The following is a 48,589-nucleotide window of genomic DNA, read 5'->3' as shown; positions in this document are numbered from 1 at the left end:
TATGCCGCTTGATAACGATAGAAGGGTAATATTAATCATCTCTAAGGATTGCTAATAAAAAGTAACTGATGACAAACAGGTAAGACCGACATATCGAAAACCTGATAGGGCGGATGAGTTTATAACTCGTGTCAACGATAAGGACGATATGTGCGAAGTTCATCAAGGCTCGAAACCCAAGCGTTTCAATTATGAAGCCGGATATACGAACGCAAACCTATCACTGTCAAAACGCTATTTTTTATATTGCAATATTGGAGGAGACCATATACACGCCCTAGTAAGTTAAATGAAATTATAATGCTAAGCGTAGTTTTTTTTGGGCAAGAGTAAGTTGAGTCCCCTAACCTGTTTCTGGACAAAAACGAGTTAGAGCCGAAGGACGGCTCTGTACCATGTATAGTGATAACAACACCCTGCTAAGCCGCAGAAACGGAGTTGATTGTTTGATAGCTGCCAGTACAATTAAGTATTTAGGAGCCTCATCACATAATTGCATTCCCCAGCCTTTATTTCTATGTAGGGCTAAATAAACTAATCAGTGTTTAAGGCTAAAGAGAATGTGATTTTTCTGTCACTAACTTCTGCACTTAATTGCGCATCAATTGCTTTACTAAGCGTTTTAGCGATTGATAACCCCAATCCAAAGTTATCATTCGATGTTCTTGAAGTGTCTTTTTGCCATAAAGGGTCAAATAATTGGTCTATATCATTATCACTCAAAGGTTCAATAAGGGAGTTAGTAACTGACAAAAATAAAAGTTTTTCTTTTGAAATCATTGTCGAAACTAAAATTTTTGAATTTAGTGGGCTGTATTGTTTCGCGTTGTTAACTAAATTACTAATAATTGATTCGAGGGCAAACAAGTTGCTCATAATTGCTGGTGCATTCTCATTCAACTCCAAATTTACACGCGATAAATTATGGTTTTCCAGTACTCTAATAATAACTTGATTTAAATCACAAGCATCTTGTTTGATTAGCTTACCATCACTGTATTTATGTAATAGCAATAAGTTCGAAACGATATTTTTAAGCCGTAAGCTTATTTTCAATGCTTCAGGCTTAAAATCCTCATTGAGTTCTATCTCATTTGGAAACCTGATAGCAACTTCTGCCATATTTATAAGTTCGGCAATGGGCGTTTTTATTTCATGGGCAATATCGGATGTAAGTCGCTTTTCCCTTAGGTAAAGTTGTCTATTCTCTTTAATAAAAGCATTTAAGCTTTCAACAATAGGCAAGAGCTCTTTAACTGGCTCTTGTATAAATATCTGTGAGCCTTCACTGGTAATACTTAACTGACTGATATCTTGGTTGAGTTTAATTAATGGCGCAAGTGATGTATCTATCGCCTTCCTGACAAATAATCGAATAAATACAATAACTGTAATTATGGTGACTATAAAAATAACGTCAATCAACCAAAGTACAAAATCAACTTCCTCAGAAGACGCTGCATAAGCTAAAGTCAGTGGCTCATCATTTGTTTTTTTATATGTGTCTACTGATGTATTGTCTTTTTCTTGTGGTATAAAACGACTATAAAACACTCGACCATCTCGGCCATCAGGTAATTGTAAAAGGCGTATTTTTGATTCGCCAATCTCCAAGTCTTCAAATGGTAAGTTTTTAACCTTAAATAAATCTAAACTTTTGGAGCGAGTGAAAGTGCCTTCTTTGCTCCATATTTGAAAGTACTCAGGCTCTATCTCCCCTGCAAACTCGGGCATAAACTCACTAGAAAAGTTAAACGAAAAACCTTCATTAGTTTTATGTACTAAGGTCATTAACATACCTGCTTTGGATTGCAGGCTGCGATCAAACTCATTATCTATCCAACTATCAACAGCAATGTCGGTTGCCAACAAAATGCATAAAACAAAGCTAGTTATAGTTACCGAGAGTGTAACAACTAATTTACTGCGAATAGATTTCATTATTGTCCTTGTACAATATAACCAAAACCACGTTTGGTCTGAATTGGCAGCTCCCCTCCTGCAACTCTTACTTTTTTGCGAGCAGATGATAAATGGGCTTCAATAGAGTTCTTTGATATCAAATCATATTGCCCTGCAAGGTAGGTACTTAGCTTTTCTGCACTAAACACTTTATTTTGATTGCTAAATAAACATTCGACAATTTTGTACTCATTGGGTGTTAAGTCAATAACATTGTCAGCAACTTTTAGCAGTTTTAACTGTAAATTCAGTGCTAAATTATCAATGGTTATGATATCACTCATCATCTTCAATCCTCCACGGCGCATTAAATTTAGTAGTCGAGCGTGGAGCTCATCAAATGAAAAGGGTTTAGTAAGGTAATCATCCGCTCCTGTTAAAAGCCCTAAAACACGGTCTTCAGGTTCTTGCTTAGCTGACAAAATTAAGACTTTAGAATCAAGCTGTTTGGTTCTTATGGTTTGCAATAAAGTAATACCATCAATACTTGGTAACATAATATCAAGTATTATAAGCTCATACTCACCTGTCATCGCCATACTGAGCCCTTGTGCACCATCACCGGTGTCATCAACCGCAAAGCCTAAGTTTGCTAGGCCAATTCGTAAACTACGTCTTAGTGACGCTGAATCTTCAATTATTAATAACTTCATGTGTTACTTATTCACCTGAAATGCATCTTCATCATTAGGTTACGCCATATAGCTTGAGTTTTCTTAGTCTAGCCAATATTAAGTTTAGACTCAGGGTTTCTTAAGTTTCGATTTTTAGTATTGCTGCAATTATTAAGGTCGAGCACAACTATGACAGCAAATACTTCCGTTTTAAAACCCTTAGTCCGTTTTACTATTATATTAATATCAATCTTTATGACTTCTCGCATTGCTTTATTGATTTGGCAACATTCAAGATTAAATGAAGATGATATATGGCCGGTCATATCAGGGGCAATCAGAATAGACTTAAGTAGCATTGGATACTTAGCAACTATTGGAGTTTTTATATTAATACTGCATGTAGTTGCACGCCCTAAAACAGAGCTGTTCCAGCGTGTTTTTACACTTTACGGTAGCGTCGTTGCAACTGTAGTTATTATTGTTGAGGCATCAACACCTGCATTCATCAATCAATATGATGTAAGGCCTAACCGATTATATATTGAATACCTTGATTACCCACAAGAAGTCTTCTCAATGTTAGTGCATGGCCATCTTTTAGCAATGCTAAGTACATTGCTTTTGGCTACGTTAACAAGCGTTTATAGCTATCGCCTTTTATGTAGAGCATTCACACAACCACAGTCACTGAAAAAAGCATCCAATTTATCCATTCTAATGGCTGCTTTAATAATCTGCTTATTTGCTGCCAGAGGTACATTGAGTCACCGGCCGCTTAACCCTGCATTAGTCTATTTTTCTCAAGATTCACTAGTAAACTCACTTGTTCTTAACTCCACTTACAGTGTTGCGTTTGCGCTGAAAAACATGGGTAACGAAAAAAGTGCCAGTAATTTGTATGGCACAATGCCTCGTCAACAAATTATAGATACGGTCAAAAAGGCTTCTTATCGAAAACAGTTTGTCGCTGGAAATATTCCAACCTTGGCGCACAACAAGCCTTTTGTGTCTGGTGTTAAAAAAAACTTAGTTATAGTACTTGAGGAAAGTTTAGGTGCCCGATTTGTTGGAGAACTTGGTGGGTTAGATATTACACCTGAACTTGATAAGCTATATCAACAAGGGTGGGGGTTTGACAACCTTTATGCTACGGGCACGCGCTCCGTAAGAGGTATTGAAGCAATTACCACAGGTTTTACACCATCACCATCTCGCTCAGTAGTTAAACTATCTAAATCACAGCATAACTTTTTTTCACTAGCGGATGTATTGAGTCTAGAAGGTTACAAAACACAGTTTATCTACGGCGGTGAAAGCCATTTTGACAATATGAAAAGCTTTTTTCTAGGAAACGGGTTTAACGATATTGTTGACATCAACCATATTGAAAATCCCCAGTTTATCTCCTCTTGGGGGGTCAGTGATGAGGATTTATTCAATCAAGCAGATAAAGAACTGACTAAATTAAGTAATTCGACAGAGCCATTTTTTAGTCTTGTATTTACTTCTAGTAATCACGATCCGTTTGATATACCAAAAGGCAAAGTATCGCTCCCCAAAGGACATAACCCTGAAAACTATAAACGCGACCTTGCAATTAAGTATGCCGATTACGCACTAGGGAAATTTATAAATAAAGCAAAAACACGGTCGTACTGGGAAAACACCGTATTTTTGGTTGTGGCAGACCATGATGTTCGTGTTTTTGGCTCTAAACCTGTCCCTTTGAAGTCTTTTCATATACCCGCTGTTATTTTAAACAGCGGTATGAAAAGTAAACGCGATCCAAGACTCGTTAGTCAAATTGATCTACCTGTTACTTTGATGTCACTTTTAGGAATTGACCAAGCAACCCCTATGCTGGGCTTTGATCTAACTAAAAGTTATCCAGTTGAACGCGCAATGATGCAGTACTACGACAATTTTGCATACTTAGAAAATGATCGCGCTGTTATCCTAATGCCAAATCAACAAACCAGCTATTGGCGCTATAACAAACAAACCAAAATACAAGAAAAAAATGAACAGCAAAACGTTGATCAAACGTTGGCTGAAAAAGCACTCGCTCATGTGTTATTTAGCAACTTAGCTTACACCGAGCAGCTTTATCGTTTAGCTGATAAAAGCAGTGATAAGGAATAACTATGAAAATTGCCTTTAAAAGATTTAGTATTTCGTCTTGGCGAGTAAGTTACAGCCAATTTGTTTGCTTAGTTTCAATGTATATCGTTATCGCGTTTAATGGCTTGTTTTTATACAATACTTTTATGGCTGCAACACAGTCAGGGCATATAAATTGGCTTTTTATCGCGTCGATCCCTTTATTGCTTTTCTCATTGACTGTTTTAGTTTTAAGTTGGTTGTCCTTAATTACTTTTGTTAAACCTATACTTCTATTTAGTGTTTTAGTTTGCTCATTGTTGTTTTATTCAACACTTAATTATGGCGTTATTTTTGACAAGAGCATGTTACAAAATATTGTTGAAACAAATTCAGGTGAAGCATTTTCATACTTAAACTTTCAGCTTGTGTTATTTATTTTTTTATTGGGGGTTGTACCTACTTACTTATTTTCCAAGTTCACAATTATTGGGAGTTTTAGAGTACGTTTAAAAAGTTTTACGAAGCTAAATCTATCAGCTTTGCTCTGTTGTGCCTTAATCGCTGTACCCTTTTACAAAGAGTACGCTTCTGTTGGCCGCAACAACCGACAGCTAACAAGTTATATCACCCCGTTTTCATTCTATACAGCGGGTTATAAATACTTGAGGGATAATTACTTTTATCCACCATTACCTTTCAAGGTACTCGATAATTTGCCCACTTTAAAAAATAAAACGAGCACTTCGCTAACTGTAATGGTTGTCGGGGAAACAGCTCGGGCGGCTAACTTTTCACTACAAGGCTATAGTAGAGCAACGAATGCTTATACTCCCAAGTTAGGCGTAAAGTATTTTAGTGATGTTTCATCATGTGGAACGGCGACGGCTATTTCAGTCCCCTGTATGTTTTCACGACTGAAGCGCAAAGAATATGATTCTCGGCTTGCTAGTAGTCAAGAAAATGCTCTAGACATTATTCAACGTAGTGGTGTTGAAGTAACATGGATTGATAATAACAGCAGCTGTAAAGGAGTGTGTGCTCGCATCAAGTCAGACAACATTGAGCCGAATAAAGAGCATCCGTTATGTGATGGTCATTACTGTTTTGATGAAATATTAGTTACGAAACTAGCAGACAAGATAGCGACTAGTAACGCTAAACATAAATTGGTTGTTCTACATATGATAGGTTCACATGGACCAACTTATTATCGTCGTTACCCTGAACACGAAAGTTTGTTTAAACCTGATTGCTCTCGAAGCGATATTCAGAACTGTAGTACAACTGAACTAACAAACACATATGATAATACTATCGCATACACAGACAAGGTGTTAAGCCAGTTGATAAGAGTATTACAAGCAAGTAACGAAATGGAAAAATCACTCTTGTATGTGTCAGATCACGGTGAGTCACTTGGTGAAAAAGGCTTATACCTTCATGGGTTTCCTTATGCATTAGCACCAATCGAGCAAACTCATATCCCAATGATTTTTTGGAGTAATAAGCTCGCTAACTCTAAATTTAATGATTGTATTGAGTTACAACGCTCAAAAGTATTTTCACACGACAATATTTTTGACACTTTACTTGGCTTAACTCAAGTAAGCAGCAGTCAATACCAACCTGAATACGATATTTTTAACGCCTGTAAGGCCCTAAGTCTATAAAGAGAGTTTCCAATGCAATTTGATAGTGCAAATAAGCCGTCAGGTATTAATCGAGTAGTTTTAGCTTTTAAAAATTCACAGCGTGCATTTAAATGGCTTGCTAAAAATGAAGCTGCTTTTAAACAAGAGCTTTTTTTACTCGCTTTATCGCTAACTATAATTTCGATTTGGCAGATAGGTATTTACGAAAAGGTCATGCTACTAATCTCTGTTTTATTTGTGATATTCGCAGAGGTTGTTAATACAGCAATAGAAGCAACAATAGACAGAGTTGGCTTAGATATTCATCCATTGTCAGGTCTCGCTAAAGATTTAGGCTCCGCAGCAGTATTAATTGCGCTATTGATATGTTCATTCGTCTGGATTGCTGTATTTATAAGCTATATTGGTTATTTTTAAAATTTATCCAATCTCAATGATCGCTTATCGCTCATTTGAGACCGTCGCCTAAACTCGTTTTGGGGCAGAAACGAGTTATAAGCCCTACTTTATTTGAGGGAATTAGTGTGTGGTAGCCCTATTTGGATTTAAACATTAAATGTTAACCCTCCAGTACAACTGATGGGCCTATTCAAAGAACACCTAACCATTAGCTTTTACGCCATTTAAGCCAATCTTGTTCAAGTTTACGCATACCGCCTGGGTAGGCTTTCAGTGCAGGCATTGGCGTTTTTTTATCACAGCGTTGCTCACTAAACTGAGTAAATAGCGTATTTAATGTTTGCCTGCCTTTAGAACTGGACATTAAAAATTGAATAAACTGTCGTGAGTTTTGATAAAGCGAATTGCGACTACTTCCATTCCAATCAGCGTCAGTAGCATTAAATAGTTTTGTTAGGCTTAAATACTTACCACTTTTGTAGTTTTTTCTTGCGACTTTAATCTGGCGAGATGTGGCCAATTGAAATTGGCTTTTGTCATTCAGTTGCTTTAAATACAAGGGGGACTCAAAGTACTCTGCTAGCCCTTCATTAAACCAACGCGGGGTTGAACCAAATTGACCGGCATTCATTACATGAACTGATTCATGCACAGCAGTCCTAAACGCTTGCAGGTCATTGTGATGCAATACCGCTGCGACATTATGCCTGCTTGAATAGAATCCTTGGCTCGCACTGACTGAATTCGAGTATTTACGCTGTAAGTCTTGATAAGCATCAGCGCTTCCAGCAAGGATTAAGTCGATTTTAATCGGTAGTAATTCACGTTTGGGCAAAAACTGACGAAACTCTGCATCAATGTGCTTTAAGGTGGTAGTGAGTTTATTGCGCAGAAATGGCGGCGGATTGGTCGCAATAGAATTAATCTCAATATCAAAACTATATTGCGGTTCTGAATACTGGGTTAGCAGGCTTTTCTTACCTGCTGCAGCGACATCGGAAAAATGAGTAATGCCTTTATCGTCTACCCAAGTATAGATACCGTTATCCCGTTTCTTAACCTCTAGCCCTTGAGTTACTGTTAATGAACCGCAAGCACGGTGTTGTTCTGAAGACATTTCGAATTCATGGTGCTCAGTTGAGCGAGTTTTAATCGTTTGGGGTAATGGTGATATGTCGCTATTTGACGTTAATGATTCTGGAGTGTTCTCTGTTACGGTAAAGAAATCACTAAGAATAGGAATGCTAATCCATTGGCCATTGTAATGACTGACGATGAAGCCTATGACAGCGATTAAAGTAACCGTTAACGCAAATCGACTTAAACGGCTTTCCATAGCCTAAAACCCTCTTATAATTCATAGCCTTATAATATCGAATTCAGTATATCTGGTAATATTGGTTGCTTCAAACTGTTCATTACACAATGACTTAAGGGCCTTTATTGACAAGGGATTGTTAGGCTGGACACAAATTAACTGGATATCAAACTTAATGTTGAAAGTTTTAATGATCAAGTAAGACACACATCAGGTATTAAAGTGGAAAGCTCACTTCAAAAAAGTGATTAATCTGCAGATTCTCAACTGCTAGTTTGCATCCGGTTTAATTCAATAAAACCAAAACTATTACAATTTTTTATTGTTAACGGTTTTTATAAACACATTATGCATTGAATTTGCCGATTAAGATGTGACTTTTAATAGCTTTAATCGTGCGGAATTTGCTTAAATGCGAGAAAATACGAAAAAATATTGTCATAATATGTCGAAATAAATTGATTCGTCTTTTTGTACATTTCCAACGACTTAGATAAATATTTAGAGAATTGACATATTTAGTTACATTTTACTAATTTTAGTCATTGATTCATTTTATTTTTAAAAAACTCTCCGAAACGGCCATGATAGAAATTCGATTTTCCCGACGAAATCAACGTAAAAAACAAATTCAACGTGTGCATGTGATGTATTAAATAAACATTAACATTCGTTAACTTACTGTCAGAAGTTGATTTTTTGGCATAATCACCTAGTTGCGGCTCCTATCAAAATGCTTCACCATTCCCTTGTTAAATTTTTAAATCCATTTTGTAATATTAAAAAATTGATGTTTTTATGAGACTGCGGTTTGCTGCATTATTGCGGCGAGTAACCCTCGATAATCTCACGAAACCAACTAAACTGCAAGGTGTTGTTTTTTTGTTGTAGCAATTAACTTTTAGGATTCGTTGATGAGTAACAAGAGAAGTGCAAATAAACATAGAGGAAGGCACGTCATTCGATTTTATTCGAAGAAGTCAGGTTGTGCCCTTCAGCTTGAATCATTTCTTGAGTGGATTTTAGCCCTACGTCTCGAAGTTAATCCTAATGTGCTGTCCTTTGCTGCGCAGCCAGAAAGCATGCATCTTGAAATGCTAGGCAAAAATTGTCGATTTACACCGGACTTTTTAGTGAAGTATAAAAATGGACATGAAGCATACATTGAAATCCATCATGAAAAATTTTCGACTGATGAATACATCAAGAAAGTCTCTTCCTTTAATGATTATGCTTTGCGCACCACCGGCTTAGGTATTGAACTCATCGTCGCTAAAGATATTAATGAAATTGAACTACATAACCTTAAATTATTAGCTGCTAACTACCTGTTAAAACCCTCATTCCGACCTGAGCAATATTCGTTGCCCGATACCATTTCATTTTCAGAACTTATTGCTGAGCTAAAAGCCTTTACGGAATACCCAGCATCGGAAGCGTACACCCTACTCACCTCAGGTGTTTATGAATTTAATGAAGCAGAACTCATTAGTGCGAATTCAATTTTACAACGAGTAGGCAATTAATCATGTACGGCTACACGGTTGGCACAGAGTTTAATACTGAACGTGGGGGCATCCAGCAAATTATTGCGATGACGCCTAATAATGTCGTTTTAAGTGGTGAGAACTCTGCAGAGCAAGAGCAACTATTAGACCGCAAGCTATTTGAACACGAAATTAATGAAAAACGATTATCAATGCGGCTGCCAATTACTACGCCCATTGAACTAACTGAATACCAAAAAGAATTTGCAAGCGACAAATTGAAATACATGCACGTGATGCATGACATTGTAGAGGAAGGTCATCGCCCTTCAACTCATAGCACTTATTTAAAAGTGATTGAGACAGTGGAAAAGCTTCACCCTGAAACGATGTGCAATAAACATCCAGCCTGGAAGACACTCTGTAAATACTGGAAGCGTTTTGTAAATTCTGATTTTGAAGCAGAAGCACTGGCTTGTAAGAAACGAGATTGTCGAACGCGCTTAAATACTGCTACTGAAAACTTCTTGTCAGTGTTTATTGGTAAAGCTTTTTCTAATTCAAATTCGAATGTAGTTAAGAATTACTATCGCAGTTATACACGTCAAGCCAAAAAGGCAGCCGTTGAAAATGAAAATATTAAAATTGTATCGCAGCGCACATTTAGGCGCAGACTCAAACAATTAAATGAGGTTTCACTAAAATTGAACAACCCTAACTTGTCAGAAAAAGAGCGCAACAAACTGTCATTGTCATTGTGTTCGAGCATAAAAACACAATACGCATTACAGCGGGTAGAAGTAGACCGTGTTTGTTTGAATCTATGTTTAATTGATGATAACACACACTTTCCGACGCCCAGCATCTCTTTGTATCTAGCTATTGATGCTTATACCCGCGCTATCGTTTCAGTCGTTGTTGATTTTGGGGCTGAGAACAAATTAGGTGTCTTAAATTCTTTGCGCAACATTTTCATTTCAAATGAAAATTTACCTTACTCAGGGCGGCCTGAATCAATCGTGCTAGATAATGGGCCTGGTTACAATAATACATTAATCAAAAAACTGGCTGAATCATTGAGTATTAACCTTGTTCATTGTCCTTCTAATCATCCCGAAAAAAAGCCGTTTATAGAAAGTTTTAACCGAAATTTACGTAATAATTGTTTAAAAGGAACAGAGATAACCACCGCATCGGGTGAGTTTACCATTGGATTAAACTCTTATCTTGGAAAAAGAACAGACCACAAGGCGTTACTCCAAAAACGTCCCAAAGATGTTGCTAACCTACTTGTTAGCGATTTTAAACGGCTATTAAATACCTATATGGTTCACTATCACAACACTGTTCACCCATCTACGGGGAAGACACCGAATGAGTTGTGGCATGAATCTATGATTGAAACCCCTAGAGACCATTTTAACTACGAGAGCATTAAACACGCTTTTCACGTAGAGCTCTTTCGAGCAAGTAGCAAACTTCAATCCAATGGCACCGTGTATTGCCAAAAACAGATTTTTGAAAGCGAAGAATTAAGAGCCCTATATGGAACGCTCAAAGACTTCGGTCGTCATCAATCACCAATTGTAAAAATCTACTTTGACAAATACGATGCACGTCAAGTGACAGTGGTTGCAACTCACCCTGTAGATAATACAAAAATTGAAATCATTGCTCGAAACGTCAATGTCTTTAAGAATGAGGACCCAATTTCTTTTGATGATCTCAATGGTCACCTCTCAGTGACTGCAAACATTGATATAAATGACATTATCGATCCAAAAACTCCCAATGCACTTAACATTGAAAAGTTTTGCCCTGTATCGAAACGCCGTTCTCCAAAGAGAGGGCCTTCAATTCCAAGTTATGAAGCTAATAACATGCTTGACTTGAATACAGAAGAGCGGATTACAAAGTCTCAAAAAATCACAAAAATGAAAGATGTCGACGTGCTGGCAAATATCCCGCCCCCTGAACCGGAATCAGAATTAGAGCCTACCTCTCTACCTGAAGATAATAGCCAATTAGTCAGTGAGGATTTGTTGGAAGACAATGTTAATGACACTGGTTTGAATGTGTTTGAAGATGATGACGATGAAGGTGAGGATGTTTGGTAATGCATGATTCAACCGTGGATATATCAGAAAACCTCATCTATAAAAGCGCCAAAACTAAGAAGATTATTGAGTGTATCAAGCTTGTTCACAGTATGTATTTTAATGAATCATGCACTAAAAAAGCGTTACTTATCTATGGCTCGTCCGGAGAAGGTAAAACGTATTTATTGAAAGCGTATCAACAATTATTTAATCCAGTTAAGACCCTTGAAAAGAAGACTATTCCTGTTTTTTATTACGCTGTGCGCCAAGGTAAATCCAGTGTGAATGACCTCATGAAAACGTTGATCTCTGCTTTAGGTGGGCCAATGTTAAGAGGGAGACCGCATTCAACTGAACTGGAAATCCAATTGATTACCTTGCTCAAAGAGCATGAGGTAGAGCTTATTATTTTGGATGAAATACAAAACCTATCTACAACCTATGATGGCATTCTCTTTCAATCTATTATCAAATACCTTTGCTGGTTAATTGATGAAGAAGATATTCGATGCTCTATTGTTTTTTCAGGCAGTAAACTTGCCTCTAGGTTGATGGCGTTTGGTGATAACAATAAGCAGCTTGATGATGACGAGCAACTCTCACGGAGAATGTTACGTCCTATATCACTAAGGCGCCATGTACCTAAAAAGAAGTCATGGGTACTCTGCGTTGATTGGTTTCTTAGGCAAATTATTGGGCCGGTATTAGACAGTAAAAACCTATTGCATCAACAGTTCTATTTTCGAGTCTATATAGCCTATCAAGAGAGAAGTATGAGTACCTTGAACGATTTGTTCATGCAAGAAAACTGTATGAAGAGTCATGATTTAGAGTCGCTATATCAAGCATTGAGTATCAATTTCAACCTGTATTGCAAAGGAGCTAAGAACCCTTTTACTAACTTAGATGATACCCAATGGGTAACCCAAAAGATTTCAAAAGTTATGGCGGAATATACGTTAGAGCAGTCTAAAAAAACAAATCAAAAAAATGAAAAAAATGCAAAAAATGCAAATTAGTATTAAACCCACAGCTATCGTAAAAGAAGCCCCTATTGGTTACCTACTTCGTTTAATCATACGCAATGGGTTAACGAGAGCATCTGCATTAGTGAATGATGCCCAGTTAAATCGAATTATAAAAGGTATTGACTCTAAAGTGCCTGAAATTGATTTGTTACTGCCAAAGGGGTTTAATTTATCAAGTGTTCAGAGCCCCCTGTTTAACTTATCGCTTCAACTTACGCCAAAAGTTTGCCCAGAATGCATTAGAGAATCTGCGTATTATCGTAATATATGGCAAAACCCTTTTGAATCATACTGCCGTATACATAAGACTGACTTGATAAGTCACTGCTCTCATTGCGGTTCACTCCTAAAATTTGAACCTGCTTTGTTACAAGCAAGATGTACAAACCCAGCGTGTCATCGGCCACTAAAAGCCGAAAGTAGTGAACACCTACATTTATCACATGAACAAATAAGTGATGTTTTATTGGCTGCTCATCTCTTTGAAAATAGCGGCCCAATCAAATCCAGCAAATACCCTCGTATACCAGATTTCCAACACGCCCTAATACTGGGTTACTCATTGCTAACAGATATTGGCATTGCGAAAAATTGGGCGCGCGATTCTATTCTTTCAATATCTGGGAATTACCCTAAAAACATTGCTAATGTCGATATAGAACGCTTATTAGGTCAGTTAAAAACAAATTGGCCCACCGTAGAGACGTTAAAAAACGAAACAAAACAGTTTCACATAAGATGCTTATCAAGTGTGTCAGAAGTTTGGTTATCAGCTAACGAAGCATGTAGATTATTAGGCGTTACTATTGAAGGTCTAGTTAAGTTAGCGTCAGTAAGCCTTATCCGCGCGCAAACGAATGCAAGACTATCAATTAAATCCATTGTTGATATATCACCCTTATTCACGCTGTTTTCCACAAATCAAATGTCACCTGCAATGGAACCGCTGTCTTCTTATCAGCCTCTTTTATGGAGAAATGATGTTGAAATACAAGATGTCGTTATTGCGGTTCATCAACGTAAGCTTGTCTGTGGCTATCATCCTGGGAAGTCGTTACTGGACTCTATTTATTGTGAAAAAGAATCACTGCAAAGCTTTGCAAAAGAACATTTTAATAGCATGAATGAACGCATGGTGGATATAGATAAAGCGATAAGAATTACCGGTGCTTCTCGAGAAGAAATTTTAGCGTTTAGAAAGCGAGGAATGGCACGTATTCCAAAGTGGGCAGGATTTAATAGTGATAAACTAGTTGATTTTAATGATGTTCTTAATATTAGAAAACTTAAAAACCAACTTACTTTGGAGTTTTAAATTGACCTAGTACAACTTAAACAGCTATCAAATCTTATTGTAGTTTTATCATGTGGTGCTTGTTGAAGTTAGAAGTGATGTAATCAATCGTACCACTACAAAGGAAACAAGTTTATGAGTAAGAAAGTTATCTATATAGACATGGATGATACTCTGTGTGATTACGCAAGCGCTCACAAACTAGCGTTAAAGTTAGCCCCTAAAATTCTATACCCTCAAAGTCAGGCAGGTTTCTTTCACAACTTGCTACCAATAACTGGTGGTATTGAGGCTATGGAACAGCTGTTAGCATCTGAACGTTACGACCCATTTATACTCACAGCACCTTCGGTTATGAATCCACTTTGCTATACAGAAAAACGAACCTGGGTAGAGGCTTATTTAGGTATGGAATATGTACATCGCTTAATTATCTCCCCAAGGAAAGATTTACTTAAAGGAGATTTTCTTATCGATGATTACAATGAAGGAAAAGGACAGGAGGCATTTACAGGTAAAGTCATACACTTTGGTAGCGAAGCTTTCTTGGACTGGAAATGCGTAAGAGATTTCCTTAGAGTTTGAAACTTGAATAACGGGTGTAAGCATAATAATCAAAAGGTTAGCCTGGGTGACTTTACAAAGTAATCTGCCTAATGAGGCAATATTGAGTTACTCCATACAGTAACACACTATCAGAGAGTATTAGTTTAGAGCTATAAACATGCCATTGTAGCGGTTAATGAAAGTTGGCCTCTACTTAAGAGTAAAGCTAACTTATTAATGAACATTAAAGGGTTAGAAGTATCTAATTAAAGTTGACAGCTTGAACTCTTGTTATATGACGCCTTCAACACGTTTTTCTTTTGTGCCAAATGTCCCCAGCCAGACAAATAAAAATGCAAAAGCCATATATTTAAATACAAAAGCATAAAAGCCCCAATCCTCACCTTGCACCGAAGTATATCTACTCGATTCAGCTATACCCGTTGAAAACGCAGTATAAACTTTATGCAAAAACGGAGCTGATATAAATAAGCAAATTATTCTAATAGGCCAAACCCATTTGGCTTTAATATATAGCTTCATTAATTTCACAGGCCTCATAACACTCCCAATTATTCAGGCATATAACGTTTTAGTATTTATGCGTTGCGTTGTTTGCAAGGCATAAATCGCTTGTTGAACGAAGCCGCTCCGCGGCAGGAAAATAAAAGCTCACCTTTATTAACCCATCTTAAATACTTACAGACCTTGCCAACCTTGGCATTAATCTAGGAGTATCACCATGAACGCATCCGAGCAACAACGCTTTGATTTTCTTTATGAACAACATCTTACCAACTTAACACTGCAAGGCAAGCGACCTGCTACTATCGATGCCTACAGTCGGGACGCGCACGCTGTATTTTAGTGCTTGAAGCTTTTCTTTTTGATGGGTTTTGACTGCATACTGACAAGCTTGAATAAGTAGTGAAAAGTTCTTTTCCGTATCCAGCAGAGTGGACAAGCTTAGACTTTTTTTTCAATAAGACTATTTATTGAATCGGTCACCTGAATACGCCATTTCTCTCTTCTTTTTTCAATGGGGCTTTCTGCAAGTTGATGAAGTACCACAGACCACATTGGAATTAGCGAACATGCTCCTTCAACTAGTGCATAAACTTTATCTGCTGACGGTTCAATCAAAGGCTATATTAATTCTTTGTCTATCTTGCTCTGGTGTACATTTTGCGAACTAGTAGATGGAACCGTTTTGCAGTTCCCTGCCATACAAAATCCTTAAGGTTATTAAGCACTAGAAGTATTAAGTATCGAATAACCTGAACTATAATCGATACACTTTATCTATAAGCAATCCTGGAGCAATAGGTCGGACACCCTTAGGGTTGCAAATAAACCTAACATTACCAGCTATTAGCTTTTCAATTGCATCATGTTGATGACCTGCCACCCAATACCTAGTTTTTGATATTAACTTTGTAGGCAAAGATGCATGGTAAAATGGAGCATATTTACTCGCTCTATTTTCTTCCAATGCGAAAGCTTCCAGATTTGGTAGGTGATGTGACACGACTAAATCGACTTGCTCAGGAAAATTCTTAACAAATTCATTATATTGTTCTTCGATAATTTTATAATTAATATATTTAGGGTCATTCATTAATAACTCAAAATCACTTAACAACTCTTTAGAGTATGTATGAATTGGGAACCAAAGCGAGCCTCCATATATAGAAAAACCATCTATCTCAATTTTTTCATTATCAAGAAAATATAAATTATCGACCATTTCACTATGCTTCTTTATTCTCATTAATGGCGAGTTTGAAATAACTTTAGAATAATTTACGTTATTTATAGCCTCTTTGCATAAACTATAAACGTTTAAGCGGAACTGGCGGTTAAGGTTGCTGTACCACTCATGATTTCCTGCGACATAAATAACCGCCCGAAAGTATTTGCATAAAATATTCTTAATATAATCAATGCCGGACAGAGCATTACCAGCATCACCTGCAATAACTAAAACCGCTTCGGGATCAAAGTCCAACCAAAAGTCTTGCCTAATTGTGTAATCATCAAGATGAAGATCACTAACTGGAATAAATTTAATTTTATTACCCTCAAAAAATTAAAGTTTGATATGGTTAATTAGCGTAATAGTAGCAGTATAACTCAAGTAACATACTTTTCAGTTTTTGGGTAAACTCTTACCTAGCGCTATTGATTTAACTGAGTACGAAAATGCTTATGTTGTTCACCGGCCAGCTTACTTACTGAGACAGGTTAAATGTGTTAGACATCCAGCAAAATCGGCTTTTTGGTGCTTTAGCTAAGTCGCTGTAAAATAAGTGTTTTAATCTTTCAGGCATAGCGTCTCCCCCTATCCCTTCACCATTATCTGCGTGTTAAACCCTTGAGGTGCAAGGCTTAACACATATAAAGTACTGCAAATCACTTTCATAACAATGGAGTGATACAATGTCCTAACTAAGATAAGACATAAGAATAATTAATATCAATGACTTAGACTTTCACCTCGTTACTCTACGGTATATAGAATCGCTATAGCTAAACACTGTTGATGCATGCTTGCAGGGGCACTGCAAGGCGCATTAATAAAATGGATAACCTTTAATAGGGCAAAAGTGCATGAACTGGGTGTGAATGAGTAAAAGATCTAACCCATAAAGGGGGCAGCTTTGATTTATATGTCCAATTGGTTTTTAGGTAAATCTGAAGAAAATTTCTGCATTTTCGTGTCGCAACCCTCGACACGAGGGTTGCGACACGAAACTTAAAGCAAGAGGCGTTCGCGGAAATGGGATTTACCAAGTGTAAAAAGCAATATATACCTAGAATTTCCTCGCTTTTAACTGAGTATTCGATGCTTGTATAACTTTGCAACCTATCACTTACTTACAGATAAAATTAAATCTAACGAGGGTTGCTTAATTTATCAACAACCACAGCTTTCAATTCTGAATTAAAGAAAATCTCATTAACGATTTATATTAGGGGATAAACTAATCGTGTGACTCACCATAGTTCGACTTAATCACTTAATCACCTAGTGAAAACTAACATTTTATTCTGGGTATACAATTCCAATCAGTTGTATATTGAGGTGAAAGTAGCTCTCTTCGCATCGCCCATTTTTGCTCAATTCCTTGTGCTGCTAAAAATAGTGTGTCATTTCCATAGCGTTGATTAATACCATCGAGTGCTTCCATTAAGGCTGGTTTGGCTTTTGGTTTGTTAAATAAATCATATTGCGTGTGCTTCTCACTACTGAGTTCAATGAGCCCTACTCCTATTTTGTAGTAGCGAACACCGGCACGAAACAATTTTGGTGCAGCTTCACTCATTGCATTTGTTAACTCATGCGTACAATGCGTTGGACATGTGAATGGTACTAGTACCTTAAAACTTGCTGGGTGCTCATCAAACGGAGAACTGCTGGCAAACAGCATCATCTTTTTACAAAGAGAGCCTTGTTTGCGTGCTTTCACCGCTGCAATAGCCACATGTTTACTCAAAGCTTGCAGTAAACCATCAAAGTCGACAATGCGCTCACCTACACTTCGTGTTGAAAATATTTGCTGTTTATCTGCCCTCGCTTCATCCCATTGCTTACATACTTGACCGTTTAACTCTCGAACTGTCCGTTCTATTTCGATACTAAATTGCTTGCGAGCTAATGCGCTAGGCATATTGGCGAGTTGAAATGCATTTTTGATATTTAACAGCGCTAACTTTTTACTGATACGTCGACCAATGCCCCATACATCATCGACATTCATTGATTGTAGAATAGCAATACGTTCTTGTTCATTATCAATAACGCAAACACCCTGATAACCAGGTAATTTTTTGGCAGCATGATTAGCAGCTTTCGCTAACGTTAAGGTTGAGCCCATACCAACACACACCGGCAATCGTGTTTCCTTCCAAACTGCACGTCGAATAAGTTGTCCATGGGAACGTAAACAAGTAATAGCTGGATAGCATTGTTTAAAAGATAAAAAGCTTTCATCGATTGAATACACATGCTGCTCAGGTGCAAAGCGACCGATAATATTCATCATTTTCATAGACAAATCGGCATAGAGTTCGTAATTACTTGAGCAGGCTATCACTCCTTTATTTTGACAAAACCCCTTAATCTCAAAGTAAGGCGAAAACTTAGGGACACCAAGCTCTTTAGCCTGGCGGTTAGCAGCAACAATACAACCGTCGTTATTACTTAATACAATAATGGGTTTGCCACGCCAGTCTGGCCGAAAGACTTGCTCAGCACTGCAATAGAATGAGTTTGCATCTACTAAAGCAAACATATGGACCTCCGCCTACTTCATTTCTTAGATGAATTTTACATAGCGATATGAATGTAATGTAAATGAGTATAACACCCATACTGTATATTTATGGTTCTGTTGTACTTCTGTGTTGCTAGTCTATAATAATGATCCCTACAAGAACAAAGCAGGTGGCGGTAACAATGGGAATCAATAACTTAGATAAGATACTGCAACTCGTCCCCTCCCTCAACTATGCTGACACCAAGTGGCTAAACAACTCGGTCAAAGAAAAACTCAATAGTGATACTGTTGGAAAGGTAATTGCTGAGCGAGAGCAAACTGTTTCTGATTGCCCCCACTGCCACTCTATAGAGTTCGTTAAGCATGGAGTTACGACGAAAGGCATTCAGCGCTATCGTTGCAAGGAATGCAGGAAAACCTTCTGCTCTTTGACAGGGACGCCCCTATTTAAAATGCGTAAGGAAGACAAGTGGTTAGCCTACGCTGCGTTGATGTGGGATGGGGTTTCACTAAGGAAAATAGCTCGACATCTCAAGATCAATCTAAGAACCGCTTTCTTCTGGCGACACAGATTCCTGCAAATGCCCAATCAGAATCAACCAGCCTCTTTCACAGGCATCATAGAGGCCGATGAGGCATTCTTGCCTGAATCATTTAAGGGGTGTCGCCAAATGCCTAGAGAATCACGCAAGCGTGGTGGTGGTAAGGTTCCACTAGTACCCTTTCTTATCTCATACCAACGTGGCGATCAGTTCACATATCGAGTGATGGATCGCAATACCAAAGAGAATCTAGCTGAGGCTATAACCCCATTATTAACAGAAGGTTGCTGCTTATGCACTGACGGTAATCTTTCATACAAAAGCATCGTTAGTAACTTAGATATCAAACTCGACCACAAACGGATAATCGCATCAGATGGGCGTGTGATTGATGATGTCTACCACATACAGCATGTGAACGGATTCATAGCTCACTTTAAGGAGTGGTTAGACAGATTTAAAGGTGTCGGCACCGCTTACTTAGGAAATTACCTCGCATGGCATATATGGATGCGAGATAAAGGATATGGTGAAGAGACCCTATGGATAAATGAGGCTCTAACCGTATGATCTCCAAACCAAGTAAAACTCAGACTTCATTCCTTCGCAGACTACTTGTTGCTCACCTGATAGACAGTGATTTTAACACTGTCCCTAAAATCGTTGAGATCACGGGGATGCCTCGGAGAACAGCACAAGATACGATTAAAGCCCTCCATGAAATCGAGGTTAAAATTGAACAATATTCGAAAGGGAAATATCGTGTTGTTGACTGGGGCGCTGTCAACAAGGACTGGGTGAGAAACAACTTTACGCACGTCTGTAGCGTGCTATCATATCAGTCTATGCAAATTGATATTGATGGGTGAACTCTTGAGTGATATTAGTGAAATTAACGTAGAAATCTTCGAGACTGATGCAGGCAGTGTTGAGGTAAAAGTCCATAATGAAAGCGTTTGGCTCACGCAAAGTCAGATGGCTGAGCTATTTGCAACATCTACAGATAATGTTGGCTTGCACCTAAAAAACATCTTTATTGATGAGGAACTACTTGAAAACTCAAGTACCGAGGATTTCTCGGTAGTTCGTCAAGAAGGTCGCAGAAAGGTAAGGCGGACGCTTAAGCACTATAATTTAGACGCTATTATTTCAGTGGGTTACAGGGTTAACTCCAAGCGTGGTGTTAGATTCCGACAGTGGGCTACCAAGCTACTAAAAGAGCATTTAATAAAAGGCTATACAATCGATCATGCTCGCTTCGAATCAAACGCTCAAGAGTTGGAAGCAGCATTGAAACTGGTACAAAAATCCATCCAATCACCAGAGTTAACCTTATCTAGTAGCAAAGGTATTGTTGATATCATTAGTAAATACACTCATACCTTCTTGTGGTTACAGCGGTATGATGAAGGTCTCCTGACTGAGCCGCAAGGTACAGAAGGTGGAGCATTGCCTCTCCCGAATGAAGCACAGCTAGCACTGGAAGAGCTAAAAACCGACCTTATATCAAAACAGCAAGCAACAAATCTTTTTGCACAGCCACGAGGGGATGGCCTTGGTAGTATTTTTGGAAATTTGGAGCAAACTGTTTTCGGGGAGCCTGCCTACCCATCATTAGAGTCAAAAGCTGCTCATCTGTTGTACTTTGTCGTAAAAAACCACCCCTTTTCGGACGGAAATAAACGTTCAGCAGCATTTTTGTTTGTCGATTTCTTACATAGAAACAATCGACTATACAATGATGATGGCAGCTCTGTGATTAATGATGCAGGGTTAGCAGCATTAACGTTACTGGTTGCTGAGTCAGATCCCAAGCAAAAGGATGTAATGGTTCGATTAATTATAAATATGCTAGCCCCTGCTTAGGTATGACAGCCAAGGGCATTTTGCTCGAAGTTTTAGCCACACAGAAATACAACAGAGCCATATTTATACAGTATGGGTGTTATACCTTATTTCTGAGTGTTAAACATTAGGAAAACACGTATCGTTACTTCATTTGCTGATGGAAAAATATCAGCAATCATTAGAGATGAAGAACGATAAAAATATACGATTAAACGAGGATTTTAGGACAGATTAAGTTTAAAGGAACGTTAAAAAGCACAATAGGTTCGCGATATAATCAATATCGACTAAGCTATTGTTAGTTCATCATTACAAGGATGTAATATGCTAAATTTAGAAGACATTTCTCCCGACCTAGTAAAAATCCGCCAACAGAAAAGTCGTTTTCATTAGATTCATTTAATAGATAGTTATAACGACCAATTACTGCAATAGTGGCCTTTTTATCTTGGCTTTTTATCTTTAAATTTTTTTCTTTGAATTTTTTCTTTGACGAGATTAAAGCCAATCACCTTAAGCCTTTGGCTTCTTTTATGCCACAATTAAGAGTGTCGCACTTATGACCTGAGTTCTGGCTTTGATGACTAATCATCATTCCACTCAACTCGATTAAATTTTTAATTCGAGCAAGCATTATAAACATCTTCTAACGTAACTTATTTTACCGTTGTTGTAGTAATAGCTTAAAATCAATATAACTTTGCTTATTATTTAACTCTCCCTTGCAACCGTTACTTGTCATTGGCTGCATTGTTAACTCAAAATCATTAATAAGCGTCCTTAATATTCTGCCTTCATGGCAGGCTTGATTTATCCATTGTAGGTATACTGGAATATTACTTTTAATATCCGCTGATTTTTTCAGTTCTGATAGACTACTATTAGTCAGTTGCAAACTGCTACCATTAAGTTCGGCTTGACTTCCTGAGGTTAAATAATGCGATATCCCGCTGAAACTTAGCCTATCGCTGCCTGTTTCTTTGGCTTGAGTTTGCTCGATGACCCACACACCATTCTCACCTATGACGGACAAACGTTTATCTGCAGTGTTAACTAACAAGGCAGTATTTTCATCCACCCCAAAACCCATTTCGCTATCAGTTGATGCGGTTAACATTAATAATCTGATTTGACGTGCTCGCTCAGAAAAATGCGTGTCAGTTATCCCAAATGGAAATAATCCCAATCCACCTTCTACACGGTAGGTCACTGCTGTGGCATGTATCTCTCCCTCACAGTGATTAATTTCACATCGCTCACTTGGTGGTTTTGCACTAAACACACCATGCTGCATTGCACCGTCACTGGTCCCGCCAGTGATCATATTCGCTGCCGTCATCACAGCCGTTCCTGCACTGGTACCACCAATGACTATCTGCTTATTAGCTAGCCGATTTTTAATTAACGTTAATGCTTTAGAGGGTTTTTTATCAGGAGTTAACCATGCTGTTAAGGTTAAACTTTGATCGCCACCATTTAGAAATAGGCCATCAAGACTTTCAAGTAACTCATACAATTCTTTAGGTGATTCGCACAGGCGTTGTTGTATTTGGGTGTGTGTCGGATAAAGCCGAGCTTTATCAACATTGCCTTGTAGTTGCTGACGCAATATTGGCAATTTATTGCATTGTTTATTGTATATTCCGGCTTGCAAAGCCGCATCTAAGGGTAGCCAAATGACATCTGCGCCAGCCTGTTCAAATGCACTAGTATAAAAGGAAATGGGCTCAAATGGGTCTCTGGCTGAAGCCGTCACAATTCCAATTAATGGGCGTGTCGCATTAGGGGTACGTTGCTGCTTTTTTAGCAAAGCCTGCGCGGTAAATCGTCGATAAATAGCCGGGCCATATGGCTTCTCGGTTGCATTGAGCATGACTTGCTCTTGCAAGACTTCACCAGTTTCGGTGCGTTGCTCTTGTTCTAATAAATCGAGCAAAGCATAGTATTGCTGGTCGGTAAAATCATTCAATAAGTGATTGTTAATCTGGCCAATGGCATCCTTAAACTGGCTTAAGCTGACACTGCTTTGCGCCGCTTGTTGGCTGGCTTTCCGTAATGAGTTTATTTGAGTTAACGATAATGTTTGCAAACTAGTATGGCTTAATGCCCGCTCAAGCCAATCAAGACTGAAGTGATATTGAATTGATAATTTGGCATTTGGAGAAAAAGCAACGCTTTCGGCGCAGGAATTTGACGACAATGAGCTACAGGTTTTTAAGCCGCCGCCTACCAACATTAAATCAAAACCTGGAAATAATGGGTTTTCTCGTTTTGATAAAACGCTTTTTTCTGCCCAGCTATTACCAACAAACAATAATTGCAGAAATAAACTAAAAGCTAAGCTGCTAAAAAATATGAATAATTTAATTTTAGAAATAATTTTCATGGTTGCACTCAAAAAAAAGTGTCTGCCATGTATTGACTCAAACATCATATTACGGATAGCCTCTTAACATATCAACAACAAAGGATTATTTTTTATAACAATGATATTTTCTGCAACTCTTTTCCAAAGATACCACTTCCGTAATTGGTATCTGTCTGAATGGTGGGACGAATAACCTACTGAACACGTTAGTGTTTGGTGGAGTTTTATCTAGCCGTCTTACTCCCCTCTCAATCATTTGATTGACGTTGTACTACCTGCAAACATTTATTAATGCCAAGCGTATTGACTCACGCGCAGTGTAGCCACGTCTAAAAATTACAATTAAAGATTTATCGGGAGCTTACCATGAGAAGTTCAGTACTTTTATGCGCCGTGTTGGGCATGGCGTTATCACCTGTAGCCTTAGCCGTTGCCAACGAATTAGAAAAATCAGAACAACAACAGACCGTAGAACGGGTTGAAGTAACAGGATCTCGCCTTAAAGGTGTAGATATGGAAGGGGCTAACCCTTTACAAAGTTTTAGCCAAGATGAAATAGCCAAAAAAGGTTATGGATCTGTCAGTGAATTTTTACGTGATTTACCCCAAGCCTCAAGCGCAGGAACATTCTCTGAGTCAGGCGGTGTTGCGGGTGCAGATGGTTCACCAGCTGGCGCTTCAGGAGTCAGTTTACGCGGGCTAGGTTCCAGCTCTACTCTGGTATTAGTCAATGGTCGTCGTGTGGCCGTTGATTCATTTTCTAACGGTTCAGACTCTTTTGTAAACGTTAACTCTATCCCACTTTCTGCCATTGAACGGATTGATGTATTAACCGATGGCGCGTCATCAATTTATGGTTCAGATGCTATTGCCGGGGTAATTAACTTTATTTTGCGCAAAGACTTTGTGGGTCATGAGCTAACAGCCCAATATGGTGATGACACTTCAGAGCACGATGCCAGTCGCACCAACCTGACCTATGCTGGTGGATTCGAGACCACCAATAGCAATACAACACTTGTGGTTGACTACGCTACACGTAATCCTATTTTTAATAGTGATAGACCCGTTAATGTGACCTATAAGTCTAATACTCGCATGACAATTGACGGAGATGACTACGCCGAGAATTGGTGTGGTGACGATACTCAAAAAAGTGGTAGCCGCTGTAACTATGACTATGTGATCCAACGCGCGATTCAACCAGACTATGAAAACATCGGCGCGACACTGAATCATATCTATCGACTTGATAGTGGTTTAGAGTTTTTTGCTGAAGGGATGTTTCAACAAAATAATGGCTCATCCTATGAAGCACCCGCAGGTTATAGTGTTGATGTTGCGGGCGACTCGATAAATGTTCCTCAATATATTCAAGATATCGATATGCTGGATGGCAGCGTAAGTGACTTTATCACGGTACGAACTCGTTTCCCTGAGCGTCGAATTCAAGAATATGACACTCAAAGCTACCGCATGTTAGCCGGTATTAGAGGAGATATCGCCGAATGGAGTTTTGAGTCGGCACTGAGCTATGGTAAATCCACTAATGAGATTAAAAATGTATCGGGCTATATGAATGCGACTAGTCTAGATATGGCAGTAGCAAACGATAACTTTAACCCCTTTAATTTAGGCCAAGATAGCAGCGCAGCTGAAGTTGCTGTGTTGCGCGATCCGGGTGTTCGTCAAGGCGAGTCAGAAGTGTTTTCGCTCGATTTTAACTTTGCTGGAGACTTATTTGAGCTACCTGCAGGTACGGTCAGTTCGGTCTTTGGCGGTGAGTTCCGCAAAGAAGAGGTTTTTGATAAACCGTCTATTAACGCAGTTAATAATGAAATTATTGGTTTAGGAGCAAGTGATGCTGCAGCCGATCGCACTCAATACGCAGCATATGGCGAGTTTAACTTCCCACTAGCAGATTCACTCGATTTAATCGCAGCTTTACGTTATGACCATTACAGTGACTTTGGTGGTGATGTAAACCCCAAAGTTTCATTACGTTACAACCCAATTGATGAGCTGGTATTACGGGCGTCTTGGAGCACAGGATTTAGGGCGCCATCGTTATCACAATTGGGGGCAGGCACTTCACTAGGCAGTCAATATATTAATTGTGGTGCGAATGAAACTTATAACGCATTATGTGGCACTGCTGGGGCAGATTTAGGTGAACTAGAGTTTGACCAGGAAACCTTAGGTAATAAAGACTTAGAAGCCGAAAAGTCTCAAGCAGTTAACGTGGGCTTGTCGTGGAATGCAACGGATGAATTGCAATTCACTGTCGATTATTGGCGTTATGAGCATGACGATATTGTTGATATTGATGCCAATACAACTTTGGATGCCTGTATTAAAGATCCTGCTAGTGTGGTGGGTAGTATTGCTGAATTAGGTGATGACTTTGGTTGTGTGGTTGATAGTCAGGGTGATATTAGTTTTCTACGCACAGGGTATTTTAACGTAGGTAATCAAAGTACTGATGGCTTGGATTATAATGTTAACTATCGTCTGGATACGGTCACTGCTGGTACATTTAAATTTTATGTAGCCGGTACAGAAACCTTCTCATTTGAACGCCAAATCACACCTAGTACACCTGTTGAAGATTTACTCGGCAAGCTCAGTGGTGCATCAGAAACAGCGCGCCCTGAACGTGTGATTGATTTAGGCACAGAATGGCAAGTTGATAGTTGGAATGCCAGTATTTCAGGCCATTACATAAGCGCATTAGGTGATGGTGACTTTAAGTTTGATAATGAAACCGTTGAAGATTGGTTAACCTTTAGTGCCAGTATTGGCTACGAACTTAACGATCATCACAATGTATTATTATCAGTGCGTAACCTAACCGATGAAGAACCACCCTACGCCTCTTCACCGACTAATGGCTATGCCAGTTCGGTGCATGATTGGCTCGGACGCCGCTGGAATGTTCGTTATACTTTTAAGTTTTAATAACTTAAGTTCTGTAGGCTGTGCATAGTATGGCCTACCTTTTCTTTTCACCAAAATAAAAAGTATAACAAAATGAAGTTACAGACAGCTCGAGAAATGCCAGATGCCTTCATCATCCTGTTTTTTGTGGTGTTATTTTCCGCAATTACCACCCACTTTGTGCCTGCAGGCTTTTTTGAAGTTGCTCTCAACCCTGATACCAATAAAGCTGAACTTGTAGCAGGAAGTTTTCAGTTTGCTACTAACTATCAGGGAGTGTCCTTATTTGCTGAACATGGTGAAATTGGATTTTTTAACTTTGCATTTGAGGGTATGGTATCGGGAGACAAATGGGGTTCAGCCATTGGGGTAATGATGTTTATAATTATTACCGGTGGTGCTTTTGGTATCATCATGCAAACCAAAGCGGTTGATAATGGGATTTTGTCGTTAATAGCTAAAACCCAAAAGTTTGAACTGGCTTTTATTCCTATTCTATTTGTCCTATTTTCCGCTGGCGGTGCAATCTTTGGTATGGGCGAAGAAGCGATTGCATTTTGTATTGTGTTGCTACCTCTAATGCGTGCTATGGGCTACGATGGTATTGTGACAATTCTAGTCACATTTGTCGCGACTCAAATTGGTTTTGCCGCTTCTTGGATGAACCCTTTTAGTGTTGCAATAGCTCAGGGTATTGCTGACCTCCCGTTAATGTCAGGTTTAGAGTTTAGAGTGATAATGTGGTTTATTTTTACCTCTGCAGGCATCGTATTTACCATGGACTACGCCCAGAAAGTAAAAAGAAATCCTGAATTGTCCCCCTGCTTTAGCGAAGATGTTATTGCAATTGAGCCACTGGTGAAGGTTAAATTCAATTTTGCCGATGGCCTTATTCTTACTACCTTTGTACTGGGTATTGTTTGGATTATTTGGGGAGTTATTGTCAGAGGTTATTATATTCCCGAACTGGCTAGTCAGTTTTTTACCTTAGGTTGTGTAATAGGCTTAATTGCCATTCTCAGCAAACGTCTTAACGTTAATGATGTCGCTAATGCCTTTAAGAAAGGCGCACAAGAACTATTGCCTGCCGCTATGATTGTCGGCATGGCCAAAGGAATTGTGATTATATTAGGCGGAGACCAAGCGGGAACTCCATCAGTTTTAAACACTCTACTGCACTATACAGGTCTATTTTTAGGTGAACTCCCTGATGCTATTTCAGCGATTTTCATGTATTTATTTCAATCGATATTTAACTTCTTCATCGCATCAGGTTCAGGTCAAGCGGCGTTAACTATGCCAATTATGGCACCATTATCAGATATATTAGGCTTACCCCGCCAAATTGCAGTATTAGCATTCCAACTCGGAGACGGTTTAACCAATATCATTATTCCAACCTCTGCGGCGCTAATAGGCTGTCTTGGTGTCACTAAGGTTGACTGGTTTGTTTGGGCTAGATTTATATGGAGATTTATGTTGTTGCTGGTCGCAACTTCAATCATGTTTATTATCGTTGCCGTTGGCATCAACTTTAGCTAAGGATTTTCATGCAATTATTTAAAAATGCACAAGTTTATGCACCAATGTCTCTGGGTAAAAAGGATGTACTGGTGGCTGGCGGTAAGATAATCGCCATTGAAAATAGTATTGAATTAGCCGCCAACTCATTTACAACCGTTATTGATGCAACTGGCAAACTACTTACGCCAGGCTTTGTTGACTCGCTGGTACACATTACTGGTGGAGGTGGTGAAGGTGGATACACGACTCGCACTCCAGAAATGCATATTAACGATGCCATTCAAGGTGGAGTAACCACTGTGGTAGGTGTACTGGGGACAGATGCTCAAACTCGCAGTTTAGAGAATCTTCTCGCCAAAGCGTATGCGCTGGAAGAGCAATGTTTATCGGTCTTTTGTTATACCGGGTCGTATCATTTGCCTATGGTCACCATCACTCAATCAGTGAAGCATGACATTATGCTAATTGATAAGTTTATTGGTGTCGGTGAAGTGGCTATTGCAGATCACCGCAGTTCACAAATCACTTCGCACGAAATGGCGCGCCTGACATCTGAGGCTAGAGTAGCTGGAATGTTGGCAGGCAAAGTGGGTATTGTCAGTATTCATGTAGGAGATGAACCTAGTAAACTCGACTTACTTGAACAAGTGATCAGTCAGTTTGATATTCCGATCACCCAATATTATCCAACCCATATTAACCGTAGCAAATCACTATTAGAATCGGGAATTGATTTTGCCCTAAAGGGCGGTTTTATTGATTTTACCACCAGTACGACAGCACAAATCATAGAACAAGGAGAAATTCCAGCGGCTGAAGCATTAGCATTGGCACTAGAAAAAAATGCGCCAATTAGCCAACTGACCATGAGCTCGGATGGCAATGCCAGCCTGCCTATATTTGATTTAAAAGGTAACTTAATTGATTTACAAATGGGGCTAGTTAGTAGTCTACACCAAGCAATGATTGATGCCGTTAAACAGTTTAATGTCCCACTTGAACTTGCTTTAGCCTCAATAACTAAATCACCAGCAAACATATTAAAGTTGACAAAAAAAGGTAGGATAGAAATTGATATGGATGCAGACATTAATTTATTGAATTCTCAATCACTGGCTATTGAGGCAGTTTACTGTAAAGGGAAGCTAGTTTATTCTGGAGGTAAATCATGTCTTAACATCCCATTTTTATCATCATTAAGATAACTGGATTCGAGCTAACTTAATAGTGAATATTGGATCTTCGTTTATTAATAGTTTGTGATTGCTTTTCACACTAAAACGTATGACCAGATCAACTGAATTCGGACGCCCTTGGTTTTTGAGCTTTCAAGGTTAATTTAGTATTGAATTTTTGGCCATTTGTACGAGGCTTATACTCTGTAGTGTAGTTTTAATATAAAAAGTTTTTACTTTATCAAAAAGCCATCAAACCTTGGCTGAAAGGGGTAGACTAAAAGCGTTTTGCTCTTTGATGGGGTACCTTTTTAAATAAAAAGTGCTTTAGCTCGAACACAGTTCAACCAGCCATGAAAAACAGACCCAAGATATTTCGGTAACTTTAATTTCACAAAGTGCTCAATTGACATAAGGCTACAATTCATTGAGAGTTTAAACCTTAATATGTTCCCTGGCAGAGTTACTATTGTGATCACACTGAAATCAATGATTGTAAAATACAACGCCCTTATCCTATTGGCATAGACAGGATAAATTAGTGAGTTAATAAATACTTGAAGTTTAGTTCGCTATATAAACAATATTGACTAAGCTATTGTTTGTTCATCATTACAAGGATGTAATATGCTAAATTTAGAAACTCTTTTTCCCGACCCAGTAAAATCCGCCAACAGAAAAGGCGTTTTCACTACTTACAATTACTGTATATATTCCTCGTGTTTAGCGTCGGAGTAACCGAGGTTAGTTTTTCTTTTCACCCATTACTGGCTTGTTGGCAGTCGCGCTAGCCTACATATTTCGCTATATCAATAAACCTATATTTCCTGCAAAAGCATGGCAGTTTATAAAGTTAACGAAATTTATTTTAATGGCCACTTCGTTAGGAATGACAAGTTTGTGAATGTAGCTTAATTTCGATAACAGCTAACCATTACCCAACGATATTCCGAAATGGTATGAAGTTTCGAAAACAGTCCTTGTGCCTTTATTAGATAAAATTGATATAGGAGCGGTAGCTCGAAAGGCAGTTTACCTTACGATTGACTGTATTTTAGGCGTCGCTACGCGAATTAAAGCAAGGTCTCGAAGGTCTAGGTGAGCAGAATTAACGTACAAGCGGATTTATTTATTATAAAATACAATAAAACCTGTTAAAACAACCATCTGAAGTAAATTTTACTTCAAACTTACCCTATCCCATGGTTAAGCCATTTTACATTAAAACGTGTTATTTTTAGGCGTTGCTACGTGATTTTTAAGCCATTGTTGTTAATCTCTAGATTCGTATCATACAAATAAGAGCACTTATAAATCAGGTTACAACGTTAAATTATTATGATGAAACAATTTCTTAGGATGCATTTGCCTCACCATATACGTTCTACTGATTTTAAAACTAAACATCCCCAATTATCCTTATTAAGCTTCTATTTACTAATAAGACATAGAATTTGAAGTATGATAGCTTAATGAGAATCTCAACATAGACGCCAAACTCCAAATAAATCTCAATTTAATTGGCACATCAACTTTAATAGAAATTTATAACTGCTTGATTTGTAAAATAGGCATTAGGACGAGAATCTCAACTTAAGTGGCCATAGTCACTTTGCCATTCAGATCGAGATTCACTGCCACCGTGAGATTTTTATCAGCAGTTCATATTTATAGATATGTACTTGTCTTGGTAATTCTTAACTAGCAATGGTTTGGTAACTTACTGAATCTATGTGTAGTTTTTTGCAAGATTAGCAGCTCATAACTTTATCCTATTCATTTACTATCAAGAATTAACTTTAAATCTAAAGATACTTTACGTTCTTAACTCTTCAGAATTCACGTATAACCGTTTTATTTTTTATTATTTCCTTAAATATCCGTTGTATACAGGAATTGACCAAAACAAGAATCCCGTCGTACTTAATGGGTTTTAATTCCAATATATAAATTAGGCATTTTTATGAGTAATAGTATTATTTATGTCGATATGAATTAGTAAGCATTAGAATCGTAAGTTTACGAACCATTCATTCTTACAGCACCATCAGTAATGAACCCACTTTGTTATACAGAAAAAATAACATGGGTTGAGACACATCTAGGTATGGAATTTGTCGATAAGTTAATAATTTCGCAACAAAAAATTGCTCTAATTGGGAGAACGTAGCATAGCTATTTAATTTGAAAATATATCTTCATAAATCAATTGCTTGGCTGCAAGTTTTACGTGCACTAATACTACTAAAAATTAGAGCCTTTAGTACTTTTGATGATTTCTAGGCGTACATTTTACTAATACTGGATCATAAACAAGTTAGCTACCCTAACCCGCTTCTAGACAAAACATGCTGATAATGTTGAGTAAATAAATCATTGAATTCTCGGTCTAAACCTCTCGCAGTGATATTAACGTTAGCACACCAAATTAATTCTAGCTTAATTACAATATATCTCTAAAAGTTGGACAACTAAAAACTGATAAATAGCCTGATTAAATAGAAACTACTTCTATAATTTTACTCGTCACCTAAACCAATGCGGTATATGGCAGCTGGCTCTGGTTTTGCACCAAACTCAGCCATTATTTCTAATGGTTTGTTACCTTCATATTTCGTGTTTTTACGTGAATCAGGACCAAGATGCGCTAAAAGAATTTTTACAGATGCCCAACGCTCTGTTAACCAAAACTCATTTGGTTTTTTCCAATCACGTTGAAAACCAAAATCAATACACCCCTCCTCTTTTAAAACATAGGGGATGTAGTCTTTTAGAAATACTGCAAATGCTTCAGCCTTTTCTTCCGGCACAGGGAATTTTACTGTTAAACCAATAGCACCTGTATAGTCAGTTGTATTAAACCATTCTAGTGTTTCTTCAAAAGTTACTTTGCTCATAATATTTATCTCTATTTTAAAGGGGGAGTTTTAAATTTTTGGTTATAGTTAATTATCCACCTACTGATGGCGGTAAAATCGGTACAATCGTTATTGAGTTGACAGTACCGAACATATAAAGGTTTATTACTCAGCAAGTTGCGTGACAAAATGCATATATTGTTGCATATCACCTACGACACTTTCTTCCATTAATTTACCTGTTTCAACGGCATAAGGTTGATGGAAATGAATGTCCCAAACGTCGGATTCTTTACGCCAATGCTCATAAACAACCAGTGTTTCTGGATCATCTTGTACTGTGTATAAATCAAATAATAAACAACCTGGTTCGGTGCGAGTATGGGTAATATGCTTTTCAAATTGTGCTAATAATGCGTCGCGTGTTCCAGGTTTTATTTTGAAAATAAAGAAAATATTAAAGCGTGGATCTTCTTTATCAGCTTGCAATGGTGCAACAGGTGTTAAAGCAGAATCATGCAAGGTTTGAATGTCTATTGGTTCAGCTAATGTTGTTTCAGCCAGTGCCAACAGTTTTTGTGTATAAGTCTGTTGTAAATGATAATTGAGTGCTTCCTCATCCTGCCATCTGTCATAAGCAAACAGCACGTTAGTATTGCTGTTATCGACATATAAACGCATAGCGATATTGCCTGTTTCCTGTGCAGATTGCTGTTTGTTATGCATTAATGCGGCAACAAATTTGTCGCGTGATTCAGGTTTAACGGTAAATTTAAGTATTTGTGTAAAAGCCATTACAGCCTCCAATATAAGTTAATTAAATGTTTTTGTTGCCTTTTTTTTATAAATAAGGCAACAACTATTTTGCTCTGATTATAGGCTTTAAAAACCTGCTAATACTATTTTTCCACGAGCATTACCTTGTTCCATTTTTTCATGGACTTTTTTCAAATTAGCAGCATTTATTTTTCCGGCAACTTCTGTCAATGTCGTACTCACTTTTCCTGCATCGACTAATTCAGCAACCTTATTTAGTAACTGACCTTGCACTTGCATATCATCGGTATTAAATAATGAACGGGTAAACATAAACTCAAAGTGTAAAGAAATGGATTTCATCACTAATGGTTGGCTATCAAATGCACCTAGTTCATCTGTTAAACTCAGGCGCCCTTGTGGTGCAATAAGTGAAACAAGATCCGCTAAATGTGACTGTGTATGGTTGGTTGAAAACACAAACCCAGGTGCTCCAACGCCTAATGCTTCAACTTGAGGTGCCATTGGTAGACGGTGATCAATTACATAGTGTGCTCCTAATTCTTTCACCCATGTTTGAGTTTCTGGGCGTGATGCACTTGCAATAATCGTTAAATCCGTACAGGCTCTAAGTAATTGAATTGCAATAGAACCGACGCCACCTGCGCCACCTACAATCAAAATAGTATTAGCACCTTGTACGGTTGGTCGCGTCACTTCAAGGCGATCAAATAATGCTTCCCATGCAGTAAGAGTGGTTAAAGGCATTGCTGCGGCTTCAGTATGACTTAGTGATACTGGTTTTTTACCGACAATACGCTCATCTACAAGATGAAATTCACTATTTGTTCCCGCTCGTAACATTGACCCTGAATAATAAACTTCATCACCGACTTTAAATAATGAAGTCTCATCGCCAACAGCCTCAACAACACCTGATGCGTCATAACCTAAGACACTGGCACCACCCTCAGGAACCGTTACGTTAGCGCGCACTTTTGTATCCGCAGGGTTGACAGAAACAGCTTTAACACTAATCAACAGATCTTTTCCGGTTACAACAGGTTGCTCTAGTGTGATATCAATTAATGCGTCAAAACGGTCAATAGTACCGGGGGTTTTATAAGCTATTGCTTTCATGTTTATCTCCGACTAATAATAAGGTGTGGTAAGAATGTTGATGCCGATGTTGCTAAACACAGGACAGATAATAGGCTTTCTGTTTGTTGCTATCATCGGGCAATAGCAGGATTGATAATCCCAAAATATGGGATTAATATTAACTGCTACCTTTATCCCCCCGCTTGGAGAGCCTAATGGATCTTGATTTTAAAAATTTAGCACTCTTTGTTAGAGTGTCCGAAATGGGGAAAATAGGCCGTGCAGGGGAGGATTTTGGTTTTTCAAGCACGAATGCTAGTCAACGAATTCAACACCTGGAAGCAACATTAGGCATAAAACTATTTCATCGTTCAACCCGAGTTGTAAGCTTAACGTATGATGGACAGGTTTTTTTAGAACATGCTAAGCGCCTGCTTGACGAACTTGAGGAAACACGTAATGTTTTTAAAGGTGAGCGCAATAAAGTACAGGGTATTATTCGCTTAACCGTGTCTGCATCCTATGGCAGAATATACATCGTGCCTTTTATTCCCAAGCTTTTAGCGTTATACCCCGAGCTTGAAATAGACATAGATTTTACCGATAAACAGGTAGATATTGTTGAGCAAGGGTATGACATTGCTTTTCGTATGGGTGAGTTAAAATCTAACAGCTTACTTGCTAGGCGCATAGCCAATAACCCCTCTGTCATTGTTGCCTCGCCTGAATATCTGGCTCAACATGGTACACCTAATACCCCACAGGAGCTTAGTCACCATACTTGTATCCCTTTTGCTGGACAACACCAATGGACATTTAAAGACAAACTAAGTGATATGCATGAAGTTTCAGTGAAAGGGCCTATTAGTGTTAACTGGGGAGATGCAATTAGCGATTTAACTGAGGCGGGAGTCGGTATTGGTATGGCGTCACTATGGCATGCCGGTCCCTCAATTAAAGCAGGTCGAGTGTTCCCAATTTTAAGCGACTATCGAGTTTGGCCAGAAACCCGTATATGGGCTGTACGCCCTCCTGGGCGCTTGACACCTGTGCGTATCAAAGTTTTTTTAGATTATATGGAAACGGTTATCCGTCAAACCAATCATCAACGTTACGGCGATGAACTGAATACTCTCAACAATAAAATCAAATAAATCATGCTATTTTAGCATGACGATTTTTGGCGTTACTGTCTAACAAATGCCTGTTAAAGTTTAAGTTTTATAATATTAAATTATGCTGCAATAACATTGATTACGTCAAAGTCTGAGGCAGCTCATGAAATTAATAGTATATTTATGGCGTCTTCTTTGAATTATCGGCCACGAACGCTAGCAATCACTATTAAGAATCGATAAAAAAGGTATTTGGAATAAATCAGTCCTCATTTAGCCCGCTAGGGAATTTGATCAATTCGAAAAAAGATATGTGAATAAATCAACTTCATTCCCTCTGCGCACGTTAAAAGGTGCAGTGCAATTTCGTTGTATTGGATTTTTTTAGTCAATTGAAGGTAAATTGCTTTAAGTATACAAATTTATAAATTGCACCCCATTTATTATTTTACTAACGCCCAATAAGGGGTGGGGCCAATGGTTTAAACCGATAAATACGATATGGTGGCTTATTTTCTGCTTTGCCATTATTGAAAGGAGCCGATAAAGAAAGTTGAGCTGCCCCTGTATATAAAAAACCATCCGGCCCTGTATTCACAGCATCTGGCCAGATCATATTTTTATTTGTAGTGTAAAGACGATACAGTTTAGTATCAGCAGGGATTATCCCAATACCTGGTCTTCCAAGTTCACATAAATATAAATTCCCTGCCGAATCAATCGTAAAACCACCATTGACTGGCTTGGTGGCATAAAACTCAACTTGTTTGGCTAGTTCTTCACTCCTTAAAGACTTATCGGCTAGAGAGGCCATTTTAACTCGTCTCACTTTGTTGTCATTTGTCACAGTAAAATAAAGCCATTCTTCTTGTTTATCTAATACTATTCCATCAACGCCTATCAATAACTCTAACTCGCGCTCTGATTTTCTGCCCTGTTCTAAAACCGTCGGGAAGCCTTTTTTAGGCGTAACGTTTTCAGTACCTTGCAATAATCTTCTGCTTTCACCCGTTTCAATATCCACTGCAACTAATGCAGCTTTATTCCCTACTGGTCCAATGGCAATTCCCTCATCGGCAATCACTATCAAATTGTGTTTTTTAGATAGTGCGAAATCATTATGTTGCGATTCAGGCAATGAAACACCGTCTGGTAAAAAAATAACTTTTATAAGCTTATTTTTGTTGATGTCCCAAGCGACCAGTTTAGGCGTAATACGAGGTTCAGATTGCCCTGAATCTAGTATCCAAACGGTATCTTCACCATCTGATCTAGCAGTTAAAACCCAGTTTAAATAGCTACCAGCTGGCTTTAACATGCCATTTTTATCATAAGCATTTTGCATTTCAGCATTCGGAAAAGGTAAAATTTCCCCATTTGTTAATCGTTCACCCACTTTTACCTCAGGGTTGTAAAAAGGGTGGTATGCAAAAATAAAACGATTGTTAGGTGTAACCGTAATCGAAGAAATTCCTTGATCAAGTTCTGCATATACTTCGTTTTGTACAGTCCTTTGTTCGTCACTTGCAGCAAAGCAAGCTGAACTGACCAATGACGACAATAACAGATATGTTCCAGTTATTAATTTCATTGAACTTATCTCCTTAAAAGAAATTAATTAAATTAGATTAAAGTTGTTGCAGGCTTTGCTATGTAATAAACGTTAAAAAAAGCTTGTTCGCTTTAACAACCTGAAATACAGCATCAAACTTAATTTGTAGGTTAATTAAATTAATGTCCGAAAGTTATAAACATACTCAAATAAGCTGATCATATTTTAAAATATAGCACCTATTTCCATCCTAGCCAGCGCTTTTCAAACTAGTCATCAGCGTAAAACTTTAAAGTGCGTATTTAGTACTTTTAAATCAGTTTTAGTGGTCAAAACATTAGAAAATATTTGGCTCTTTTGTATATTAGTGCGTAAGCCGCTTTATCTCGCTAACAAATAATGGAATAAACATGTTTTAAGTTAATTTAGTAAATGGCCAAAAATGTAAACTTTACGACATTTAGCATCTAAATTTTTTCTAAGTTTTACCTTTAAAGTGATAGAACATTCGCATTTTAAATGTGAGAAATACAAAGTTTCTTCATCATGTTAACGGTATCGACTGGCTAATGATTACAACTTTCGAAGAACTCGATACGATCCCCTATTGCCTCTGTGCCGCCACTGAATTAAATCTGATTGAATAAGCTAAACACAATTAGGGGGACTTACCTACTTTAAGCGGTATATTAACCGATACTGGTTCTTTTAAAAGGAAGGGGGAAGGAAGAAGATTTGGAGCTACAGGTTGCCTGTCACGTTGAGGGCGTGGTCTGGTATTTATTACGGCGGCTTTGTTTAATGATGAGCAAACTTTTATTATTCGAATGGACTGAAAAATAATTTTATAAAAAGCATGTGTTCCACAAGCAATACATGCTTTTATGTTTATTAATCTTGAAAACTAAAACATTTTTGAGCAGAAAACTAATAATTATTGTGTTTATATAGATAGGCTAATCCACACATTTAAGCGTGTAAAACAATGCTATTTAATTTGGTTGGAACATTGAGATTAACTGTTCGTCAATAAGATCCGAACTTTGATTGTTCAAAGTTAGTGACTCGTAACAATGAACTCTTTGCTTACAAGACATCAAACATAACTGCCAAAGCTTTTTTTTAGTTTCATTGTCTAAACTTTTAACGTCTGCTACACAAAGATGCCCGGCTTGAATAAGTGCGGCCATTTTATCTAATGGAATGGAAATATTGAGTTGGCTCATCGACTTTATCTCTTTTAATGTGATGAATTAAATTATACATTAATGAGAATGATTATCAATAGCATTATTGTGGGTTTGATTTGCTTATTTGTCATTTGAAGTTATTAAACATGATTATCAGCTAAAAAATCAAACCAAACTGTTTTTGTAGCATCGTCCTGTGTGAAGCTAATCATTGTTCTCCACACCATATAATCACTACTGCATGAGCCATAAATCGCATTACCTGTATAAGCTTTATAATCTGTGGTTGATAGCTTGACAGGAATGATACCCATAAACATATCTCGCCCTTCTATTCTAACTTGCACATTCTTTACAGGTTTTGAAAAATTAAGCGCGATATCTAACGGTTTTTCACTTGGTGTGAAAACAGGATTAATCAAAAGAGAAATTTCCATGCCGTGTACATTTTGTTCACATTTTCCCTGACTAAATTGACAGAGTGTCTTATCGACAATTCTGCTTTGTCTGTTTAGATTTTCAGGTTGTGAATCGCATCCTACTAAATTAGCAATAAAAAATAACAAGAAAGCAGACTTTGTTAAAAAATGCACAAATAATAACCTCATGATTCAAATTGATAACATTATCTTTAGGAAATTGATCTGGATCAAGTTTACTCAGGTTCCCTGAGTATCTTTTTTGACACAGCTCAAGTATCATTGCATTACCTCGTGATAGATATAAAAAACATGAGGTAACACCTTGACAAAGCATTAAAAAGCAACTTCATTTAAGGTTGTTTTTTCTGCGATAGTCAGCCTAAACAGGTAAAGTCCTTCTTTACTATAATTAAAAGTAATAAGCCGTGGAAGCATTATGATGAATCATTCCCAGCCTACAGGCGCTGATTACAACTACACTATTGTTCGCCAATTCGCATTAACCACAGTTTTGTGGGGAATCGTTGGTATGGCAGTGGGTGTATTGATTGCGGCCCAGTTAATCTGGCCACAACTGAACTTCGAAACCTCATGGTTAACGTATAGTCGTCTAAGACCACTTCATACGAATGCTGTGATTTTCGCGTTTGGTACTTCAGCCCTTTTCGCAACATCCTACTATATCGTACAGCGTACCTGTCAAACCCGATTATTTGCGCCTAAATTAGCTGCATTTACATTCTGGGGTTGGCAAGCCATTATCCTCTCAACAGTAATAACTTTACCTATGGGTTTCACCTCAGGGAAAGAATATGCTGAAATGGAATGGCCAATTGATATTGCCATAACCATTGTTTGGGTTACATATGCTGTAGTGTTCTTTGGAACTATCATTAAACGAACAACCTCGCACATTTATGTTGCAAACTGGTTCTTTGGTGCTTTCATTATCACGGTAGCAGTACTGCACATTGTTAACTCAATGGCTGTACCTGTCAGCTTATTCAAATCATATTCCATGTACTCAGGCGCAGTTGATGCGATGGTACAGTGGTGGTATGGACATAATGCGGTTGGTTTCTTATTAACTGCAGGCTTCTTAGGCATGATGTATTACTTTGTCCCTAAGCAAGCTGGACGCCCAGTTTATTCTTACCGTCTTTCAATTGTTCACTTTTGGGCGTTGATTGCACTGTATATTTGGGCTGGTCCACATCATCTTCATTATACAGCGTTACCTGACTGGACTCAGACTCTTGGTATGGTGATGTCGCTAATCTTATTTGCTCCATCTTGGGGTGGCATGATTAACGGTATTATGACCTTATCTGGTGCTTGGCATAAGCTACGTACCGATCCTGTACTTCGTTTCTTAGTTGTTTCATTGTCTTTCTACGGTATGTCTACCTTCGAAGGGCCAATGATGGCAATTAAAACTGTTAACGCCTTATCGCATTATACCGATTGGACCGTTGGACACGTTCACTCAGGCGCTTTAGGTTGGGTTGCAATGGTTTCTATTGGTTCTCTTTACCATCTTATTCCTGTCCTGTTTGGCCATGGCCGCATGTACAGCACTAATTTAGTGAATGTTCATTTCTGGTTAGCGACAATTGGTACAGTGTTATACATCGTAGCAATGTGGATTTCTGGTGTGATGCAAGGTCTGATGTGGCGCGCAGTTAACTCTGACGGAACATTAACTTATAGCTTTGTTGAAAGTTTAGAAGCGTCTTATCCTTTCTACTTTGTTCGCTTTATTGGTGGTGTGTTCTTCTTAACGGGTATGTTGATTATGGCGTATAACGTCATCCGTACTGTTAATGCACCTAAAGATTCTTTACCACCATTATCTGAAGAAAAAGCATAAGGGGCAGAACGATGAAATTTAATCATGAATTAATCGAGAAAAACATCGGTCTGCTGGGTATCTTCACTGTCATCGCGATTAGTTTTGGCGGTTTAGTTCAGATCACTCCGTTGATTTTTTCGAAGGATACAACTGAACCAGTTGAAGGGTTAATCCCGTATAACGCTTTACAGATTGAAGGTCGTGATATCTATGTACGTGAAGGTTGTTATAACTGTCACAGCCAAATGATCCGTCCTTTACGCGCTGAAACAGAACGTTACGGACATTACTCTGTCGCTGGTGAATCAGTATGGGATCACCCTTTCCAATGGGGCTCTAAACGTACAGGTCCAGACTTAGCCCGTGTTGGCGGTCGTTATAGTGATAAGTGGCATGAAGTACATTTAATCAATCCACGTGACGTGGTACCTCAGTCTAATATGCCTGCTTACCCTTGGTTAGCAGAGGCTAAACTTGACGGCAAGCTCACTGGTAAAAAGATGCAAATCTTAAGCAATTTCCATCCGGATGATAATATGTATACCGAAGAAGAAATTGCAGGTGCGCAGGCTGCTGTAGAAGGCAAGACTGAATTAGAAGCGTTAATCGCTTACCTTCAGTCACTTGGTCACGCGCTGAAATAAGGAGGCAATTATGGATTACGGAACGTTACAAGGCATTCTTACCATTATTGTTATGGTCGTATTTGCCGGTATTTTTTACTGGGCTTACAGCTCAAAAAGTAAACCGAAATTTGATGAAGCCGCTAACCTGATTTTTTCTGAAGAAGAAATCGCAAAGCAAACTAACCATTCAGGAGATAACAAGTAATGAGTATCTTTTGGAATGTTTGGATTATTTTTCCAACTTTGTTAGTGATTGTTGGTTGTTTCTTACTTTTACGTGCTTGTTCAAAAGACAATACAGGAGTTAAAGAAGGCGAATCAATGGGCCATAGCTTTGACGGTATTGAAGAACTTAATAATTCCCTCCCTAAGTGGTGGACTTATATGTTCTACATCAGTATTGTCTTTGGCTTGATTTATCTAGCCCTATATCCAGGTCTTGGTAGCTATAAAGGTCTATTTGGTTGGACAAGTTCTAACCAAAGTATAGGTTATGAAGAAGGCATTAAAGCCGATTCAAAAGCTGCCGTAGAACTTGCTAAAGCTGAAAATCGTTTGTCGCAGTATGACCGTGAAGTCGCTGCAGCTGATGAAAAGTTCGGACCAATTTTTGCTGCTTATTTAGCAACTCCTTTAGAGGATTTAGTTAAAGATGAAGAAGCATTGAAAGTGGGTGGCCGTCTATTCTTACAAAACTGTGCACAGTGTCATGGCTCTGATGCTCGCGGTAGTATTGGCTTTCCTAACTTAACTGATAATAATTGGTTATATGGTGGCGAGCTTGCAACTATCAAGACATCAATTATGAACGGTCGAAATGGTATGATGCCGCCTAAAGGTGGGTTACCAATCGAAGACAGTGAAATTCAAGGTCTAGCTGAATACGTATTTAAATTATCAGGTCGTGATCATGACGCTACTCTCGCAGCGCAAGGTCAAGCTTCATTCATGAAAGGTTGTTTTGCTTGTCATGGTATGGACGGAACTGGTAATAAATTTATGGGCGCACCTAATTTAACCGACGATGCTTGGTTATATGGCAGTAGTCGATTGCAGGTTATGCAATCTATTGCTAATGGACGTTCTGGCGTAATGCCTGCCTGGGATGACATTCTTGGTGAAGAGAAAGTTCACGTCATATCTGCTTACGTTTATAGCTTATCAAACAAATAGTTACAACACAGTAACATCAAAGGCTTCGTGAAAACGAAGCCTTTTTTTTAAGTGATTCTTAAGCCTTTTCGGGTTAAAATAACACTATAATAATTCTTACTTTTTAGGACCGTTTTATGTCTGCTCCTCTTCCCTGGTATAAGCATTTTTGGCCTTGGTTTATTGTTGTTTTACTCTCTGTTGTTGTAATTAAAAGTATGGTCGCGATGAGCATTGCAATTGATAATGCGGACACGTTGGTATCAGATGATTATTATAAAGAAGGTAAAGCCATTAATATGGATTTACGTAAAATTAAACAAGCTAAGAATCTAGGGATGCAGTTTTTAGTTGAAGTTGATGATCATGAATTAAAAATCAGTCAACATGGTGGCCCAGAATATCGCGCCGCATTAAAAGTGGATTTCATCCACCCTACTTTAGAAGAAAAAGATTTTAGTATTAATGCCACAGCAGATGGTAATGGTGCTTATCGAATAGGTTTATCTGATGCGATATCAGGCCCTTGGAATGTTCGATTAGAAGGTTTTGATGCAAGTTGGAGAATTCAGCAACGCATTGAAATTACAGACGATGTAGATTACTGGTTAAATTAATAATACATGCAAACGTGCTTTCATTGTAATGAACCTGTACTCACTGGCCGCGAATTTACAACCGTAATTGATAATCAGGAGCAACTTATGTGTTGCCCTGGTTGTCAGGCTGTTTCACAAGCGATTATCGATTCCGGTTTAAGTAGTTATTATCAATTTAGAAGTGAACCGGGTAGTAAACAAACTGCATTAGTTCCTTCAGAGTTGGCTCAATACTCCGCCTATGATTTACCAGAAATTCAACAAGATTTAGTTTATTCAAAAGATGACGAAAAAACGTTGTCAGTCTCTATTGAAGGGATAACATGTGCAGCGTGTGCTTGGTTAATTGAACATAAATTAAAACAACTACCTGGCATTGTAAAAATCTCAGTTAACTCTACCACGCAACGCGCCTTAGTAACCTGGAATGATTCAACTATAAAGCTCAGTGAGATTTTATCAGCAATTAGCCGTATAGGTTACCAAGCAGCACCTTATCAAGTAGATGAGCAAGAAAAGTTAAGTAAACAAGAAAGTCGTAAATTTCTGTTAAGGTTAGGTTTAGCAGGATTCGCCACTATGCAAGTGATGATGTTCGCACTTGCTCTTTATTCTGATTACTTTGTTTTACAAGATACAGAAATGCGTGATTACTTTCGCTGGGTCAGTATGACACTCGCAGCGCCTGTTGTTTTTTATTCAGCCCAACCGTTTTATTTTAGTGCCGTTAGAAGTTTACTCGGCGGTAAAGTAAACATGGATTTGTCAGTATCCTTAGCGATTGCCGGTGCTTATATTGCGAGTTGTATTGCAACCATCAATGGAGCAGGTGAAGTTTATTTTGAATCTGTCACCATGTTTACCTTCTTCCTCTTACTCGGTCGATTCTTCGAACAAAAAGCTAAACAAACAGCTTCTGTCAGTTCAAGTAACTTACATAAATTAGTGCCATTAACTGCAAATTTAAAAACCATTGAAGCTCATTCTGAAATCAACTCGATATCTGAATCTGTTGAAGTCATTACAGAAATTCCAGCTAAACGACTTATTATTGGTGACATAATTCTGATAAAGCCAGGTGAAGTTGTCGCAGCAGACGGCATCATTTTACAAGGTAAATCAGGATTAAATGAGTCGATGCTTACTGGCGAACAGATGCCATTAATCAAGTCTGAACAGGATATGGTGTATGCGGGAACGATTAATGTTGATCAGCCTTTAACTGTTGAAGTCACCGCATTAGGGCAAGATCAATTAGTTGCTGAAATTATCCGATTACAAGAAGTTGCCTCTAACACTAAGCCAAAAATTGCATTAATGGTCGATAAATCAGCTAGTTATTTTTCTACTGCTATTATATTAATCGCTGCCTTAACTTATGTTGCATGGCAATTCATATCTCCTGATGATGCTTTCTGGGTAATGTTATCGGTACTTGTAGCTACATGTCCTTGCGCGCTTGCCCTTGCTACTCCAACTGCTATCACCTGCTCTACAGCCATTTTTACTAAACTTGGTATTATTGTTCAAAAAGCTGGTGTTTTTGAAAAGCTGCCACTTTTACAACATATCGTTTTCGATAAAACAGGTACCCTAACTTGCGGCACTGTTTCTATTCAGAAAACCATCCTGACAGATGAAAATATTAGCGAAAATACTCAGCTTAATAATAACCAAAATCAAAACTCTCAATATGATGAACAAACAGTTCTTAATTATGCTGCAGCCCTTGAGTTAGGTTCATTGCATCCTATCGCACAAGCTTTTTCAACATTTAATAGTAAATATGTTGTTGCGACAGATATCACCCATCATGTGGGTTTAGGCATCTCAGGTAAAATCAATAATAAAGAGATTAAAATTGGCAATGCTCAGTTTAACGGATTAGATGCTTCACATTGTCATGGACAATTATTGTGGCTATCAATTGACGATATAGTAACAGCTTGCTTTGTTTTGCAGGATTCAATAAGGGTTGATAGCCAACAAGCTGTATCTGATTTACAACAATCAGGTTTACAAGTCAGTATCGCTAGTGGTGATTGTGCTAAGCATGTAAATGAAATTGCAAAACAATTGAATATCAAACATGCATATTCTGGTTTAAGCCCTGCAGACAAGCTAGAACTTATAAACAAACTACAAACAAAACATCATGTTGCTATGTTTGGTGATGGTATTAACGATGCGCCTGTTTTAGCCGGAGCAAATTTATCAGTCGCTATGGGCAGTGGCAGTGCGATAGCTAAAAATAGCGCAGATTTAATTTTACTAGGTGATCACCTATCTAAATTTAATCAGGCCATTAAACTTGCTAAACTTACTAATAGAATAATAAAACAAAACTTAATATGGGCGTTTGCTTATAACATTATTATTTTGCCATTAGCGGTTACTGGTCATGTTGTGCCATATATTGCGGCAATTGGAATGTCTATAAGCTCTATCATTGTTGTTTCAAATAGTCTTCGCCTGCTAAGGGTAAAAATATGAGTATCATTTACGTGTTAATTCCTATTGCCATGTTATTTGTGGCAGTTGCTGTAGCCGTATTCTTTTGGGCTGTTAAGTCAGAACAGTTCGATGATTTAGATAGACAAAGTGTGTCTATTTTATTTGACGAAGATAGCCCTGCAAATGTTCCTACTTCAGCTGAACCTGAACAAAATAGCACTGCTGAAATTGTTTCAGCTACGACTAGTTCGGAAAAGGCTAACATTGAAAAACCTTTAAATAAGATCACTCCTCTTGATTGAATATAATGTTTGGGGAGCCTTTCTTGTCGGTTTAATGGGCGCTGCACATTGTTTTGGTATGTGTGGCGGACTTATTGGCGCTTTTGCAACTAACCTGCCCGCAACTTCATCTAATCGACTGGCAAACCAGTTAAGTTTTTTACTGAGTTACAATCTCGGTAGAATTTTAAGCTATACCATTGCCGGAGCACTAGCTGGAGCAAGTAGTGCCGCTTTAGGTTATATGTTTGACGTTGATAGTTATCTTATCGGTTTAAGAATTCTTGCCGGTATTATGATGATAATAACAGGCTTATATATCGCGCAAATTTGGTTTGGTGTCGTTCATATTGAAAAACTGGGTAAAGGTTTATGGAAGTTTTTAAAGCCTTTAGCGAATAAATTACTCCCAATCAAAACCCAGTTTCAAGCGACAATTGCAGGGATGATTTGGGGTTGGTTACCTTGTGGTTTAGTTTATAGCACATTGACTTGGTCGGTAGCAGCTGGTGACGCCCTAAATGGTGCTATGGTGATGCTTGCTTTCGGTTTAGGGACGTTACCCGCATTGCTAAGTGCTGGATTAACCGCAAAAAAATTGGCTGGATGGGTACAAAAAAAGAAAGTAAGACTATTTAGTGGGATCTTGATAGTAATATTTGGATTACAAACTATTTATATTGCCATCATGCAGCTAAACTAGCTGAAGCTTTGTTATTAGTTTAACATGGTATGGTAGTAATTAATTGAGAGTATATATGCCTACAGATCAAACGAAACAGCTTCACGCTTCTACTGGTGGTTGTGCAATTCATTGTCATGATTGCAGTATGGAATCGCTTTGCATTCCTTTCACGTTAGATAATAACGAACTAGATAAACTAGATGAAATTATCGAACGGAAAAAACCTGTTCAAAAAGGTGATCAGATCTTTAAATCAGGTGATCCTCTCAAATCTTTGTTTGCTATCCGTTCAGGTACCATAAAAAGTTTCACCATTACTGAACAAGGTGATGAACAAATCACTGGTTTTCATTTAGCAGGTGATGTTATTGGCTTTGACGGTATTCACTCTCAAATACACCAAAGTTTTGCCCAAGCACTTGAAACGGCGATGGTGTGTGAAATTCCCTTTGATACACTCGATACCCTTTCGGGTACTATGCCCAAATTAAGACAGCAAATCATGCGCTTAATGAGTAATGAAATCATGGGCGACCAAGAAATGATTTTATTACTATCAAAGAAAAATGCAGAAGAGCGCTTAGCGGCATTCATTAATAATTTAGCAAATAGATTTGGTAGTCGTGGATTCTCACCTCACGAATTTAGATTAACAATGACACGCGGTGATATTGGTAACTACCTAGGTTTGACGGTAGAAACTATCAGCCGTTTATTGGGACGTTTTCAAAAAGCTGGCCTAATTGAAGTAAAAGGCAAGTACATCACTATTGTTGACCATGTTGCATTAAGTCAACTTGCGGGTAACTCAAGAATAGCGACTTAACTTGTTTAATATAATTTTGATTATATGATCTAACTCAATGACATCACTGCGGATAAAAGTGATAGTAATATAAAAACAGCTTGGAGGTTTTATGAAGGATTATAATAAGATTTTGGTAGTCATTAACCCAATGACAGACCATCAGCCTGCTCTAGCAAGAGCCGTTGAACTTGCTTCCAAGTCCAATGCATCTATTACTGCTTTTTTAACCATTTTCGACTTTTCATATGAAATGACTTCTATTCTTTCGAGTCATGAAAGAGAAGCGATGCGCCAAGGTGTTATCGATCAAAGAGAAAGTTGGTTAGCAGAGGCAATAGCACCCTACACTCAAAATGGTTTACAAATCGAAACCAAAGTTGTTTGGCATAACAGACCTTTTGAAAGTGTTATTAAATATGCAATTGAACAAGATTTCGATTTGTTAGTGAAAAGTACCCATGAACATGACAAATTAAAATCTATTATCTTCACACCAACTGACTGGCATTTATTACGCAAAGCCCCTATTCCTGTACTAATGGTTAAAGAGCATGATTGGCCAGTGGCAGGAAAAATTTTGTGTGCTGTTAATGTTGCATCAGAAGATGATGAACATTCGACACTAAATACCAAAATTATTGAAAATGCATTAAGCCTTGCAGCAAAATTTTCAGCGAAAATACACTTGGTAAATGGTTACCCTGGTACGCCTGTGAATTTAGCGATTGAGCTTCCTGAGTTTGATGCGGCAAGTTATAACGACACAGTGCGTATGCAACACGAACAGCGCATTCAGTATTTAGCCAATAGTTTTAATATCCCACTTGAAAACTGCCATGTTGAAGAAGGCTTACCTGAAGATGTTATCCCTGAATTGGCATTACAACTCGATGCAGAGCTCGTGATTTTAGGTACTGTAGGTCGAACTGGTTTTTCTGCAGCACTCATTGGTAATACTGCTGAACATGTCATCGATAGTATCAATTGTGATTTACTAGCCGTTAAACCTGAGGGTTATAAATCACCACTTGAAGACTAAAGTCTTTACCAACGGCCTGAATGCTGGAATAATACGCGCCCTGAAACGATGGTTACTGGGCGCTTTTTAATGTCTGAAATGCAGCAACAAGAAAAACACTTGGCAGACCGCCGAGCAAAATTAGAAAAGAAATTACGTCATGAAGTAGGTCGTGCGATAGGTGACTATCAAATGATTGAAGATGGCGATGTTATTATGTGTTGCCTGTCAGGCGGCAAAGATAGCTATGCAATGCTCGACATCTTGTTGAATCTACAAAAACGCGCACCAATTAAATTTGAAATTGTCGCTGTTAATTTAGATCAGAAACAACCTGGTTTCCCTGAAGATATTCTACCTGCCTATCTCGATAAACTGTCTGTGCCTTATCATATTTTAGAAAAAGACACTTATTCAATTGTAAAAGACAAAATCCCAGAAGGTAAAACCACCTGCTCTTTATGCTCACGCCTTCGCCGTGGCACGCTTTATGGCTTTGCACAACGAATTGGCGCGACTAAAATAGCGTTAGGTCATCATAGAGATGACATCATAGAGACCTTATTTTTAAATATGTTCTTTGGTGGGAAAATGAAAGCAATGCCACCAAAACTGCTATCAGATGATGGTGCAAATATGGTGATTAGGCCATTAGCATATTGTAAAGAAAAGGACATTGCAGAGTATGCGCAGTTAAAAGAGTTTCCAATCATTCCATGTAACTTATGTGGCTCACAAGAAAACCTTAAACGTGGCGCAGTAAAAGATATGCTAAATCAGTGGGATGTTGAGTTTCCTGGTCGCATCGAAACTATTTTCACCGCAATGCAAAATACTTCTCCATCTCAAGGGGTGGATAGAAACGTGTTTGATTTTTTATCGCTGCAACGTGACGCGGATGCACCGTTATCTGGTGATGTAGCTGAGTCTGATTTACCGGC

41 protein-coding genes (1 of these 41 cut by a window edge) are annotated in these 48,589 nt (G+C 38.2%); 27 read left to right on the top strand and 14 right to left on the bottom strand.

Features of this window, described 5'->3' with window-relative positions; genetic code table 11:
* Positions 1–534: 534 nt before the first annotated feature.
* Positions 535–1,941: a sensor histidine kinase gene (locus L2735_RS02725; RefSeq protein ID WP_248983235.1), complete on the bottom strand. Its 1,407-nt coding sequence runs from the start codon at positions 1,939–1,941 to the stop codon at positions 535–537.
* Positions 1,941–2,615: a response regulator transcription factor gene (locus L2735_RS02720; protein ID WP_058429029.1), complete on the bottom strand. Its 675-nt coding sequence runs from the start codon at positions 2,613–2,615 to the stop codon at positions 1,941–1,943. Before L2735_RS02720 ends, L2735_RS02725 begins: the two co-directional genes overlap by 1 nt.
* 150 nt (positions 2,616–2,765) lie before the next feature.
* Between L2735_RS02720 and L2735_RS02715 the strand changes: the two genes are divergently transcribed.
* The 3 genes from L2735_RS02715 to L2735_RS02705 are packed head-to-tail and all read left to right on the top strand — an operon-like array spanning position 2,766 to position 6,751.
* Entirely contained in the window at positions 2,766–4,721 is a 1,956-nt protein-coding gene (locus L2735_RS02715) for an LTA synthase family protein (RefSeq protein WP_248983234.1), read from the top strand.
* A gap of 2 nt (positions 4,722–4,723) precedes the next feature.
* Positions 4,724–6,352, top strand: a complete 1,629-nt coding sequence (locus L2735_RS02710; protein ID WP_248983233.1) for a phosphoethanolamine transferase — start codon at positions 4,724–4,726, stop codon at positions 6,350–6,352.
* Positions 6,353–6,364: 12 nt separating this feature from the next.
* A complete protein-coding gene (locus L2735_RS02705; protein WP_248983232.1) occupies positions 6,365–6,751 on the top strand; it encodes a diacylglycerol kinase in 387 nt (128 codons plus the stop codon).
* A gap of 190 nt (positions 6,752–6,941) precedes the next feature.
* On the opposite strand, the gene L2735_RS02700 is transcribed toward L2735_RS02705, so the two are convergent.
* Positions 6,942–8,069: a hypothetical protein gene (locus L2735_RS02700; RefSeq protein ID WP_248983231.1), complete on the bottom strand. Its 1,128-nt coding sequence runs from the start codon at positions 8,067–8,069 to the stop codon at positions 6,942–6,944.
* Between the two features lie 896 nt (positions 8,070–8,965).
* Between L2735_RS02700 and L2735_RS02695 the strand changes: the two genes are divergently transcribed.
* The 5 genes from L2735_RS02695 (at position 8,966) to L2735_RS02675 (ending at position 14,544) form a co-directional block, all read left to right on the top strand.
* The gene (locus L2735_RS02695) at positions 8,966–9,577 is read left to right on the top strand and encodes a TnsA endonuclease N-terminal domain-containing protein (RefSeq protein WP_248983230.1); all 612 of its coding nucleotides are present in this window, start codon (positions 8,966–8,968) and stop codon (positions 9,575–9,577) included.
* Between the two features lie 68 nt (positions 9,578–9,645).
* Positions 9,646–11,655, top strand: coding sequence for a hypothetical protein (locus L2735_RS02690; protein ID WP_248983229.1), 2,010 nt, complete (start codon positions 9,646–9,648; stop codon positions 11,653–11,655).
* Entirely contained in the window at positions 11,655–12,656 is a 1,002-nt protein-coding gene (locus L2735_RS02685) for a TniB family NTP-binding protein (protein WP_248983228.1), read from the top strand. Before L2735_RS02690 ends, L2735_RS02685 begins: the two co-directional genes overlap by 1 nt.
* Positions 12,637–13,980, top strand: coding sequence for a TniQ family protein (locus L2735_RS02680; protein ID WP_248983227.1), 1,344 nt, complete (start codon positions 12,637–12,639; stop codon positions 13,978–13,980). The genes L2735_RS02685 and L2735_RS02680 overlap by 20 nt, the downstream gene beginning before the upstream one ends.
* A 114-nt stretch (positions 13,981–14,094) precedes the next feature.
* Positions 14,095–14,544, top strand: coding sequence for a 5' nucleotidase, NT5C type (locus L2735_RS02675; protein WP_248983226.1), 450 nt, complete (start codon positions 14,095–14,097; stop codon positions 14,542–14,544).
* Positions 14,545–14,796: 252 nt separating this feature from the next.
* On the opposite strand, the gene L2735_RS02670 is transcribed toward L2735_RS02675, so the two are convergent.
* Complete coding sequence (locus L2735_RS02670) at positions 14,797–15,066, bottom strand: hypothetical protein (protein ID WP_248983225.1); 270 nt, start codon at positions 15,064–15,066, stop codon at positions 14,797–14,799.
* Positions 15,067–15,247: 181 nt separating this feature from the next.
* Here L2735_RS02670 and L2735_RS19965 point away from each other — a divergent pair, with 181 nt between their 5' ends.
* Complete coding sequence (locus L2735_RS19965) at positions 15,248–15,373, top strand: hypothetical protein (RefSeq protein ID WP_283104517.1); 126 nt, start codon at positions 15,248–15,250, stop codon at positions 15,371–15,373.
* A 98-nt stretch (positions 15,374–15,471) separates the two neighbouring features.
* On the opposite strand, the gene L2735_RS02665 is transcribed toward L2735_RS19965, so the two are convergent.
* From L2735_RS02665 to L2735_RS02655, 3 genes are all read right to left on the bottom strand, one after another.
* On the bottom strand, positions 15,472–15,648 hold the full coding sequence (locus tag L2735_RS02665; RefSeq protein WP_248983224.1) for a hypothetical protein: 177 nt from the start codon (positions 15,646–15,648) through the stop codon (positions 15,472–15,474).
* 139 nt (positions 15,649–15,787) lie between these two features.
* Entirely contained in the window at positions 15,788–16,567 is a 780-nt protein-coding gene (locus L2735_RS02660; RefSeq protein WP_346348118.1) for a metallophosphoesterase, read from the bottom strand.
* A gap of 976 nt (positions 16,568–17,543) precedes the next feature.
* Positions 17,544–18,800 (bottom strand): Y-family DNA polymerase, encoded by a 1,257-nt coding sequence (locus L2735_RS02655; protein WP_248983222.1) that lies wholly within the window; start codon positions 18,798–18,800, stop codon positions 17,544–17,546.
* Positions 18,801–18,928: 128 nt separating this feature from the next.
* Between L2735_RS02655 and L2735_RS02650 the strand changes: the two genes are divergently transcribed.
* The 3 genes from L2735_RS02650 to L2735_RS02640 are packed head-to-tail and all read left to right on the top strand — an operon-like array spanning position 18,929 to position 21,193.
* Entirely contained in the window at positions 18,929–19,897 is a 969-nt protein-coding gene (locus tag L2735_RS02650; RefSeq protein ID WP_346348117.1) for an IS1595 family transposase, read from the top strand.
* Positions 19,894–20,196: a helix-turn-helix domain-containing protein gene (locus tag L2735_RS02645; RefSeq protein WP_248983221.1), complete on the top strand. Its 303-nt coding sequence runs from the start codon at positions 19,894–19,896 to the stop codon at positions 20,194–20,196. The genes L2735_RS02650 and L2735_RS02645 overlap by 4 nt, the downstream gene beginning before the upstream one ends.
* 4 nt (positions 20,197–20,200) lie before the next feature.
* On the top strand, positions 20,201–21,193 hold the full coding sequence (locus L2735_RS02640; protein WP_248983220.1) for a virulence RhuM family protein/type II toxin-antitoxin system death-on-curing family toxin: 993 nt from the start codon (positions 20,201–20,203) through the stop codon (positions 21,191–21,193).
* A gap of 643 nt (positions 21,194–21,836) precedes the next feature.
* Here L2735_RS02640 and L2735_RS02635 read toward each other — a convergent pair.
* Complete coding sequence (locus tag L2735_RS02635; protein ID WP_248983219.1) at positions 21,837–23,561, bottom strand: cyanophycinase; 1,725 nt, start codon at positions 23,559–23,561, stop codon at positions 21,837–21,839.
* A 348-nt stretch (positions 23,562–23,909) separates the two neighbouring features.
* Here L2735_RS02635 and L2735_RS02630 point away from each other — a divergent pair, with 348 nt between their 5' ends.
* From L2735_RS02630 to iadA, 3 genes are all read left to right on the top strand, one after another.
* Entirely contained in the window at positions 23,910–26,501 is a 2,592-nt protein-coding gene (locus L2735_RS02630) for a TonB-dependent receptor (RefSeq protein WP_248983218.1), read from the top strand.
* A 72-nt stretch (positions 26,502–26,573) separates the two neighbouring features.
* Positions 26,574–28,022, top strand: a complete 1,449-nt coding sequence (gene yfcC / locus L2735_RS02625; protein ID WP_248983217.1) for a putative basic amino acid antiporter YfcC — start codon at positions 26,574–26,576, stop codon at positions 28,020–28,022.
* An 8-nt stretch (positions 28,023–28,030) separates the two neighbouring features.
* Positions 28,031–29,209 (top strand): beta-aspartyl-peptidase, encoded by a 1,179-nt coding sequence (gene iadA / locus L2735_RS02620; RefSeq protein WP_248983216.1) that lies wholly within the window; start codon positions 28,031–28,033, stop codon positions 29,207–29,209.
* A 2,489-nt stretch (positions 29,210–31,698) separates the two neighbouring features.
* Here the strand turns inward: iadA and L2735_RS02615 are convergent.
* From L2735_RS02615 to L2735_RS02605, 3 genes are all read right to left on the bottom strand, one after another.
* The gene (locus L2735_RS02615; RefSeq protein ID WP_248983215.1) at positions 31,699–32,076 is read right to left on the bottom strand and encodes a putative quinol monooxygenase; all 378 of its coding nucleotides are present in this window, start codon (positions 32,074–32,076) and stop codon (positions 31,699–31,701) included.
* A gap of 126 nt (positions 32,077–32,202) precedes the next feature.
* Positions 32,203–32,832 carry a putative quinol monooxygenase gene (locus L2735_RS02610; protein WP_248983214.1) on the bottom strand — a complete coding sequence of 210 codons (630 nt, stop codon included), beginning with the start codon at positions 32,830–32,832 and terminating at the stop codon, positions 32,203–32,205.
* Positions 32,833–32,919: 87 nt separating this feature from the next.
* Positions 32,920–33,933, bottom strand: a complete 1,014-nt coding sequence (locus L2735_RS02605; protein ID WP_248983213.1) for a zinc-binding alcohol dehydrogenase family protein — start codon at positions 33,931–33,933, stop codon at positions 32,920–32,922.
* Between the two features lie 176 nt (positions 33,934–34,109).
* Here L2735_RS02605 and L2735_RS02600 point away from each other — a divergent pair, with 176 nt between their 5' ends.
* Positions 34,110–35,048 (top strand): LysR family transcriptional regulator, encoded by a 939-nt coding sequence (locus tag L2735_RS02600; protein ID WP_248983212.1) that lies wholly within the window; start codon positions 34,110–34,112, stop codon positions 35,046–35,048.
* 412 nt (positions 35,049–35,460) lie between these two features.
* Here the strand turns inward: L2735_RS02600 and L2735_RS02595 are convergent, their stop codons facing one another.
* The 3 genes from L2735_RS02595 to L2735_RS02585 form a co-directional block, all read right to left on the bottom strand.
* Positions 35,461–36,600, bottom strand: coding sequence for a major royal jelly family protein (locus L2735_RS02595; protein WP_248983211.1), 1,140 nt, complete (start codon positions 36,598–36,600; stop codon positions 35,461–35,463).
* A gap of 953 nt (positions 36,601–37,553) precedes the next feature.
* Positions 37,554–37,787 (bottom strand): hypothetical protein, encoded by a 234-nt coding sequence (locus tag L2735_RS02590; protein WP_248983210.1) that lies wholly within the window; start codon positions 37,785–37,787, stop codon positions 37,554–37,556.
* Positions 37,788–37,891: 104 nt separating this feature from the next.
* Entirely contained in the window at positions 37,892–38,344 is a 453-nt protein-coding gene (locus L2735_RS02585) for a hypothetical protein (RefSeq protein ID WP_248983209.1), read from the bottom strand.
* Between the two features lie 265 nt (positions 38,345–38,609).
* Here L2735_RS02585 and ccoN point away from each other — a divergent pair, with 265 nt between their 5' ends.
* The 11 genes from ccoN to ttcA all read left to right on the top strand — a co-directional run.
* A complete protein-coding gene (gene ccoN, locus L2735_RS02580) occupies positions 38,610–40,043 on the top strand; it encodes a cytochrome-c oxidase, cbb3-type subunit I (protein WP_248983208.1) in 1,434 nt (477 codons plus the stop codon).
* Positions 40,044–40,054: 11 nt separating this feature from the next.
* A complete protein-coding gene (ccoO, locus tag L2735_RS02575) occupies positions 40,055–40,669 on the top strand; it encodes a cytochrome-c oxidase, cbb3-type subunit II (protein WP_248983207.1) in 615 nt (204 codons plus the stop codon).
* A gap of 10 nt (positions 40,670–40,679) precedes the next feature.
* The gene (locus L2735_RS02570; protein ID WP_153913779.1) at positions 40,680–40,856 is read left to right on the top strand and encodes a cbb3-type cytochrome oxidase subunit 3; all 177 of its coding nucleotides are present in this window, start codon (positions 40,680–40,682) and stop codon (positions 40,854–40,856) included.
* The gene (gene ccoP, locus L2735_RS02565) at positions 40,856–41,824 is read left to right on the top strand and encodes a cytochrome-c oxidase, cbb3-type subunit III (RefSeq protein WP_248983206.1); all 969 of its coding nucleotides are present in this window, start codon (positions 40,856–40,858) and stop codon (positions 41,822–41,824) included. The genes L2735_RS02570 and ccoP overlap by 1 nt, the downstream gene beginning before the upstream one ends.
* Positions 41,825–41,940: 116 nt before the next feature.
* Entirely contained in the window at positions 41,941–42,420 is a 480-nt protein-coding gene (locus L2735_RS02560; RefSeq protein ID WP_248983205.1) for a FixH family protein, read from the top strand.
* 6 nt (positions 42,421–42,426) lie between these two features.
* The gene (locus L2735_RS02555) at positions 42,427–44,895 is read left to right on the top strand and encodes a heavy metal translocating P-type ATPase (protein ID WP_248983204.1); all 2,469 of its coding nucleotides are present in this window, start codon (positions 42,427–42,429) and stop codon (positions 44,893–44,895) included.
* Entirely contained in the window at positions 44,892–45,158 is a 267-nt protein-coding gene (gene ccoS, locus L2735_RS02550; protein ID WP_248983203.1) for a cbb3-type cytochrome oxidase assembly protein CcoS, read from the top strand. Before L2735_RS02555 ends, ccoS begins: the two co-directional genes overlap by 4 nt.
* Positions 45,151–45,840 (top strand): sulfite exporter TauE/SafE family protein, encoded by a 690-nt coding sequence (locus L2735_RS02545; RefSeq protein WP_248983202.1) that lies wholly within the window; start codon positions 45,151–45,153, stop codon positions 45,838–45,840. The genes ccoS and L2735_RS02545 overlap by 8 nt, the downstream gene beginning before the upstream one ends.
* Before the next feature lie 55 nt (positions 45,841–45,895).
* Positions 45,896–46,648, top strand: a complete 753-nt coding sequence (gene etrA, locus L2735_RS02540) for an electron transport transcriptional regulator EtrA (protein WP_248983201.1) — start codon at positions 45,896–45,898, stop codon at positions 46,646–46,648.
* 91 nt (positions 46,649–46,739) lie between these two features.
* On the top strand, positions 46,740–47,669 hold the full coding sequence (uspE, locus tag L2735_RS02535) for a universal stress protein UspE (RefSeq protein ID WP_248983200.1): 930 nt from the start codon (positions 46,740–46,742) through the stop codon (positions 47,667–47,669).
* Positions 47,670–47,747: 78 nt separating this feature from the next.
* A protein-coding gene (gene ttcA, locus L2735_RS02530) for a tRNA 2-thiocytidine(32) synthetase TtcA (RefSeq protein ID WP_428848285.1) crosses the window boundary here: on the top strand, positions 47,748–48,589 show its 5' portion. The gene runs 88 nt beyond the window's last position; the window shows 842 of its 930 coding nt (coding positions 1–842); the start codon lies at positions 47,748–47,750; the stop codon falls past the right edge of the window.

The organism is Shewanella olleyana (genome assembly GCF_023283825.1).
Classification (GTDB): Bacteria; Pseudomonadota; Gammaproteobacteria; order Enterobacterales; family Shewanellaceae; genus Shewanella; species Shewanella olleyana.
Note: the sequence above shows the minus strand (reverse complement) of the source record. Positions and strands in the feature narration are given on the sequence as shown.

What these genes read in the sequence shown, in the direction of transcription:
- ccoN (WP_248983208.1), top strand. Translation starts at nt 38,610, where the DNA reads ATGATGAATCATTCCCAGCCTACAGGCGCTGATTACAACTACACTATT.
- L2735_RS02705 (WP_248983232.1), top strand. Translation starts at nt 6,365, where the DNA reads ATGCAATTTGATAGTGCAAATAAGCCGTCAGGTATTAATCGAGTAGTT.
- L2735_RS02675 (WP_248983226.1), top strand. Translation starts at nt 14,095, where the DNA reads ATGAGTAAGAAAGTTATCTATATAGACATGGATGATACTCTGTGTGAT.
- L2735_RS02645 (WP_248983221.1), top strand. Translation starts at nt 19,894, where the DNA reads ATGATCTCCAAACCAAGTAAAACTCAGACTTCATTCCTTCGCAGACTA.
- L2735_RS02685 (WP_248983228.1), top strand. Translation starts at nt 11,655, where the DNA reads ATGCATGATTCAACCGTGGATATATCAGAAAACCTCATCTATAAAAGC.
- L2735_RS02635 (WP_248983219.1), bottom strand. Translation starts at nt 23,561, where the DNA reads ATGAAAATTATTTCTAAAATTAAATTATTCATATTTTTTAGCAGCTTA.
- uspE (WP_248983200.1), top strand. Translation starts at nt 46,740, where the DNA reads ATGAAGGATTATAATAAGATTTTGGTAGTCATTAACCCAATGACAGAC.
- ccoP (WP_248983206.1), top strand. Translation starts at nt 40,856, where the DNA reads ATGAGTATCTTTTGGAATGTTTGGATTATTTTTCCAACTTTGTTAGTG.
- L2735_RS02710 (WP_248983233.1), top strand. Translation starts at nt 4,724, where the DNA reads ATGAAAATTGCCTTTAAAAGATTTAGTATTTCGTCTTGGCGAGTAAGT.
- L2735_RS02680 (WP_248983227.1), top strand. Translation starts at nt 12,637, where the DNA reads ATGCAAAAAATGCAAATTAGTATTAAACCCACAGCTATCGTAAAAGAA.
- L2735_RS02695 (WP_248983230.1), top strand. Translation starts at nt 8,966, where the DNA reads ATGAGTAACAAGAGAAGTGCAAATAAACATAGAGGAAGGCACGTCATT.
- ccoO (WP_248983207.1), top strand. Translation starts at nt 40,055, where the DNA reads ATGAAATTTAATCATGAATTAATCGAGAAAAACATCGGTCTGCTGGGT.
- L2735_RS02670 (WP_248983225.1), bottom strand. Translation starts at nt 15,066, where the DNA reads ATGAGGCCTGTGAAATTAATGAAGCTATATATTAAAGCCAAATGGGTT.
- L2735_RS02570 (WP_153913779.1), top strand. Translation starts at nt 40,680, where the DNA reads ATGGATTACGGAACGTTACAAGGCATTCTTACCATTATTGTTATGGTC.
- L2735_RS02725 (WP_248983235.1), bottom strand. Translation starts at nt 1,941, where the DNA reads ATGAAATCTATTCGCAGTAAATTAGTTGTTACACTCTCGGTAACTATA.
- etrA (WP_248983201.1), top strand. Translation starts at nt 45,896, where the DNA reads ATGCCTACAGATCAAACGAAACAGCTTCACGCTTCTACTGGTGGTTGT.
- L2735_RS02655 (WP_248983222.1), bottom strand. Translation starts at nt 18,800, where the DNA reads ATGTTTGCTTTAGTAGATGCAAACTCATTCTATTGCAGTGCTGAGCAA.
- L2735_RS02720 (WP_058429029.1), bottom strand. Translation starts at nt 2,615, where the DNA reads ATGAAGTTATTAATAATTGAAGATTCAGCGTCACTAAGACGTAGTTTA.
- iadA (WP_248983216.1), top strand. Translation starts at nt 28,031, where the DNA reads ATGCAATTATTTAAAAATGCACAAGTTTATGCACCAATGTCTCTGGGT.
- L2735_RS02650 (WP_346348117.1), top strand. Translation starts at nt 18,929, where the DNA reads ATGATCCCTACAAGAACAAAGCAGGTGGCGGTAACAATGGGAATCAAT.
- L2735_RS02605 (WP_248983213.1), bottom strand. Translation starts at nt 33,933, where the DNA reads ATGAAAGCAATAGCTTATAAAACCCCCGGTACTATTGACCGTTTTGAC.
- yfcC (WP_248983217.1), top strand. Translation starts at nt 26,574, where the DNA reads ATGAAGTTACAGACAGCTCGAGAAATGCCAGATGCCTTCATCATCCTG.
- L2735_RS02595 (WP_248983211.1), bottom strand. Translation starts at nt 36,600, where the DNA reads ATGAAATTAATAACTGGAACATATCTGTTATTGTCGTCATTGGTCAGT.
- L2735_RS19965 (WP_283104517.1), top strand. Translation starts at nt 15,248, where the DNA reads ATGAACGCATCCGAGCAACAACGCTTTGATTTTCTTTATGAACAACAT.
- L2735_RS02555 (WP_248983204.1), top strand. Translation starts at nt 42,427, where the DNA reads ATGCAAACGTGCTTTCATTGTAATGAACCTGTACTCACTGGCCGCGAA.
- L2735_RS02610 (WP_248983214.1), bottom strand. Translation starts at nt 32,832, where the DNA reads ATGGCTTTTACACAAATACTTAAATTTACCGTTAAACCTGAATCACGC.
- L2735_RS02615 (WP_248983215.1), bottom strand. Translation starts at nt 32,076, where the DNA reads ATGAGCAAAGTAACTTTTGAAGAAACACTAGAATGGTTTAATACAACT.
- L2735_RS02630 (WP_248983218.1), top strand. Translation starts at nt 23,910, where the DNA reads ATGAGAAGTTCAGTACTTTTATGCGCCGTGTTGGGCATGGCGTTATCA.
- L2735_RS02590 (WP_248983210.1), bottom strand. Translation starts at nt 37,787, where the DNA reads ATGAGCCAACTCAATATTTCCATTCCATTAGATAAAATGGCCGCACTT.
- L2735_RS02600 (WP_248983212.1), top strand. Translation starts at nt 34,110, where the DNA reads ATGGATCTTGATTTTAAAAATTTAGCACTCTTTGTTAGAGTGTCCGAA.
- L2735_RS02715 (WP_248983234.1), top strand. Translation starts at nt 2,766, where the DNA reads ATGACAGCAAATACTTCCGTTTTAAAACCCTTAGTCCGTTTTACTATT.
- ccoS (WP_248983203.1), top strand. Translation starts at nt 44,892, where the DNA reads ATGAGTATCATTTACGTGTTAATTCCTATTGCCATGTTATTTGTGGCA.
- L2735_RS02700 (WP_248983231.1), bottom strand. Translation starts at nt 8,069, where the DNA reads ATGGAAAGCCGTTTAAGTCGATTTGCGTTAACGGTTACTTTAATCGCT.
- L2735_RS02690 (WP_248983229.1), top strand. Translation starts at nt 9,646, where the DNA reads ATGACGCCTAATAATGTCGTTTTAAGTGGTGAGAACTCTGCAGAGCAA.
- L2735_RS02560 (WP_248983205.1), top strand. Translation starts at nt 41,941, where the DNA reads ATGTCTGCTCCTCTTCCCTGGTATAAGCATTTTTGGCCTTGGTTTATT.